At 72.6% G+C, this 54,212-nt stretch carries 52 protein-coding genes and 1 tRNA gene; 25 read left to right on the forward strand and 28 right to left on the reverse strand.

Features of this window, described 5'->3' with window-relative positions; translation table 11 throughout:
* Positions 1 to 123 precede the first annotated feature (123 nt).
* Positions 124 to 960, forward strand: a complete 837-nt coding sequence (gene cobA, locus MOJ79_RS07150) for a uroporphyrinogen-III C-methyltransferase (RefSeq protein WP_241923518.1) — start codon at positions 124 to 126, stop codon at positions 958 to 960.
* An 85-nt stretch (positions 961 to 1,045) separates the two neighbouring features.
* On the opposite strand, the gene MOJ79_RS07155 is transcribed toward cobA, so the two are convergent.
* Positions 1,046 to 2,086, reverse strand: a complete 1,041-nt coding sequence (locus MOJ79_RS07155; protein ID WP_241923519.1) for an MBL fold metallo-hydrolase — start codon at positions 2,084 to 2,086, stop codon at positions 1,046 to 1,048.
* A 216-nt stretch (positions 2,087 to 2,302) separates the two neighbouring features.
* Here MOJ79_RS07155 and uvrA point away from each other — a divergent pair, with 216 nt between their 5' ends.
* The 4 genes from uvrA (at position 2,303) to MOJ79_RS07175 (ending at position 7,476) form a co-directional block, all read left to right on the forward strand.
* Complete coding sequence (gene uvrA, locus MOJ79_RS07160; RefSeq protein ID WP_241923520.1) at positions 2,303 to 5,209, forward strand: excinuclease ABC subunit UvrA; 2,907 nt, start codon at positions 2,303 to 2,305, stop codon at positions 5,207 to 5,209.
* Positions 5,210 to 5,293: 84 nt separating this feature from the next.
* On the forward strand, positions 5,294 to 5,911 hold the full coding sequence (locus MOJ79_RS07165; RefSeq protein ID WP_241923521.1) for a 2-hydroxychromene-2-carboxylate isomerase: 618 nt from the start codon (positions 5,294 to 5,296) through the stop codon (positions 5,909 to 5,911).
* A gap of 19 nt (positions 5,912 to 5,930) precedes the next feature.
* Positions 5,931 to 6,599, forward strand: a complete 669-nt coding sequence (locus tag MOJ79_RS07170; RefSeq protein ID WP_241923522.1) for a dienelactone hydrolase family protein — start codon at positions 5,931 to 5,933, stop codon at positions 6,597 to 6,599.
* A gap of 7 nt (positions 6,600 to 6,606) precedes the next feature.
* Positions 6,607 to 7,476, forward strand: a complete 870-nt coding sequence (locus MOJ79_RS07175) for an amidohydrolase family protein (protein WP_241923523.1) — start codon at positions 6,607 to 6,609, stop codon at positions 7,474 to 7,476.
* A 63-nt stretch (positions 7,477 to 7,539) separates the two neighbouring features.
* Here MOJ79_RS07175 and MOJ79_RS07180 read toward each other — a convergent pair whose 3' ends face one another.
* The gene (locus tag MOJ79_RS07180) at positions 7,540 to 7,956 is read right to left on the reverse strand and encodes an SWIB/MDM2 domain-containing protein (protein WP_241923524.1); all 417 of its coding nucleotides are present in this window, start codon (positions 7,954 to 7,956) and stop codon (positions 7,540 to 7,542) included.
* A gap of 242 nt (positions 7,957 to 8,198) precedes the next feature.
* Between MOJ79_RS07180 and MOJ79_RS07185 the strand changes: the two genes are divergently transcribed.
* Positions 8,199 to 8,555 (forward strand): phage holin family protein, encoded by a 357-nt coding sequence (locus tag MOJ79_RS07185; RefSeq protein ID WP_241923525.1) that lies wholly within the window; start codon positions 8,199 to 8,201, stop codon positions 8,553 to 8,555.
* Between the two features lie 277 nt (positions 8,556 to 8,832).
* On the opposite strand, the gene MOJ79_RS07190 is transcribed toward MOJ79_RS07185, so the two are convergent.
* The gene (locus MOJ79_RS07190) at positions 8,833 to 10,392 is read right to left on the reverse strand and encodes a M48 family metalloprotease (protein WP_241923526.1); all 1,560 of its coding nucleotides are present in this window, start codon (positions 10,390 to 10,392) and stop codon (positions 8,833 to 8,835) included.
* Between the two features lie 104 nt (positions 10,393 to 10,496).
* On the opposite strand from MOJ79_RS07190, the gene moaC reads away from it, so the two are divergent.
* Positions 10,497 to 10,979 (forward strand): cyclic pyranopterin monophosphate synthase MoaC, encoded by a 483-nt coding sequence (moaC, locus tag MOJ79_RS07195; RefSeq protein ID WP_119289883.1) that lies wholly within the window; start codon positions 10,497 to 10,499, stop codon positions 10,977 to 10,979.
* A gap of 11 nt (positions 10,980 to 10,990) precedes the next feature.
* Here the strand turns inward: moaC and MOJ79_RS07200 are convergent, their stop codons facing one another.
* Genes MOJ79_RS07200 through MOJ79_RS07220 form a run of 5 tightly spaced genes read right to left on the reverse strand, consistent with a single transcriptional unit; the run spans position 10,991 to position 17,023 of the window.
* On the reverse strand, positions 10,991 to 12,730 hold the full coding sequence (locus tag MOJ79_RS07200) for a PglL family O-oligosaccharyltransferase (RefSeq protein ID WP_241923527.1): 1,740 nt from the start codon (positions 12,728 to 12,730) through the stop codon (positions 10,991 to 10,993).
* A 55-nt stretch (positions 12,731 to 12,785) separates the two neighbouring features.
* Positions 12,786 to 13,868: an ABC transporter permease gene (locus MOJ79_RS07205; RefSeq protein WP_442863101.1), complete on the reverse strand. Its 1,083-nt coding sequence runs from the start codon at positions 13,866 to 13,868 to the stop codon at positions 12,786 to 12,788.
* Between the two features lie 10 nt (positions 13,869 to 13,878).
* Positions 13,879 to 14,913: a microcin C ABC transporter permease YejB gene (locus MOJ79_RS07210; RefSeq protein WP_241923528.1), complete on the reverse strand. Its 1,035-nt coding sequence runs from the start codon at positions 14,911 to 14,913 to the stop codon at positions 13,879 to 13,881.
* 19 nt (positions 14,914 to 14,932) lie between these two features.
* On the reverse strand, positions 14,933 to 16,825 hold the full coding sequence (locus tag MOJ79_RS07215; RefSeq protein ID WP_241923529.1) for an extracellular solute-binding protein: 1,893 nt from the start codon (positions 16,823 to 16,825) through the stop codon (positions 14,933 to 14,935).
* A 12-nt stretch (positions 16,826 to 16,837) separates the two neighbouring features.
* Entirely contained in the window at positions 16,838 to 17,023 is a 186-nt protein-coding gene (locus MOJ79_RS07220; protein ID WP_241923530.1) for a hypothetical protein, read from the reverse strand.
* Positions 17,024 to 17,146: 123 nt separating this feature from the next.
* Here MOJ79_RS07220 and MOJ79_RS07225 point away from each other — a divergent pair, with 123 nt between their 5' ends.
* Complete coding sequence (locus MOJ79_RS07225; RefSeq protein ID WP_241923531.1) at positions 17,147 to 18,853, forward strand: M14 family metallopeptidase; 1,707 nt, start codon at positions 17,147 to 17,149, stop codon at positions 18,851 to 18,853.
* Between the two features lie 12 nt (positions 18,854 to 18,865).
* On the opposite strand, the gene MOJ79_RS07230 is transcribed toward MOJ79_RS07225, so the two are convergent.
* Entirely contained in the window at positions 18,866 to 20,560 is a 1,695-nt protein-coding gene (locus tag MOJ79_RS07230) for an AMP-binding protein (RefSeq protein ID WP_241923532.1), read from the reverse strand.
* Between the two features lie 214 nt (positions 20,561 to 20,774).
* Between MOJ79_RS07230 and MOJ79_RS07235 the strand changes: the two genes are divergently transcribed.
* Positions 20,775 to 21,257 (forward strand): putative Ig domain-containing protein, encoded by a 483-nt coding sequence (locus tag MOJ79_RS07235; RefSeq protein ID WP_241923533.1) that lies wholly within the window; start codon positions 20,775 to 20,777, stop codon positions 21,255 to 21,257.
* Positions 21,258 to 21,377: 120 nt separating this feature from the next.
* Here the strand turns inward: MOJ79_RS07235 and MOJ79_RS07240 are convergent, their stop codons facing one another.
* Entirely contained in the window at positions 21,378 to 22,196 is an 819-nt protein-coding gene (locus MOJ79_RS07240; protein ID WP_241923534.1) for an HDOD domain-containing protein, read from the reverse strand.
* A 55-nt stretch (positions 22,197 to 22,251) separates the two neighbouring features.
* Positions 22,252 to 23,013, reverse strand: coding sequence for a sulfite exporter TauE/SafE family protein (locus tag MOJ79_RS07245; RefSeq protein ID WP_241923535.1), 762 nt, complete (start codon positions 23,011 to 23,013; stop codon positions 22,252 to 22,254).
* 531 nt (positions 23,014 to 23,544) lie between these two features.
* Between MOJ79_RS07245 and MOJ79_RS07250 the strand changes: the two genes are divergently transcribed.
* Positions 23,545 to 24,003 (forward strand): RNA recognition motif domain-containing protein, encoded by a 459-nt coding sequence (locus MOJ79_RS07250; RefSeq protein ID WP_241923536.1) that lies wholly within the window; start codon positions 23,545 to 23,547, stop codon positions 24,001 to 24,003.
* A 102-nt stretch (positions 24,004 to 24,105) separates the two neighbouring features.
* Here the strand turns inward: MOJ79_RS07250 and MOJ79_RS07255 are convergent, their stop codons facing one another.
* The 7 genes from MOJ79_RS07255 to MOJ79_RS07285 all read right to left on the reverse strand — a co-directional run bounded on the left by MOJ79_RS07255 (position 24,106) and on the right by MOJ79_RS07285 (position 29,643).
* A complete protein-coding gene (locus MOJ79_RS07255) occupies positions 24,106 to 24,417 on the reverse strand; it encodes a P-II family nitrogen regulator (RefSeq protein WP_241923537.1) in 312 nt (103 codons plus the stop codon).
* Positions 24,414 to 25,394: a sodium-dependent bicarbonate transport family permease gene (locus MOJ79_RS07260; protein WP_241923538.1), complete on the reverse strand. Its 981-nt coding sequence runs from the start codon at positions 25,392 to 25,394 to the stop codon at positions 24,414 to 24,416. The genes MOJ79_RS07255 and MOJ79_RS07260 overlap by 4 nt, the downstream gene beginning before the upstream one ends.
* Before the next feature lie 64 nt (positions 25,395 to 25,458).
* On the reverse strand, positions 25,459 to 26,601 hold the full coding sequence (locus MOJ79_RS07265) for a metal-dependent hydrolase (protein ID WP_241923539.1): 1,143 nt from the start codon (positions 26,599 to 26,601) through the stop codon (positions 25,459 to 25,461).
* A gap of 60 nt (positions 26,602 to 26,661) precedes the next feature.
* Positions 26,662 to 27,441 (reverse strand): SDR family oxidoreductase, encoded by a 780-nt coding sequence (locus tag MOJ79_RS07270; RefSeq protein WP_241923540.1) that lies wholly within the window; start codon positions 27,439 to 27,441, stop codon positions 26,662 to 26,664.
* Entirely contained in the window at positions 27,438 to 28,085 is a 648-nt protein-coding gene (gene lptC / locus MOJ79_RS07275; protein ID WP_241923541.1) for an LPS export ABC transporter periplasmic protein LptC, read from the reverse strand. Before lptC ends, MOJ79_RS07270 begins: the two co-directional genes overlap by 4 nt.
* Entirely contained in the window at positions 28,085 to 28,654 is a 570-nt protein-coding gene (locus MOJ79_RS07280) for a KdsC family phosphatase (RefSeq protein ID WP_119292994.1), read from the reverse strand. The genes lptC and MOJ79_RS07280 overlap by 1 nt, the downstream gene beginning before the upstream one ends.
* Positions 28,654 to 29,643: a KpsF/GutQ family sugar-phosphate isomerase gene (locus MOJ79_RS07285; protein WP_241923542.1), complete on the reverse strand. Its 990-nt coding sequence runs from the start codon at positions 29,641 to 29,643 to the stop codon at positions 28,654 to 28,656. The genes MOJ79_RS07280 and MOJ79_RS07285 overlap by 1 nt, the downstream gene beginning before the upstream one ends.
* A gap of 96 nt (positions 29,644 to 29,739) precedes the next feature.
* Here MOJ79_RS07285 and MOJ79_RS07290 point away from each other — a divergent pair, with 96 nt between their 5' ends.
* From MOJ79_RS07290 to MOJ79_RS07300, 3 genes are all read left to right on the forward strand, one after another.
* Positions 29,740 to 31,737 carry a cation:proton antiporter domain-containing protein gene (locus MOJ79_RS07290; protein WP_241923543.1) on the forward strand — a complete coding sequence of 666 codons (1,998 nt, stop codon included), beginning with the start codon at positions 29,740 to 29,742 and terminating at the stop codon, positions 31,735 to 31,737.
* Positions 31,738 to 31,816: 79 nt separating this feature from the next.
* Positions 31,817 to 31,893: transfer RNA gene (locus MOJ79_RS07295), tRNA-Arg, on the forward strand.
* Positions 31,894 to 31,953: 60 nt separating this feature from the next.
* The gene (locus MOJ79_RS07300; RefSeq protein WP_241923544.1) at positions 31,954 to 33,057 is read left to right on the forward strand and encodes a patatin-like phospholipase family protein; all 1,104 of its coding nucleotides are present in this window, start codon (positions 31,954 to 31,956) and stop codon (positions 33,055 to 33,057) included.
* On the opposite strand, the gene MOJ79_RS07305 is transcribed toward MOJ79_RS07300, so the two are convergent.
* Positions 33,041 to 33,799 (reverse strand): SDR family oxidoreductase, encoded by a 759-nt coding sequence (locus MOJ79_RS07305; protein WP_241923545.1) that lies wholly within the window; start codon positions 33,797 to 33,799, stop codon positions 33,041 to 33,043. The two genes, MOJ79_RS07300 and MOJ79_RS07305, sit on opposite strands and share 17 nt — an antisense overlap.
* Before the next feature lie 107 nt (positions 33,800 to 33,906).
* Between MOJ79_RS07305 and MOJ79_RS07310 the strand changes: the two genes are divergently transcribed.
* From MOJ79_RS07310 to MOJ79_RS07325, 4 genes are read left to right on the forward strand one after another with little or no spacing between them, the layout of a single operon-like run.
* A complete protein-coding gene (locus MOJ79_RS07310) occupies positions 33,907 to 34,935 on the forward strand; it encodes an ABC transporter substrate-binding protein (protein WP_241923546.1) in 1,029 nt (342 codons plus the stop codon).
* 35 nt (positions 34,936 to 34,970) lie between these two features.
* Positions 34,971 to 35,882, forward strand: coding sequence for an ABC transporter ATP-binding protein (locus tag MOJ79_RS07315; RefSeq protein ID WP_241923627.1), 912 nt, complete (start codon positions 34,971 to 34,973; stop codon positions 35,880 to 35,882).
* Positions 35,883 to 35,903: 21 nt separating this feature from the next.
* Complete coding sequence (locus tag MOJ79_RS07320; protein WP_241923547.1) at positions 35,904 to 36,731, forward strand: ABC transporter permease; 828 nt, start codon at positions 35,904 to 35,906, stop codon at positions 36,729 to 36,731.
* A 28-nt stretch (positions 36,732 to 36,759) separates the two neighbouring features.
* Positions 36,760 to 37,305, forward strand: coding sequence for a TlpA family protein disulfide reductase (locus MOJ79_RS07325; protein ID WP_241923548.1), 546 nt, complete (start codon positions 36,760 to 36,762; stop codon positions 37,303 to 37,305).
* Positions 37,306 to 37,312: 7 nt separating this feature from the next.
* Here the strand turns inward: MOJ79_RS07325 and MOJ79_RS07330 are convergent, their stop codons facing one another.
* Both MOJ79_RS07330 and MOJ79_RS07335 read right to left on the reverse strand, forming a co-directional pair.
* Positions 37,313 to 37,786, reverse strand: coding sequence for a DUF3237 domain-containing protein (locus tag MOJ79_RS07330; protein WP_235823441.1), 474 nt, complete (start codon positions 37,784 to 37,786; stop codon positions 37,313 to 37,315).
* Complete coding sequence (locus MOJ79_RS07335) at positions 37,783 to 39,303, reverse strand: CoA-acylating methylmalonate-semialdehyde dehydrogenase (RefSeq protein ID WP_241923549.1); 1,521 nt, start codon at positions 39,301 to 39,303, stop codon at positions 37,783 to 37,785. Before MOJ79_RS07335 ends, MOJ79_RS07330 begins: the two co-directional genes overlap by 4 nt.
* Before the next feature lie 309 nt (positions 39,304 to 39,612).
* Between MOJ79_RS07335 and MOJ79_RS07340 the strand changes: the two genes are divergently transcribed.
* A complete protein-coding gene (locus MOJ79_RS07340) occupies positions 39,613 to 40,239 on the forward strand; it encodes a YecA/YgfB family protein (RefSeq protein WP_241923550.1) in 627 nt (208 codons plus the stop codon).
* 6 nt (positions 40,240 to 40,245) lie between these two features.
* On the opposite strand, the gene MOJ79_RS07345 is transcribed toward MOJ79_RS07340, so the two are convergent.
* Positions 40,246 to 41,556: a D-amino acid dehydrogenase gene (locus MOJ79_RS07345; RefSeq protein ID WP_241923551.1), complete on the reverse strand. Its 1,311-nt coding sequence runs from the start codon at positions 41,554 to 41,556 to the stop codon at positions 40,246 to 40,248.
* Positions 41,557 to 41,654: 98 nt separating this feature from the next.
* On the opposite strand from MOJ79_RS07345, the gene MOJ79_RS07350 reads away from it, so the two are divergent.
* Entirely contained in the window at positions 41,655 to 42,596 is a 942-nt protein-coding gene (locus tag MOJ79_RS07350; protein ID WP_241923552.1) for a LysR family transcriptional regulator ArgP, read from the forward strand.
* On the opposite strand, the gene MOJ79_RS07355 is transcribed toward MOJ79_RS07350, so the two are convergent.
* Complete coding sequence (locus MOJ79_RS07355) at positions 42,570 to 42,788, reverse strand: hypothetical protein (protein ID WP_241923553.1); 219 nt, start codon at positions 42,786 to 42,788, stop codon at positions 42,570 to 42,572. The genes MOJ79_RS07350 and MOJ79_RS07355 overlap by 27 nt on opposite strands.
* A gap of 219 nt (positions 42,789 to 43,007) precedes the next feature.
* Here MOJ79_RS07355 and MOJ79_RS07360 point away from each other — a divergent pair, with 219 nt between their 5' ends.
* Together MOJ79_RS07360 and MOJ79_RS07365 are read left to right on the forward strand one after the other, a co-directional pair.
* Positions 43,008 to 43,202, forward strand: coding sequence for a hypothetical protein (locus MOJ79_RS07360; protein WP_241923554.1), 195 nt, complete (start codon positions 43,008 to 43,010; stop codon positions 43,200 to 43,202).
* A gap of 92 nt (positions 43,203 to 43,294) precedes the next feature.
* On the forward strand, positions 43,295 to 43,903 hold the full coding sequence (locus MOJ79_RS07365; RefSeq protein WP_119292966.1) for a TetR/AcrR family transcriptional regulator: 609 nt from the start codon (positions 43,295 to 43,297) through the stop codon (positions 43,901 to 43,903).
* A gap of 36 nt (positions 43,904 to 43,939) precedes the next feature.
* Here the strand turns inward: MOJ79_RS07365 and MOJ79_RS07370 are convergent, their stop codons facing one another.
* The 3 genes from MOJ79_RS07370 to MOJ79_RS07380 all read right to left on the reverse strand — a co-directional run bounded on the left by MOJ79_RS07370 (position 43,940) and on the right by MOJ79_RS07380 (position 47,129).
* A complete protein-coding gene (locus tag MOJ79_RS07370; RefSeq protein WP_241923555.1) occupies positions 43,940 to 44,362 on the reverse strand; it encodes a universal stress protein in 423 nt (140 codons plus the stop codon).
* Positions 44,363 to 44,456: 94 nt separating this feature from the next.
* On the reverse strand, positions 44,457 to 45,233 hold the full coding sequence (locus MOJ79_RS07375; RefSeq protein ID WP_241923556.1) for a metallophosphoesterase: 777 nt from the start codon (positions 45,231 to 45,233) through the stop codon (positions 44,457 to 44,459).
* Between the two features lie 27 nt (positions 45,234 to 45,260).
* Positions 45,261 to 47,129, reverse strand: a complete 1,869-nt coding sequence (locus tag MOJ79_RS07380; protein ID WP_241923557.1) for a phosphoenolpyruvate carboxykinase (GTP) — start codon at positions 47,127 to 47,129, stop codon at positions 45,261 to 45,263.
* A 247-nt stretch (positions 47,130 to 47,376) separates the two neighbouring features.
* Here MOJ79_RS07380 and MOJ79_RS07385 point away from each other — a divergent pair, with 247 nt between their 5' ends.
* Positions 47,377 to 47,973 (forward strand): MOSC domain-containing protein, encoded by a 597-nt coding sequence (locus tag MOJ79_RS07385; RefSeq protein WP_241923558.1) that lies wholly within the window; start codon positions 47,377 to 47,379, stop codon positions 47,971 to 47,973.
* On the opposite strand, the gene MOJ79_RS07390 is transcribed toward MOJ79_RS07385, so the two are convergent.
* Positions 47,967 to 49,022, reverse strand: a complete 1,056-nt coding sequence (locus tag MOJ79_RS07390) for an AbrB family transcriptional regulator (protein ID WP_241923559.1) — start codon at positions 49,020 to 49,022, stop codon at positions 47,967 to 47,969. The two genes, MOJ79_RS07385 and MOJ79_RS07390, sit on opposite strands and share 7 nt — an antisense overlap.
* Entirely contained in the window at positions 49,019 to 50,110 is a 1,092-nt protein-coding gene (locus MOJ79_RS07395; RefSeq protein WP_241923560.1) for an alkene reductase, read from the reverse strand. Before MOJ79_RS07395 ends, MOJ79_RS07390 begins: the two co-directional genes overlap by 4 nt.
* 77 nt (positions 50,111 to 50,187) lie before the next feature.
* On the opposite strand from MOJ79_RS07395, the gene MOJ79_RS07400 reads away from it, so the two are divergent.
* From MOJ79_RS07400 to MOJ79_RS07410, 3 genes are read left to right on the forward strand one after another with little or no spacing between them, the layout of a single operon-like run.
* Positions 50,188 to 51,039, forward strand: coding sequence for a 23S rRNA (adenine(2030)-N(6))-methyltransferase RlmJ (locus MOJ79_RS07400; protein ID WP_241923561.1), 852 nt, complete (start codon positions 50,188 to 50,190; stop codon positions 51,037 to 51,039).
* Positions 51,040 to 51,070: 31 nt separating this feature from the next.
* Entirely contained in the window at positions 51,071 to 52,267 is a 1,197-nt protein-coding gene (locus MOJ79_RS07405) for a CaiB/BaiF CoA transferase family protein (protein ID WP_241923562.1), read from the forward strand.
* 5 nt (positions 52,268 to 52,272) lie between these two features.
* A complete protein-coding gene (locus MOJ79_RS07410) occupies positions 52,273 to 54,189 on the forward strand; it encodes a PhoX family protein (protein ID WP_241923563.1) in 1,917 nt (638 codons plus the stop codon).
* Positions 54,190 to 54,212 lie beyond the last annotated feature (23 nt).

Raw genomic sequence — 54,212 nt, forward strand, 5'->3', positions numbered from 1 at the left:
CGCGCAGCAGCGCCGCGTGACGTTCGTTCCTCTGGCTTTGAGGCCAACTCGACGGGCGTCTGCGGCGATCAATTGCCTCTCAGCCTCTGAGGCCGCGCGACGGTACCCACGGAGACGACAGCGATGAACACGATGGTCGACCTGCCCGACTGGATCCGCCGCCCGGCGCGCACGCCGTCGCCGGCGCGCGGGCGCGTCGCGCTCGTCGGCGCCGGCCCCGGCGACCCCGAGCTGCTGACGCTGCGCGCGGTGCGGCTGCTGCGCGACGCCGACGCCGTCGTCTACGACGCGCTCGTCGCGCCCGAGGTGCTCGACTTCGTCGCGCCGCACGCCGAGCGCCTGTACGCCGGCAAGCGCAGCAGCCAGCACAGCATGCCGCAGCGCGACATCAATGCGCTGCTCGTGCGGCTGGCGCGCGAGGGCAAGCGCGTCGTGCGGCTCAAGGGCGGCGACCCGTTCATCTTCGGCCGCGGCGGCGAGGAGATCGAGACGCTGGCTGCCGAGGGCATCGAGTTCGAGGTCGTGCCCGGCGTCACCGCGGCGTGCGGCGTGTCGAGCTATGCCGGCATCCCGCTGACGCACCGCGACCACGCGCAGTCGTGCCTGTTCGTCACCGGCCACCTGAAGGAAGGCAGCGCCGACCTCGACTGGCCGGCGCTGGTGCGCGAGCGCCAGACGGTCGTGATCTACATGGGCCTGTCGGCGCTGCCGTCGATCTGCGCGCAGCTCGTCGGCCACGGCCAGCGCGCCGACATGCCCGCGGCCGTCGTGCAGCAAGGCACGCTGCCCGAGCAGCGCGTCGTCACCGGGACGCTGGCCGACCTGCCGCGCAAGGTCGCCGCCGCTGGGCTGCGCTCGCCGTGCCTGACGATCGTCGGCGAGGTCGTGCGCCTGCACGGGCGGCTGGCGTGGTTCGACCCGGTCGGCGCGACCCTGCCGGCCGCGGCGTTCGGCGCGTAGCGGCCGACCCGGCCGGCACTGGCGGTGCGGCCGGCGCGCGGGGTGTGCAAGGCGGCGCTCAGCCGGGGCCGCAGCGCCGGGGTCGCTAGAAGGCCTCCTTCTCGGCCTCGAGGTAGGCGAGGCTGGTGTACTTGCCGATGTTCGACTCGAAGCCCTGCGTGACCGCGGCGTACTTCTTGACCCGCGGGTCGGCGAGCACGAGTGCCTTGGCCTGCTCGAGCGCGACGCCGTCCTTGACCGCCTGCTCGCAGGGCCGGTAGATGCCTTCGAACAGCTCGCGGTTCTCGCGCAGCAGGTTCGGCCCGGCGTCGCCGTGGCCGGGCACCCAGACCTGGCTCTTCGTGTTCTTCTCGAGCGCGTCGAAGTACCGGAACGTGCCGAGGTAGCTGCCGTCGTCCATGTTCGCGATGCGGCGGTGCATCGCGACGTCGCCGACATAGGTCACGCCATCCTCGACGACTTCGACCGACAGGTCGCACGGCGTGTGCGCGACGCCGTAGTGGTGCAGCCGCAGCGTCGTGTCGCCGAAGCGCAGCTCCTGCCCGTGCGCCACCGGGCGGTTCGGCACGACGACCTGCGTGCCCAGCGTCGCGCCGTGGGTCCAGCGCTCGAGCAGCGAGCGCCACAGGTTGCCCTGCACGCCGGCGATCTCGTCGATGCACGCCGGCAGCGCGTAGATCGGCAGCGACTCGCCGAACGCGTCGCGGAACGCGTGGTTGCCGAGCCAGTGGTCGCCGTGGTAGTGCGAGTTGACGACCGCGATCACCGGCTTGTCGGTCACCGTCTTGATGCGCCGGATCGCCATCTGGCCGATCTGCAGCGAGCTGCCGCTGTCGAGCACGACGACGCCGTCGCGCGTGACGACGAACACGACGTTGGACATCATTCCCTGGTTCTCGGGCGTCGGGAAGCCGTCGGGCGTCCACACCATCCACACGCGCTCGCTGATGCGGCGCAGCGGGTAGTCCTTGACCGGCGAGCCTTCGAAGAAGTCCTTGAAGCCGTCGGCCGCGCGCGCGAGCGTGGCCAGCGGCGCACCGGGCAGCCACTCGGCGGCCGCAGTGGCGCCGACGGCCGCGGCGCCGAGCAGCCAGCGGCGGCGCGACAGGGGGGTGAACGGGCTCATGCCGGGCTCCTCGCGCAATGCTGCATGCGCATGCAGCCATATTGTCGGCGCTTGGCTTGCGCCCCGTTGCTGGCCGCTGCGCGCCCGGCGTGGCGGCGATCGGCCTGCCGTCGTCGCTGATGTCGCGGCCCGGCGCGCGGCCTGCGGTGCGAAGACGGGCGGGCCCGTCCTCGCGCGGGGCGCTCGCTATCATGGCCGGTTCGCTGTCTCGCGCGCATGGCCACCTCCGCCCTCCCGCCGCCGTCGTCGCTGATCCGCGTGCGCGGCGCGCGCACGCACAACCTGAAGAACGTCGACCTCGACATCCCGAAGCACGCGCTCGTCGTGATCACCGGGCTGTCGGGCTCGGGCAAGTCCAGCCTCGCGTTCGACACGCTGTACGCCGAGGGGCAGCGGCGCTACGTCGAGAGCCTGAGCGCCTACGCGCGGCAGTTCCTGCAGCTGATGGACAAGCCCGACGTCGACGTCATCGAGGGACTGGCGCCGGCGATCGCGATCGAGCAGAAGGCCACCAGCCACAACCCGCGCTCGACGGTGGGCACCGTCACCGAGATCCACGACTACCTGCGCCTGCTGTACGCGCGCGCCGGCACGCCGTACTGCCCCGACCACGACCTGCCGCTCGCCGCGCAAAGCGTCGCGCAGATGGTCGATGCGGTGCTCGCGCTGCCCGAGGGCACGCGGCTCGTGGTGCTCGCGCCCGTCGTGCGCGAGCGCAAGGGCGAGTTCGCCGAGCTGTTCGCCGACTGGCAGTCGCGCGGCTACGTGCGCTTTCGCGTCGACGGCAGCGTCGTCGAGGCCGACGCGCTGCCGGCGCTGAAGAAGGGCGAGAAGCACGACATCGACGTCGTCGTCGACCGCGTGCGCACGCGCGCCGGCGACGCCGCGCTGCGCCAGCGGCTGGCCGAGAGCTTCGAGGCCGCGCTGGCGCTGGCCGACGGGCGCGCGCTCGCGCTCGACCTCGACCGCGGCGACGAACACGTGTTCAGCCGACGCTTCGGCTGCCCGCGGTGCAGCTACGCGCTGCCCGAGCTCGAGCCGCGGCTGTTCAGCTTCAACTCGCCGGTGGGCGCGTGCCCGCAGTGCGACGGGCTGGGCAGCGTCACCGTGTTCGACCCCGAGCGCGTCGTCGCCTTCCCCAGCCTGTCGCTGGCCAGCGGCGCCGTCAAGGGCTGGGACCGGCGCAACGCCTACACGCACGCGCTGCTCGAGAGCGTCGCGAAGCACTACGGCTTCGACATCGAGACGCCGTTCGAGCAGCTCGCGCCCGCACACCGCCAGGTGGTGCTCTACGGCTCGGGCGACACCGACATCGAGTTCACCTACCGCGCCGAGGGGGCGGGCGGGCGCGTGCGCACCGTCAAGCGCCGCCATCCGTTCGAAGGGATCATCCCGAACTTCGAGCGGCGCTTTCGCGAGACCGATTCGCCCACCGTGCGCGAGGATCTCGCGCGCTACCAGGCCGCCCGGCCGTGCCCGGCGTGTGCCGGCACGCGGCTGCGGCGCGAGGCGCGTCACGTGTTCCTGCGCGGTGCCGACGGCGAGCGCAAGCCGATCTACGAGGTCGAGCGCGCGACGCTCGCCGACGCGCTCGCGTACTTCGACGCGCTGCGGCTGCACGGCGCGCAGGCCGGCATCGCGGCGCCGGTGCTGCGCGAGATCCGCGCGCGGCTGAAGTTCCTCGTCGACGTCGGGCTCGATTACCTCCACCTCGAGCGCAGCGCCGACACGCTGTCGGGCGGCGAGGCGCAGCGCATCCGGCTCGCGAGCCAGATCGGCTCGGGGCTGACGGGCGTGATGTACGTGCTCGACGAACCGAGCATCGGGCTGCACCAGCGCGACAATGAGCGCCTGATCGCGACGCTGCGCCACCTGCGCGACCTCGGCAACTCGGTGCTCGTCGTCGAGCACGACGAGGACATGATCCGCGCCGCCGACCACGTGATCGACATGGGCCCGGGTGCCGGCGTGCACGGCGGGCGTGTCGTCGCGCAGGGCACGCCGGCCGAGGTGGCGGCGAACCCCGACTCGCTGACCGGGCGCTACCTCGCGCACACCGCGCACATCGCGGTGCCGCGGCGGCGCGCGACGCTCGCGGCGCAGACCGACCCGCGCGTGCTGCGCATCGTCGGCGCGCGCGGCCACAACCTGAAGGGCGTCACCGTCGAGATCCCGGTCGGGCTGTTCACCTGCGTGACCGGCGTGTCGGGCTCGGGCAAGTCGACGCTGGTCAACGACACGCTGTACGCCGCGGTGGCGAGGAAGCTCTACCAGAGCCACCTCGAGCCGGCGCCGCACGACGAGATCGAGGGCCTCGACGCGTTCGACAAGGTCATCGACGTCGACCAGAGCCCGATCGGGCGCACGCCGCGCAGCAACCCGGCCACCTACACGGGCGTGTTCACGCCGATCCGCGAGCTGTTCGCCGAGGTGCCCACCGCGCGCGAGCGCGGCTACGGACCCGGGCGCTTCAGCTTCAACGTCCCGGCGTCGGCCGGCGGCGGCCGCTGCGAGGCCTGCCAGGGTGACGGCGTGACCAAGGTCGAGATGCACTTCCTGCCCGACGTCTACGTGCCGTGCGACACCTGCGGCGGCGCGCGCTACAACCGCGAGACGCTCGAGATCGTCTACAAGGGGCGCAACATCCGCGACGTGCTCGCGATGACGGTCGAGGAGGCGCACGACTTCTTCGCCGCGGTGCCGGCGATCGAGCGCAAGCTGCGCACGCTGCTCGACGTGGGCCTGGGCTACGTGCAGCTCGGGCAGAGCGCGACGACGCTGTCGGGCGGCGAGGCGCAGCGCGTCAAGCTCGCGCTCGAGCTGTCGAAGCGCGACACCGGCCGCACGCTGTACATCCTCGACGAGCCGACGACGGGGTTGCACTTCGCCGACATCGAGCTGCTGCTGAAGGTGCTGCACCAGCTGCGCGATGCCGGCAACACGATCGTCGTCATCGAGCACAACCTCGACGTCATCAAGACCGCCGACTGGATCGTCGACATGGGCCCCGAGGGCGGTGCCGGCGGCGGGCGGGTGGTGGCGGTCGGCACGCCGGAGGACGTGGCCGCCTGCGCGGCGAGCCACACCGGGCGCTTCCTCGCCGCGAAGCTGGCGGCCGCGTAGCCGCCCCCGCCGCGCACGCGGCCGCGCCACATCGGGTAAGGTGCGGCGCCTCGCCCACCGCGGCGACGGCCGGAGGGACCGCGCATGCCACTCGTCGTCGACTACTACCTCGCCCCGAACTCGCCGTGGTGCTACCTCGGCCACCAGCGCTTCTGGGACCTCGCGCGCGCCGCCGGCGCGGCCGTCCGCGTGATGCCGGTGGACCTGGGCGGGCGCGTGTTCCCGTCCAGTGGCGGGCTGCCGCTGGCCAAGCGCGCGCCGCAGCGCCAGGCGTACCGCCTGCTCGAGCTGAAGCGCTTCAGCCGCTGGCTGAACCTGCCGCTGGTGCCCGAGCCGCGCTACTTCCCGGTCTCGGGCGACGACGCGGCGCGGCTGATCATCGCCGTCGACCTGAAGGACGGCACCGACGCCGCGATGCGTTTCACCGGTGCCGTGCTGCGCGCCGTGTGGGCCGAGGAGCGCCACATCGCCGACGAGGCCGTGCTCGGCGAACTGCTGCGCGAGCAGGGGCTGAGCCTCGCGCGGCTCGACGACGCGCACACGCAGCGCGTGCACCAGCAGTACGACGCCTACACGCAGCGCGCGATCGACGCCGGCGTGTTCGGTGCGCCGAGCTACGTCGTCGACGGCGAGATCTTCTGGGGCCAGGACCGGCTCGACTTCGTCGAGCGCCGCTTGCGTGGCGACGCACGCCCTGATTGATCCATTCCCGGAGCCCGCGATGCCCGAATCGATCACGCTGCAGGCCGCCGACGGCCACCGCTTCGCTGCCTGGGTCGCCGCGCCTGACGGCGCGCCGCGCGGCGGGCTGGTCGTCGTGCAGGAGATCTTCGGCCTGAACGGCCACATCCGCCGCGTCGCCGAGGGCTACGCGGCCGACGGCTATCTCGCCGTGGCGCCGGCGCTGTTCGACCGCGTCGAGCGCGGCGTCGAGCTCGTCTACGACGACGCCGCCATCCAGCGCGGGCGCGCGCTGAAGGAGGCCTGCGGCAACGAGCGGCCGCTGCTCGACCTCGCCGCCGCAGTCGCGCACGCCGCGCGCGCCGGCCGCGTCGGCATGGTCGGCTACTGCTGGGGCGGGCTGCTGACCTGGCTTGCCGCGGCCCGGCTCGACGGCCTCGCCGCCGCGGTGCCGTACTACGGCGGCGGCATCCCCGAGCACGCTGCGCTCGCACCGCGCTGCCCGGTGCTCGCGCACTTCGGCGCGCGCGACACGCACATTCCGCTGTCCGGCGTCGAGGCGTTGCGCCGGCAGCGGCCCGAGGTCGAGGTGCACGTCTACGACGCGCTGCACGGCTTCAACTGCGACGAGCGTGCAAGCTTCGACGCCGAGGCGGCGCGGCTCGCGCGCGAGCGCACGCTCGCGTTCCTGCGCCGCCACATTGGCTGAGGCAGCGATGCACGCCCGACGTGGCAGCCGCGTCGTCGCCGCGCTCGCGCTCGCCGCGGCGGCCGCAGCCAGCCTCGCCGCGCCGTACGACGGTCCGCTGTTCGACGCGCACCTTCACTACAACGACGACGCGCGCGAGCCGCATCCGCTGCCCGACGTGCTCGGCCGCATGCAGCGCAGCGGCGTGCGCGCCGTCGTCGCCAACAGCCGGCCCAACGACGGCACGAAGTCGCTCGCCGCGGCCACCGACGCGACGCGCGCGGCCAGCGTCACCGTCGTGCCGTTCGTGCGCCTGTACCGCGACCGTACCGACTACGCGTCGTGGTTCCGCGACCCGGCGATCGCGCGCATGGTCGACGCCGAGCTCGCCACCGGCACCGCCGCCGGCCCGTACCGCGGCCTCGGCGAGTTCCACCTCTACGACAGCGCCAACGCCGACGGCCCGGTCGCGCGCGAACTGATGCAGCTCGCGCAGGCGCGCGGCCTCGTCGTGCTCGCGCACTGCGACGACGTCGCCGTCGAGAAGCTGTTCGCGCATGCGCCGAACGCGCGGCTGATCTGGGCCCACACCGGGATCGGCGGCGTGCCCGTCGAGCGCGTGCGCGAGCTGCTGCAACGCCACCCGACGCTGATGGGCGAGCTGTCGTACCGCCCGGGGCTCGTCGTCGACGGGCGCCTCGCGCCCGCGTGGCGCGCGCTGATGCTCGAGTTCCCCGAGCGCTTCCTCGTCGGCTCCGACACCTGGGTCAACGCGCGCTGGCAGTACTACGAGGCGCTGATGGGCGAGGCGCGCCGCTGGCTCGGCGAGCTGCCACCGGAGGTCGCGCGACGCATCGGCTGGGGCAACGGCGCGCGGCTGTTCGGCCTGCCGGAATGAAAAAAGCCGGTGCGGGGCACCGGCTTCGTCGCTCGCGGCCGCCGCGGCGGCCACGGCCCACCGTCACTTCAGGTGGGCGTTGATCATCTTCGTCATCTCGAACATCGACGCCTGCGCCTTCTTGAAGATCTCCTTGAGCTTCTCGTCGGCGTTGATCATGCGCTTGTTGACCGCGTCCTGCAGCTTGTTCTTCTTGATGTAGTCCCACACGCGCTTGGTCACCTCGGTGCGCGGGTACGGGCCCTTGCCGATGATCGCGGCCAGTGCGTCGCTCGGCGTCATCGCCTTCATGAACGCGGCATTCGGCGTGCGCTTCTTGGCCGGGGCCTTCTTCGCGGCCGCCTTCTTGGCTGGGGCCTTCTTCGCGGCGACCTTCTTGGCCGGGGCCTTCTTCGCAGCCGCCTTCTTCGCCGGCGCCTTCTTGGCGGCCGCCTTCTTGGCCGGCGCTTTCTTCGCCGGGGCTTTCTTCGCAGTTGCCATTTGGATCTTCTCCATCATGTGGTTGCTGATGTGCCGGGAGTGGGCGAGGACCGCATGAGCCCTCGTTTCTCGCATCTGCCCTGCGGCGCGAATGGTAATGCTGCCGTCATGTGTTGAGAAGGCGTTTTCCCTCTGAAAACACACGTTCTGCCGCTGGGCCACGCCGTCTGTCGCGGCGAGGCGTCACTCGGCCGCGGCGCACGCTGCGGCGGTGCGCGCCGGGCGACTGCTATGCTGGGTCCATGCTGCTGCTGCTTCGATGGTTCCTGCTCGCGTGCGCGCTGCTGCTCGTCGCGTCGCTGTACCCCGGTGTGCAGGTCACGGGCTACGCGTCGGCGCTGTGGGCCGCCCTCGTGCTCGGCCTGCTGAACACGCTGGTGCGTCCGGTGCTGGTGCTGCTGACGCTGCCGATCACGCTCGTCACGCTCGGGCTGTTCCTGTTCGTCGTCAACGCACTGATGTTCTGGGCCGCCGCGGCGCTGCTCGACAACTTCAACGTCGCCGGGTTCGGCGCGGCGCTGATTGGCTCGGTGATCTACAGCCTGTGCGCGCTCGTCATCGACGCCGCGCTCGAGCAGCTGTTCGGTCGCCGGCGCTGATCGGCCGGCTCGACCGCTTCCGTGGAGCGGGCCGGGGCTTGGAGCCGCGGCGCTCGTCCTGGGCCTCGCAGAGCTCGGCCCCTTCGCGCCGTCCAAGCCCGCGCAGGCCGAGCCCGGCGGCTCCACGCCCGCCTGCGCGGGCGTGGACCGGGCGAGGGCCCGCTGCGTCCCTGCAGCGGGCCGGGGCTTGGAGCCGCGGCGCTTGCCCCTGGGCCTCGCAGAGCTCGGCCCCTTCGCGCCGTCCAAGCCCGCGCAGGCGGGCTTGGAGCCGCGGCGCTCAGCCCCCTCGCTGCTGCTCGGCTTGGCGGGTGCGCAGCTCGGCCTGCAGTTCGCGCAGCCGTGCGTCGATCACCGACAGCTCGATGAAGTCGGCGGTGCCGCCTTCGCGCGCGAGCCGCTGGCCGGCGCGCAGGCGGTCGATCGCGCCGGGCAGATCGCCGAGCGCGGCCTGCACCTCGGCCTCGGCGCGCACCGCGCGCAGCGGCTGGCCGAGCAGTGCCGCGCCCTGCGCCAGGAGCGACCACGCGGCGGCGTCGTCGCGCCGCTCGGCGACCCAGGTCTGCAGTGCCTCGACGCTCGCGCGCAGCGTGGCCGGCGGCGCGCCGGCGCGATGCGCAGCCAGTGCCGCGTGCGCGCGCTGCAGCAGCACCGGCCGCGACGGTGCGCCGTCGCGGTCGAGCAGCGCGACGGCGCCGGCGGCATCGCCGCGGGCGACGCGCACCTCGGCGTCGAGCAGGTCGAGCGCGCGCGCCGCGCGCACGTCGTGCGCGTCGAGCCGAGGGCTCGCGCGCAGCAGCGCACGCGCGTCGGCGAGCGCGCGCTCGGCGGCGGCCGGCTCGTTCAGGCGCAGCGACGCGAGCGCCTGCCCGTAGTGCACCGCGAGCCGCTCGGGCACGCCGGCGTCGGCGGGCGCCACCTGCGCCTGCACTCGGCGCAGCGCCTGCACGCCGGTGTCCATCAGCACGCGCGCGCGCGCCTGCATCAGCGGGTGCTCGAACACGTTCGGTGGCGGCGCGCGCCGTGCGGCAGCGGCCTCGAGCCGCGAGCGCGCCTCGCCGATGCGCTCGACCGTCAGCGGGTGCGTGCGCAGGTACGGGAAGCTGTTGTCGTCGACGAGGCGCGACGCCTGCGCGAGGCGCTCGAACATGAAGGCCATGCCCTGCGGCTCGTAGCCGGCGTCGATGAAAACGCCCCAGCCGATGCGGTCGGCCTCGCGCTCCATGTCGCGCGAGTAGTTCAGCTGCTGCTGCACCATCGCCGCCTGCCCGCCGACGACGGCCGCCTGCGCCGCGTCGGCGCTGCCGGCGCGGCTGGCGGCGATCAGCCCGAGCAGGATCGCCGTCATGCCGACGACGCTCATGCGCTGCGAGCTCGCGATGCGCCGCGCGATGTGGCGCTGCGTCACGTGCGCGAGCTCGTGCGCGAGCACCGACGCCAGTTCGTCGCGCTGCGCCGTCATCGCGATCAGCCCGAGGTGCACGCCGACGTGGCCGCCGGGCAGCGCGAACGCGTTGACGGCGCGGTCGCTGACGAGGAAGACCTGCCACGCAAACGCGGCGTCGATGTCGGCGCCGATGTCGCCGCGCGTGCGCGCCGCGGCCACCAGCGGCGCCCACAGCGACTGCAGGTAGTCGAGCAGCAGCGGGTCGTCGAGGTACGCCGCGTCGCGCCGCACCTCGCGCATGATCTGTTCGCCCAGCCGGCGCTCGGTGCTGACGGGAAAGTCGTCGGCGACGGCGTCGCCGAGCGCGGGCAGCCGCACCTGCGCCGGCGCGGCCGCAGGCCAGCCGGACGCGACGAGCGCGGCAGCGACGAGGTGGACGAGGGACTTTTTCAACGGTGGACGGCGAGGTGGCGCATGCGCTTGGAGCGCGCGCCGCGGTGCCGATTCAGTGCGCAGGGCCGACAATCATCGCACCGCCACGTTGCCCGCAAGTTTCCATGACTTCACCGCTGACGCACTTCGACGCCCACGGCCAGGCGCACATGGTCGACGTCGCCGCGAAGGACGCGACGCACCGCGTCGCGCGCGCGACCGGCACGATCCGCATGCAGCCGGCGACCTTCGAGCTCGTGAAGAGCGGCAGCGCGAAGAAGGGCGACGTGATCGGCGTCGCGCGCATCGCGGCGATCCAGGGCGCCAAGCGCACCGCCGACCTGATCCCGCTGTGCCACCCGCTGGCGCTGACCAAGGTCGCCGTCGAGTTCGAGCTCGACGAGGCGCAGCACGCGGTGCACTGCACCGCGCAGGTCGAGACGCTCGGGCGCACCGGCGTCGAGATGGAGGCGCTCACGGCGGTGCAGGTCGGCCTGCTGACCGTCTACGACATGTGCAAGGCCGTCGATCGCGGCATGGTCATCGACGGCGTGCGCCTGCTCGAGAAGCGCGGCGGCAAGTCGGGGCACTGGGTCGCGGCCGGCTGAGCCGCGGCGCTTCAGCGCTCGAAGTCGCGCCACGTCAGCGGCCGCGTCGGTGCCGCGCACGGGAACGGCGGCACCGGCGTTCCCGCCGGCACCGTGTCGCAGTCCTTGAAGAAGGCCTGTGCGTCGGGGCGGCGGAACTCGCGCAGACGCGCGGCGACGTAGCGCGCGCGCTCGCTGTCGCCGGCCTCGTCGAGCGCGCGCGCCCACGCGCCGAGCAGCCGTGCGTCGAGCAGGTGGTACGCGGCGCGCCCGAACGCCGGCAGCGCCTGCGACGGCCGCTGTGCCGTCGTCGCCGCGGCGTAGTCGGCGTGGTGACCGAACAGCGGGCTGGCCTGGCCGCTGGCGATGCGCTGCGCGAGCGGTGCCGCGCCGGCCGACACCGTGAAGATGCGCGCCACGCGCAGGTAGTCGGCGGTGGCCGCCAGCGCCGCGAGCGCCATCGCGAGCCCGGCGACGACGAGGCCCAGGCGCCGTGGCGCTGCGCCGTCGGACCCGCCCGGCGCCGGTGCGAGGCAGGCCCCCCACGCCCACGCCGCCGGCAGCAGGAAGTGGGCGTACCACAGCGGATACTCGAGCAGGCTGTGCGTGCCGACGAGCACGATCAGCGCGACGAAGGCGCGCCGCCAGACGCCGTCGCGCCCGGTGCGCGCGGCGCGCCACGCGCGCGCGAGCGCAATCGCGAGCAGCGCCGTCAGCGCGACGGTGGCCGGCACACCGAACTCGACGGCGAACTGCAGCGGCAGGTTGTGCGTGTGGTCGAAGTAGGCGACCGGCCGCTGCGGGAACGGCGTCAGCGTCCACGCGAAGTTGAAGCGCTCGAAGCCGACCCCGGTCCACGGCTGCGCGGCGATCAGCGCCAGCGTGTCCGACCAGATCGCGAAGCGCGAGCTCGACGGGTCGGCCTGCGCGGCGCGCGTCGCGGTGCCGAACGTGCCCCAGCCCTGCTGCGCGGCGAGCGCCGCCGCGGCCCACGCCAGCGCGTACAGCAGCGGCGCCGTCCACAGCAGTGCACGTGCACGCCGGCCCAGCCGCCGGTCGACGAGACCCCACAGCGCGAGCAGCCCGACGCCGAGCAGCCCGGTGCGCGAGCCGGTGAGCTGCGTCGCGACGACGAGCACCGCCCACACCAGCGCGGCCAGCGCGACGGTGCGCGCGTCGCGCGCGCGGTCGACGAAGGGCACCAGCGCGATCGCGGCCCACAGCAGCAGCGTCGCGAGGTGGTTCGGCTGGCGCAGGTTGCCGACCGCGCGGCCGGGCAGCGTCGAACGCGCGATCCAGTCGCCGTCGGCCCAGCCCGGCGCGAACACCTGCACCAGCGCGACGAGCGCGTTCAGCGCGCCGGCGACGACGAGGCCGAGCGCGAACGCGCGCGCCGCCGGCACCCGCGCCGCGCCGCCCGCCGCGGCGACGAGCACCACCGTCGCCGCGGCGAGCACGCCCAGCGGCGCGAGCACGAGGCTGGCCGCCAGCGGGCCCGCGAGCCAGCCGGCGAGCGCGAAAGCGCCGACCGCGGCGAGCACCGCCCACAGCGGCCACGTCGCGCGCAGTGCCGCGGCGACGTCGGTGCGCACGCGCCACGCCGCCGCGGCGACGAACAGCCCCCACAGGCCGAACGCCGTGGCCTGGTTGAAGAAGGTCGACGACGGCGGCAGGTTGAACGCGATCAGCACCGGCACCGCGACGGCGGCGACGCCGGTCACCGCGAGCAGGCGCTCGGCGCGGGCGGTGGCCGCCGGCGGTGCGGGCGTCATGCGAGCGTCATGCGGGCGGGCGCGACGCGCGCGCCGCCGGTGGGGCCGGTGCGCGTCACGACTTGCGCGTGTCGAATGCGTCGCGCAGCGCGTCGCCGATGAAGGTCAGCAGCAGCATCGTCAGCACGAGCAGCACGAAGGTCGGCACGATGATCCACCACGCGTCGAGGTTGGCCTTGCCCTGGCGCAGCAGGTCGCCGAGCGACGGCACCGACGGCGGCACGCCCAGGCCGAGGAAGTCGAGCGAGGTCAGCGCGACGATCGCGCCGCTCATGCGGAACGGCAGGAACGTGATGACCGGCGTCAGCGAGTTCGGCAGCACGTGGCGCCAGATGATCTGGCCGTCGGTCAGGCCGAGCGCGCGCGCGGCCTTGACGAACTCGAGCGCGCGGTTGCGCAGGAATTCGGCGCGCACGTAGTCCGACAGCCCCATCCAGCCCCACAGGCTCAGCAGCACGAGCAGCAGCAGCAGCGACGGCTCGAAGATGCTGGCGAAGATGATCAGCAGGTACAGCTCGGGCACCGCGGCCCAGATCTCGATCAGCCGCTGCAGCGTCAGGTCGATGCGCCCGCCGAAGTAGCCCATCAGTGCGCCGGCGGCGATGCCCAGCAGCGTGCCGGTGACGGTCAGCGCGATCGCGAACCAGATGCTGACGCGGAAGCCGTACAGCAGCCGCGCGACCATGTCGCGGCCGTTGCTGTCGGTGCCGAGCCAGTTGTCGGCCGACGGCGGCGCGGGGTCGATCTTCTTGGTGAAGTAGTTGCTGCTGTCGGCGCCGTGACGGTTGAGCGTGAAGACGGCCCAGTGGCCGGGCTTCGCGAACTGCTCGGCGATGAACGGGTCGGTCCAGTCGGTAGGGGTGCCGAAGTCGCCGCCGAACGTCGTCTCGGGGTGGTTCTTGAGCAGCGGGAAATACGTCGTGCCCTCGTAGCGCGCGACGAGCGGGCGGTCGTTGCTGATCAGCTCGGCGAAGGTCGCGACGACGAGCATCGCGACGAACACCCACAGCGAGACGACGCCGAGGCGGTTGCGCTTGAAGCGCGCCCACGCGCGCTGGTTCGGCGACATCGGCTGGAGCGCCGGCCGCGGCGGGGCGCCGGGCTCGGGTGTCGCGACGGGGGGCAGCACGGCGCTCATCGGGGGCTGCTCAGCGGCCGACCGAGCCGAACTGCACGCGCGGGTCGATGACGACGTACAGCACGTCCGACACCAGCTTGACGACCAGCGCGATCAGCGTGAACAGGTACAGCGAGCCGAGCACGACGGGGTAGTCGCGCCGCGTCACCGACTCGAAGCCGAGCAGCCCCAGCCCGTCGAGCGAGAACAGCGTCTCGATCAGCACCGAACCGGCGAAGAACGCGCCGACGAACGCGGCCGGAAAGCCGGTGACGAGCGGGATCAGCGCGTTGCGGAACACGTGCTTCCACAGCACGCGCTTCTCCGAGAGCCCCTTCGCGCGCGCGACCAGCACGTACTGCTTGCGCATCTCCTCGACGAAGGTGTTCTTCGTCAGCAGCGTCGTCACCGCGAAGCTGCCGATCACGAAGCAGGTCAGCGGCAGCGCGAGGTGCCACAGGTAGTCGACGATGCGCATCGGCCAGCTCAGCTCGTGCCAGTCGTCGGAGGTCAGCCCGCGCAGCGGGAACCACTCGAGGTAGGTGCCGCCGGCGAACAGCACGATCAGCAGCACGCCGAGCACGAAGCCGGGAATCGCGAAGCCCACCAGCACGACGAGCGAGGTCAGCGCGTCGAAGCGCGTGCCCTCGCGCACCGCCTTCGCGATGCCCAGCGGCAGCGAGATCAGGTACGAGATCACGAAGGTCCACAGCCCGAGGCTGATCGACACCGGCAGCTTCTCCTTGATCAGGTCCCACACCGGCTTGTTGTGCAGGAAGCTGGTGCCGAGGTCGAAGCGCAGGAACGCGCCGAGCATCTCGACGTAGCGCACGTGCGCCGGCTTGTCGAAGCCGTACAGCTTCTTCAGCTCCTCGATCTGCTTCGCGTCGCTGTCGCGCCCGGCGCGGTACACGCCACCCTCGCCGCCGCCGGCGGTGCGCGCCTCGGCCAGGATCTGCTCGATCGGCCCGCCGGGCACGAACTGGATCACGACGAACGTGATCGTCAGCGCGCCGAGCAGCGTCGGCACCATCAGCAGGATGCGCTTGACGATGTAGCCGAGCATCGGGTCCTTTCGCGGCCGCCTACTTGCGCCGGCTGCCGGGCAGCGAGTCGTCGGCCCACCACGTCGTGACGGCCCACGCCGGGTTGTCCGACAGCGCGCTCTCGATGGTGAAGTACTTCGGCCGCACGCGGGGCTTGCCGAAGCGGTTCCAGTAGCTCGCCTTCTCGTCGGCGGCGTACAGGTCGGGCACCTGCCACGCGCTCCACATCACGATGCGGTCGAACGCGCGCGCGGCGGTGCGCAGCTCGTCGAGCGTCGTGGCGCGGGCCATCGCCTGCAGCACGGCGTCGGCGGCGCGGCTCTTGACGCCGCGGAAGTTGCTGCTGCCCGGCTCGTCGGCAGCCTTGCTGCCGTAGCTGTTGACGAGGTCCGACGCGTTGGGCAGCTGGAAGTCGGACTCGACGATCGTAATCATGTCGAAGTCGAAGGTCTCGAGCCGGCGGCGGTACAGCGCGAAGTCGACGCTGCGCACCTTCAGCTCGATGCCGAGCTTGCTCAGGTTCAGCTCCCAGTCGGGCATGCGCGCGCCCTCGCTGGGCGACAGGTATTCGATCACGAAGGCCTCGCCGGCGGCGTTGCGCAGCTTGCCGTCGGGCGCGAGCGTCCAGCCGGCCTCCTGCAGCAGCGCGCGCGCGCGCAGCAGGTTCGCGCGCAGCCGCGCCGGCTCGCCGCCGGTCGTGGGTGCGCGGTACGCCGGCCCGAACACCTCGGGCGGCAGCTCGGCGCGAAACGGCTCGAGAAGCGCGAGCTCGGCCGCGCTCGGCTCGCCCTGCGCGGCGAAGTCGGAGTTGCTGAACACGCTCTCGACGCGCTTGAACGCCTTCAGCCGGTTGAGCGTGTCGAAATCGTAGGTCAGGTCGAGCGCGCGGCGCACGCGCAGGTCCTGGAACTTGGGGCGGCGCAGGTTCAGCTGGTACGACTGCATCCCCTGGCCGACCTGCGTCTCGAACGGGTCCTTGACGATGCGCCCGTCGTCCCACTTCGGCCCGACGTGCTGGCGCACCCACGCGCGCGACGAGTACTCGCGCAGGATGTCGAACTCGCCGGCCTTGAACGCCTCGCGTGCGATCGCCGCGTCGCGGTAGTACCGGTAGACGACGCGGTCGAAGTTGAAGAAGCCGCGGCGCACCGGCAGGTCGCGCGCCCAGTAGTTCGGGTCGCGCACGAACTCGATGCGCCGCCCGCCGTCGGCGCGCGCGATCGTGTACGGGCCGCTGGTGATCGGGTGCTCGCTGACGATCTCGTCGAAGCGGCGTAGCGTGCCATCCGGCTGCGCGCCCCACTTGCGCGAGAACACGCGCAGCGTGCCGACGGTGAACACGGCGTCGGCGGTGCGCTCCTTCAGGTCGAAGCGGATCGTGCGCTCGTCGAGCACCGTCGCGCGCTCGACAACGGCGAGCACCGCGCGCAGCCCCGGCGCCGCATGAGGCCCCGACTGCATCGCGAAGCTGTGCTGCACGTCGGCAGCCGTCACCGGGTCGCCGTTCGTGAAGCGTGCCTGCGGGTGCAGGCGGAACGTGACCGACGAGCGGTCGGGCGCGACGCGCATCGACTGCGCGAGCAGCCCGTACATCGTCTGCGGCTCGTCGCCCGACATCACCGCCAGCGGCTCGAACATGAAGATCGACAGACCCGCCGGCGCGTTGCCGCGCGTCGTGAACGGGTTGAACTTGTCGAAGCTGGTGCGCCGGTCGGGGTTGCGCAGGTACAGCGTGCCGCCCTTCGGTGCGTTCGGCTCGACGTACTCGAAGTGCGTGAAGCCGGGCGGGTACTTCGGCGCGCCGAACGCGGCGTAGCCGTGCGTCCAGCCTTCGCCGTCGTCGGCGCGTGCGGGTGACACGGCCAGTGCCGCGACCAGCACGGCGACCAGCGTGCCGAGCCAGGCGGCGATCGAAACGGCTGTGCGTCGCATCGCCCGCGCGCGTCAGCCGCCGGCCGTGGTCTGTGCGCCGGTACCGGGCTGCAGCGCACGCCAAAGCGCCGGCACGCGCCCGGCGGCGGCGTCAGCAGGCGCGCGCCCGGTGGCGGCGTCACGGCCCGGCGCGACGACGTTGGTGCGCAGCCTCCGCGTCGACGCGGGCAGCCGACCCGCGGCAGCGGTGTGGTGCATGGCGCAATGCAGCGGCATCGATGCGAATCCTCGGCAACGCCTCGATTCTGCGTCGTCGCGGCCGGGCGTGCCGCCACCGCCGCTGGCCGAGAATCGCGCCGACCGCCGTCTTGCCCGCCGCCCATGCCGCTGCCGACCCCCGATTTCTCCCGCTTCCCGCGCCACGACGAGCTGACCCGCCTGCTGCACGGCTACGCCGCCGCGCGGCCCGACCTCGTCGCGGTGCGCTCGATCGGCAGGAGCTGGGAAGGACGCGAGATCTGGCTCGTCACCGTCACGAACACCGCCACCGGCGCCGACACCGACAAGCCCGCGTTCTGGGTCGACGGCAACATCCACGCCGCCGAGCTGACGGCGTGCACCGCGTGCCTGTACTGGCTGCACCAGCTCGTCACGCGCTACGGCAGCGATGCGCAGGTCACGCAGCTGCTCGACACGCGCGCGGTCTATCTGTGCCCGCGGCTGAACCCCGACGGCGCCGAGCTCGCGCTCGCCGAGCGCCCGCGCCACATCCGCAGCTCGACGCGGCCGTACCCGTACGACGAGGCGCCGGTCGACGGGCTGACGATCGAAGACGTCGACGGCGACGGGCGCATCCTCAGCATGCGCATCCGCGACCCGCACGGGCCCTACAAGTGCCACCCCGACGAGCCGCGGCTGATGGTGCCGCGCGAGCCCGGCGAGTTCGGCGGCACGTACTACCGCGTCATTCCCGAGGGCACGCTGAAGAACTTCGACGGCCTGACGATCACCGCGAACAAGGACAGGGAGGGCCTGGACCTCAACCGCAACTTCCCCGCGTACTGGCGGCAGGAGTTCGAGCAGCCGGGCGCCGGGCCGTACCCGGTGAGCGAGCCCGAGGTGCGCGCGATGGTCGACTTCTTCGTCGCGCACCCGAACATCGGCGCCGCGGTGAGCTTTCACACGCACAGCGGCGTCATCCTGCGGCCGATGGGCACGCAGTCCGACGACGACATGACGCCCGAGGACCTGTGGATGTACAAGCGCCTGTCGGACATCGGCGCGAAGCTCACCGGCTACCCGGCGATCAGCATCTTCCACGAGTTCAAGTACCACCCGAAGGAGATCATCACCGGCACGCAGGACTGGGTCTACGAGCACCTCGGCGCGCTGTTCTGGACGGTCGAGATCTGGGCGCCGAACAAGGAAGCCGGCATCACCGACTATCAATGGATCGAGTGGTACCGCGACCACCCGGTGGCCGACGACCTCAAGCTGCTGAAGTGGAGCGACGAGCACTGCGGCGGCCAGGCCTACGTCGACTGGACGCCGTTCCAGCACCCGCAGCTCGGCGAGGTCGAGATCGGCGGCTGGGACAAGATGAACTTCTGGCGCAACCCGCCGCCGGCGTTGCGTGAGCGGGAGGCGGCGCGCTTCCCGGCGTGGCTGACGCAGCTCGCGCTCAGCCTGCCGAAGCTCGAGCTGCTGCGCACCGAGGTGCAGCGCCTCGGCGACGACACGTGGCGCGTGCGCTTCGCGGTGGCCAACGCGGGCTACCTGCCGAGCCACGTCACGCAGCGCGCGCTCGACCGCAGGACAGTGCGCGGCGTCGTGTTCGAGATCCACCTGCCCGACGCGGGCCGCGCGCCGGCGGTGTCGCTCGTGGCCGGCAAGCCGCGTGTCGAGGGGCCGCACCTGGCCGGCCACGCGCCGAAGAACTCGCTGCTCGCGTTTCTGCCGAACCGTGAGCTGACCGCCGACCGCGCGGTGGCCGAGTGGATCGTGCGCGCGCCGGCCGGCACGCGGCTGCCGCTGACGGCGCGCTGCGACCGCGCCGGTGCGGTGCGCACCGAGGTCGTGCTCGACTGACCGGCGCGCGCGTCAGCGCGTGTGCCACACCACCGGTTTGCCGGCGCTCTCCCAGCGCGCGTACTGGGCCGCGAACGCGTCCTCGATCTTGTTGCGCTTGACCTTGAAGGTCGGCGTGATGAGGTCGTTGTCGACGGTCCACGCCTCGGTCATCACGACGAGGCAGTCCATCTGCTCGTGCGGGTCGAGCGTCGCGTTGACGGCCTTCAGGTGCTCGGCCAGCGATGCCTCGAGTTCGGCCTTGCCGGCCGGCGTGGCTGCCTGCTGCGCCGCCTCGGCGCTGAGCATCACGAGCCCCAGCGGCTGGCCGAGGTTGGCACCGGTCACGCAGCAGGCCTCGATCGCGGCGTGCATCACGAGCTTGTCCTCGATCGGTGCCGGCGCGACGTACTTGCCTTTGCTCGTCTTGAACAGGTCCTTCACGCGGCCGGTGATGCGCAGGCGGTTCCTGGCGTCGATCGCGCCCTTGTCGCCGGTCTTGAGCCAGCCGTCGGGGGTGATCGTCTCGGCGGTCAGTTCGGGCTGCTTGTAATAGCCCGTCATCGTCCACGGGCAGCGCACCTGGATCTCGCCGGTGTCGGGCGCGATGCGGCACTCGACGTCGCGGTACGGCGTGCCCACCGTGCCGAAGTCGGCTGGGTCGCCGAGCGTGATGTGGCTGGCGCCGATGTTCTCGGTCATGCCGTAGCCCTCGGCGATGTTCAGACCGATGCGCGAGTACCACTGCAGCAGCTCGACCGGCATCGGCGCGGCGCCGGCGGCGGCGAACTGGCACTGGTCCAGCCCGAGCGCCGTGAGGATCTTCTTGCGCACGATGCCGCTGAGGATCGGGATCTTCAGGAACAGCTCGAGCTTCTTCTCGGGCATCTTGTGCAGCACGCCGCGCTGGAACTTGACCCACAGCCGCGGGACGCTGAAGAACACGGTGGGCCGCGCGCGCTGCAGGTCCTGCGTGAACGTGTCCAGGCTCTCGGCGAAGTAGACGTGCATGCCGGTGGCGAGCTGGCCGTGCTCGACGAGCGCCCGCTCGACGACGTGCGACAGCGGCAGGTAGCTCAGCATGCGCGAGCGTTCGTTCAGCGGGATGCGTTCGAGCCCGCGGTAGACGGCGCGCGCGAAGTTGCCGAAAGTGTGCATCACGCCCTTGGGCGTGCCGGTGGTGCCCGACGTGTACATGATCGTCGACAGGTCGTCCGCGCCGCGCACCGGATGGCCCTGCAGCGGCGCGGCCCGGGCGACGATCGCGTCCCACTGCGGGTAGCTCTTCTTCGCGTCGTCGGGCGACAGCGGGTGGCTGATGCACGGCAGGCCGGCCGGCACGCCGGGCTTCATGTGCTCCCAGCCGTCGAGTTTGCCGACGAACAGCACCTTCGAGCCCGAGTGCTCGAGGATCTGCGCGATCGTCGTCGGCGCCAGCGTCGGGTACAGCGGCACCGACACCGCGCCCGCGAGCCAGATCGCGAAGTCGCTCATCATCCAGTGCGCGGTGTTCTTCGAGATGATCGCGACGCGGTCGCCCGGCTGCACGCCCAGGCCCTGCAGGTGCGTGGCCATGCGGCGGGCCTGGTCGCAGACCTCGCGCCACGTGTAGTCGCGCACGACGCCGCCGCCCATCGGCTGCGTGAAGGCCACCTTGTCGGGCGCGTTCGCTTCCCAGTGGTACAGGCGCTGCAGGGCCAGCGCGTCGTCGGTGATCGGGGTCGTCATGGTGGTGGAGCGCCCGCATCGGCGCGGGCGGGGGTCGGTACGAAGGGTCCCGAAGGTTAGCCCACCGTGACGCCGGCGTGACAAAGGGCTTTTCCGCCTGCGGCGTAGGGTGCAGCCTCTAGGGTAGGTGTTGGCGCGTGCACGTGGGTGTGGCGTCGAGAACGGGTTTCGCGGTGCGATCGGCACGCAATGTGTCCGTTAGCATTCGCGTCCCATGAAACACAACCTCTGCCCTTCTTCGCTTCCTTCGTCCTCTCACTATCCGTTGCAGCGCATGCCGCGACGCGGCTGGCGCTCCGCCGCAACGGCGCTTCTTGTTCCCGCGCTAGTCGCCTGCGGTGGAGGCGGCGGTGATGAAGCCTGTTCATCGCAAGCCAGCCTGGCCCTTTCAACCACTTGGGCAGTCAGCGGCGGGACGATGACCGCCGCGTCGACGCTGCGCGGTCAGGTCGGTGTGACATTGCAGGCCACTCCCACGGTGAGCGGGGTGCCAGCCTCGTGCCTGCAGGACATGCGCTTTTCGGTGGTGCCGGGCATCAGCCTGCCCGCCGGGCTCGCGCTCGATGCACGCACCGGCGTCATTGCGGGCACGCCCAGCGAGGCGCGCAGCGCGAGCAGCGCCGCAGGCGTCGTGCGGCTCGAACTGCCGGGCTACCGGCCGACGGCCGTGCTCGACATCATCAACATCCTGCCCTGACGGCTGCGGCCGGCTGGCCCGTCGACACCGACGGCAAGGTCGGCCCGCCGTGCGGCATGGCGGCGAGCTGCGAATGCCGACATGCTGCGCCCGCTCCAGGTGCTCGCGTGATGACGGGCGTCAACGCCCGTGCGCGCGCGCGTCGTCGAGCTGCGACTGCACCTTGCGTGCGGCGCGCAGCACGAGCGTCTCGTCGAGAGGTACCTGCGGCATCACGCGCTGCACGGTCGCTTCGAGCTGACCGGGGTCGTTCATCAGCGCGGCGGCGACGGCCGACAGCGCCAGCAGCGCCGAGCGCTGGACCTGTGGCGGGATGTCGCCGCCGGCCTGCACCTCGACGTGGTGGCGCACGCTGGCCACCGCCGGCGCCGCGAGTCCCCAGCTCTCGCACAGCGCGGCGCCGAGCGCCTCGTGGCTGACGCCGAAGCCGGCGCGCTCGAGGCTGACGAGCTCGACGTCGGTCTTCGCGGCGCGCAGCATCGAGCGGTAGTGCTCGGGGGCGTGGCGGAACAGCACCGCCTTGCCGCATTCCTCGAACAGCCCGGCCGAGTGTGCGGCCCAGCCATCGACGCCGAGCTGCTGGCCCATGCGGCCCATGAGCATGCCGCGCAGTGACGCGCGCTGCCAGATCGGCTCGAGCTCGGGCGCGGGCGGGAACGCGGCGCGCAGCCCCATTTCGAACGTGATCGCCGACACCTCGCGCAGGCCGAGGTAGGTGATGGCCTGCTGCACCGTCTGCACCCGCCCCTTGAGCCCGTACAGCGACGAGTTGACCGCCTTCAGGACGGCGGCGGCCAGCGCCATGTCCGATTCGATCAGCGCCGACGCTGCCTGCAGATTGACGTCCTCCTCGGCCAGCAGCAGCGACAGCTTGACCAGCGCATCGGGCTGGGCGGGAATGTCGATGTCGAGGCTGCGCAGTTCGCGGGCGACGGGCACGGCACGCACCAGAGGATGGGATGGCGCCGATCGTAGGCGCGGCATCGCGTCGCGGTCAGCGGAAAAAGGCGTCGTATCCGGTCTTCACGATCAGTGCGCCGACGACGACGATGAACACGCCGCGCACGAAGCCGGCGCCATGGCGCAGCGCCAGCCGCGCGCCCAGCGTGCTGCCGGCGACGTTGGCCAGCGCCGCCACCAGCGCGACGTGCCACCATACGTGCCCCTGGGCGGCGAACAGCGCCAGCGCCGACGCGTTGGTCGCCGTGTTCAGCAGCTTCGCGCTCGCCGACGCGTGCAGGAAGTCGTAGCCGAGGACGCGCACGAACAAGAACACGAAGAAGCTGCCGGTGCCGGGGCCGAAGAAGCCGTCGTAGAAGCCGACGAGCGCACCGATCGTCACGGCCGCCGCGGTTTCGGCGCGCGCGGCCAGTCGCGGCGCGTGCACGCGACCGAGGTCCTTGCGCTGCAGCGTGTACGCGAACACGGCGGCGAGCACGAACGGCAGTGCGCGCTTCAGGCCCTCGGCGTCGACCTGCGTGACGCTCCACGCCCCGGCGAGGCTGCCCGCCAGCGCGGCGGCCACCGCGGGGGCCAGCGCTCGCCAGTTCAGCGTCACGCGCCGCGCGTACTGCACCGTGGCCCACGCCGTGCCCCACACCGAGCCGCCCTTGTTCGTGCCCAGCAGCGTTGCCGGCGCCGCACCGGGGTACAGCGCGAACAGCGCCGGCACCAGGATCAGCCCGCCGCCGCCGACGATGGCATCGACGAAACCGGCGAACGCGGCCGCGCCGGCGACGAGGGCCAGGTCGATCATGCGAACGGGACAGCGGGCGACGCGGACAGGGCAACAAAAAGGCGCCGACCGGTGCGGCGCCCATCCAACGACACGACTCGCGCGCAGTATCGCGCGACCGTGGCGAACCGAAACGGTGAAGGATTCGGTGTTGTGCTGTCTCCTCAGGCCTCCGTCCAGGCACCGCCTGCCCTCGTGGCGGCGGCGCTGCGAGTGGCAGGAGTCTAGGCAGACGCGCGATGGCGGTCATCGGGGCTAACCCCGGTCGTGGCCGATACCGCCGCCACGCACCATGATCCCGCCTTCGAGAGTACGTGCTCACATCCGATCACGGAATCGCGGCGCCCAACCCCTCGCTGCCCGTGCCAGGGACGTGGACCGAGGGGAAACCCGCAGGACGACAAAACAACACAAATCCCCCACCGACGATTGCAGCGCCGCGGCCAGAACCCATAATCAGCGGGCCTGTGTCTGGATGCGGCACCTTCGCTTGAATCGTTCACGATGGGTTGAAGCTCCACCTGGTTTTTCTGAGATCGAAAGGGCTTCCCCATGGGAAATAAGCTGTACGTAGGCAACCTCGCCTACAGCGTGCGCGACGAATCGCTCAATCAAGCGTTCTCGCAGTTCGGCACCGTCACGTCGGCCAAGGTCATGATGGACCGCGAGACGGGGCGCTCGAAGGGATTCGGCTTCGTCGAAATGAGCAACGATGCCGAGGCGCAGGCCGCGATCAACGGCATGAACGGCCAGCCCCTCGAGGGGCGCGCCGTCGTCGTCAACGAGGCGCGCCCGCGCGAGGAGCGCCCGGGCGGGTACGGCGGCGGTGGCCGTGGCGGCTACGGCGGCGGTGGGGGTGGCGGCTACGGTGGCGGTGGCGGCTATGGGGGTGGCGGCGGCGGTCGCAGCCCCTACGGTCGTGGCGGCGGCGGGGGTGGTGGCTACGGCGGCGGTGGTGGCCGCGGGGGTTACGGCGGCGGTGGCCGCGGGGGCGACCGCGGCGGCTACTGAGCCGAGCGCGCCGCCCGATGACGAAGGCACCGCCGAGCGCGGTGCCTTTTTCATTGCCCGCGCGCCGCGCCGCCGTCGAACCGGCGCGCACCGCGCCCGCGGTCAATACCGCTGCGGTCTGAGCACGCGCACGTCGCTGAGGTACATCGCCACCGCGTAGTGCGGCGCGTAGGTCGCAAGCACGTGGTCGGCGATCGCGTCGGCCACCGCGGATTCGCAGATCAGCTTCAGCTCGATCGTGCGGTCGGCCTCCCACGCGCCCTCGCGCACGCCCTCGGCGCCGGCGCCGCGCACCTCGCCGACGGTCCACCCCTGCGCCCCGAGGCGCTGTGCGTCGCGCACGAGGGCCTTCTCGATCGCCGCCTCGGCGACGATCACGAGCAGTGTCTTCGGGTGGCGGGCGGTGGGGGTCATGTCCAGGCCTGGGCGAGTCGGATGTACAGCGGGATGCCGATCACGACGTTGAACGGGAACGTGATGCCGAGCGCCGCGGTGATCGACAGCGCCGCGTTGGCCTGCGGCACCGCGACGCGCATCGCGGTCGGCGCGGCGATGTAGCTCGCGCTGGCCGCCAGCGTCGCGACGATCGCAACGCCGCCGGTCGACAGGCCGAGCGCGACGCCGACGGCGGCGCCGAGCAGCGCGAGCAACGGCGGTGCGCCGAGCCCGACGGCCAGCACCGCGAGCCCGAAGCGCCTGACCTCGGCCAGCCGCGCGCCGGCCACCAGCCCGAGCTCGAGCAGGAACAGCGCGAGCACGCCCTTGAACGGCGTCACGAACACGGCCGCGATCGGTGTGACGCCGGCGTCGCCGGCCACGGCGCCGATCGCGAGCCCGCCGGCCAGCAGCAGCACGCTCTTGCCGAACAGCACGTCGTGCGCGAGCGCGCCCCAGCCACCGCCGCTTACCACGGCGGCCGTGGGGGCGGGCGGGGGGGCGGTCGCGGCCGTCGAGCGCCGCTGCGCCCAGCGCGCGAGCAGGATGCCGGCGACGATGCCCGGCGCCTCCATCACCGCCACCCACAGCGCCGCGTGGCTCTCGGCCTCCAGCCCGGCGCGCGCCAGTGCGGCGCTGGCCACCGCGAACGTGACGACGCTGACCGAGCCGTAGTGCGCACCCACTGCCGCGGCGTCGACAGCCGGCAGCCGCAGCGCACGCAGCGCCGGGAACAGCAGGAACGGGATCGCGAAGCCCAGCGCCATGCACGCCGCGACCTGCGGCAGCAGATCGCCCAGCGGCTGGCGGCTGAGTTCGAGCCCGCCCTTGAGCCCGATGGCCAGCAGCAGGTAGATCGACAGCGTCTCGTACAGCGCTTCGGGCAGCCGCAGGTCGCTGCCGACCAGGCGCGCGAACACGCCGAGCAAGAAGAACAGGACGACGACGTCGATCACGCGCGCCCCCTGTGTGCGCCGCGCAGGTCGGCCGGCGCGTGCGCGCTGGCGGTCGCAACGGCCGTCACACCGGCAGCAACTGGCCCAGCGCCAGCTTGACCAGCGTCGCCGCGCGATCGCCGTTCAGGCACACGCCGTAGCGAAACGGCGCCTCGTCGCGCCCAGGAAAGCCGAAGCGCAGGTCGCCGAACACGGCGCAGCGCTCGACCCCGCCGTCGCCACCCTTGCGCTCGAGCGTCTTGACGAGCACCGGCGCGGCGGCGAACCAGCGGTAGGTGGCCAGCGCCTCGTGCTGCCAGGCCTCGCGCACCCAATCGGCGTCGCTGCCTTGACCGAAGCGCGGCAGCACCTGCCAATGCGCCAGCGCCACCGGCTGGTACGGCGCCGAGAAGCGGCGGATGAAATGGTCGTCGGCGCTGGCCACCAGCGGCTCGGTGCGCCGCGTGTTCAGGTGCGCGACGTGGTAGCGCTCGCCGTCGAACACCGCGACCGTCCAGTTGAACGGCGACGCCGGCCGCGGCATCGCCTCGACCTCGACGGCCGTGATGCCGGCGCGCTGGGCGTGGCGGTGGCCCTCGGCGATCGCGTCGCCGCGCGCGTCCCACGCCAGCGCGACCCAGCCGCACGCCAGCGCGAGCCCCGCCACGGCCGGCCAGCGCCGGCGCGGGAACACGGCGGCCGCCAGCAGCGCGGCGATCAGCACGCCGCTGAACACCAGGTCGATGATGAACATCGCCCCGAGCCCGAAGCGCGCGTCCGACAGCGGCGCGAGCAGCATCGTGCCGAACTGCGTGATCCAGTCGCCGGCGATGTGGATCGCGATCGACGCGAGCGCGATCACGTACAGGCTCTTCCAGCCGCCAGGCTGCGCGCGCGTCAGCGCGAACCAGCGGCTCATCAGCCACGCCAGCAGCGCCGCCCACAGCGGCGCGAGCAGCAGCGAGTGCGTGATGCCGCGGTGGTGGCGCAGGTAGGCCATCTCGCCGGCCCAGCCGACGACGAAGTCGATGTCCGGGAACGCCGCGGCCACGGTGCCCACGACGACCGCCTGCCACGGCGCGAGTGCACCGGCGCGCCCGTCCCACGGCGCGCTGAAGCGCCCCACCGCCGGTGCCGTCAGCGGCGCGACGGGCGCCAGTACCGGCGTGCGCACGCAAATCGCACGCGCGAGCAGCGCGCCCGACAGCGCGTGGGTCAGCGTATCCATGGGGCGCGAGCATGCCGCTTCGCGCGCCGGCGTGCCGGTGGCGGGGCATTCGCGGGCTCGTCATTCGTGGCGCCGGCGCTTGCGTGCACGACCGCGCATCAGGCGGTCGAACCACGCGTTGGGCAGCGCGCGCAGCAGCTTGGCGACGATCGCCATCTGCCACGGGATCACGCGGTACGACTCGCCCGCGCCGATCGCGCGGTACGCGCGCTCGGCGAACTGCGCCGCGCTCAGCAGGAACGGCATCGCGTAGCGGTTGCGCGCCGTCAGCGGTGTCGCGACGAAGCCCGGCAGCAGCGTGACGACGCGCACGCCGTACGGCCGGCACTCGACGCGCAGGCTCTCGCAATACGCGACGACGCCGGCCTTGCTCGCGCAGTACGCGCCGTGACCGGGCAGCCCGCGGATCGCGGCGACGCTGGCGATGCCCACCAGCGTGCCCGCGCGGCGTTCGCGCATCGGCGCGAGGAACGGCTGGAACGTCGCCGCGACGCCGAGCAGGTTGACCTCGAGCGTGTCGCGCATCACGTCGAGGTCTTCGCGCTCGGCGGTGTCCATGCCGACGCTGATGCCGGCGTTGGCGATCACGACGTCGGGCAGCCCCTGGCGTGCGATGCACTCGCGCGCGGCGCGCCCGATCGCGTCGAGCTGCTGCACGTCGGCGGCATAGACGGCGCAGCGCGCGGCGTCCAGACCCTGCTCGCGCGCCCACGCCTCGAGCTGTGCACCGCGGCGCGCGACCAGCGCCAGGCGCCAGCCGGCTTGCGCATAGCGCAGCGCCAGCGCCTGGCCGATGCCGCTCGACGCGCCGGTGATGAAGACCAGCGGCGCGGTCTTCATCGCGCCAGCCGCTGCGGCTCGAGCGTCGCGCGCAGCGGGCCCGTCAGGCGCACCGTCTGCGCGCGCTGGTCGACCTCGAGGCCGGCGGCGTCGATGCGGTTGCGTCCCTGCGTCAGCGTCACCGGCCGGTCCGAGCGCAGCTGCTGGGCCTCGACGAAGGCGTGCAGGAACTCGCCGTGGAACTCGACCGGCGCGCTGCCGTCGGTCGGCGTGTAGGTCACGTGCGCGCCGCCGCGCAGCTGCACCTCGCGGCCCCTGCCGTCGGTGAGCGCCTGCCTGGCGCTGGCCAGCGTCAGGCTGCCGTCGTCGGCCAGCGCGCGCACGCGCACGTCGTCGATCTCGATCGTGTCGCCGGGGACGAAGTGGCGCAGCCTCTGGCCCTCGATGCGCACGCGCAGCCGGCCGTCGGCGTCGAAGCGCTGCAGCAGGAAGCGCTCCATCGTGTAGTCGGGCTCGCCCGACGGCGGCGCCAACTCGCGCGGCGGCTCGGGCACCGGCGTGCTGCGCACCAGCCACCAGGTGCCCAGCGCGAGTACGGCCATCAGCAGCAGCGGCAGGTACGCGCCCACCCACTCGCGCAGCCGCCAGTGCCAGGGCTGCCTCGGCAGCGCGGCGGCGGTGCGGGGCTGCGGGGACGGCAGCATCAGCGCGCGTCGAGCGTCGTCAGGTGCCCGTGCAGCAGCCGCGCGTAGTGGCCGCCGGCCATCAGCAGCAGGTCGCAGAACTCGCGCGCCGCACCGTGCCCACCGGCGGCGGCCGTCACGTGGTGCACCACGGCGCGCACCTCGGCGTGCGCGTTCGGCGGCGCGCACGAGAAGCCGGCACGCGCGAGCAGCGGCAGGTCGGGCCAGTCGTCGCCGATCGCGGCGACCTCGCTCCAGTCGAGCGCGAGGCGCACGCGCACCTCGTCGGCGGCGGCGAGCTTGTCGGCAGCGCCGAAGACGGCGTGCTGCAGGCCGAGGTCGGCGACGCGCCGGCGCACCGCGGGCGAGTCGCGCCCGGTGACGACGACGGGCTCGATGCCGGCGCGCGCGAGCAGCTTGAGCCCGTGGCCGTCGAGCACGTGGAAGGCCTTCAGCGTCTCGCCGGCCTCGCCCACGTAGAGCGTGCCGTCGGTGAGCACGCCGTCGACGTCGAAGATCGCGGCCTTCATGCCCAGCCCGGGCCCCTGCGCCTTCAGCAGCAGCTCGGGCGCGAACCGCAGCGCCGTCATCAGATCACCTTCGCGCGCATCAGGTCGTTGGTGTTGAGCGCGCCGACCAGCCGCCCGTCGCCGTCGACGACCAGCACGCTGGTGATGCGGTGCTGCTCCATCAGCGCCGCCGCGTCGACGGCCAGCGCGTCGGCGGCGACGGTGCGCGGACGCACGTGCATCACCTCGCCGGCCAGCAGCCCGCGCAGGTCGCCGCCCTTCTCGATGAGCCGGCGCAGGTCGCCGTCGGTGAAGATGCCCTGCACGCGGTCGTCGTCGTCGACGACGGCGGCAAAGCCCAGCCCCTTGCGCGACATCTCGTGCAGCAGGTCGGTGAACGGGGTGTCGGGGCGCACGCGCGGCAGCGCGTCGCCGGTGCGCATCAGGTCGCCGACGTGCACGAGCAGCCGCCGGCCGAGCGCGCCGCCGGGGTGCGAGCGCGCGAAGTCGTCCTCCTTGAAACCGCGCGCGTCGAGCAGCGCCACCGCCAGCGCGTCGCCGAGCGCGATCTGCGCCGTCGTGCTCGCGGTGGGCGCCAGGTTCAGCGGACAGGCCTCCTGCTCGACCGCGCTCGACAGCACGATGCTCGCGTGGCGCGCCAGCGTCGAGTCGGCGCGGCCCGTCATCGCGATCAGCGTCACGCCCTGGCGGTGCAGCAGCGGCACGATGACGTTGAGCTCGTCACTCTCGCCCGAGTTGGAGATCGCCAGCACGACGTCGTGCGGCGTGACCATGCCGAGGTCGCCGTGGCTGGCTTCGGCCGGGTGGACGAACATCGCCGGCGTGCCGGTGGAGGCCAGCGTCGCGGCGATCTTGCGCCCGACGTGGCCGCTCTTGCCCATGCCCATCACGACGACGCGCCCGCGGCAGGCCAGCATCGCCTGCACCGCCTGCACGAACGGCGGCCCCAGCCGCGCCTTGACGCCGGCCAGTGCGGCGGCCTCGATGTCGAGCGTGCGCGCGGCCAGCTGCAGCACGCGGGTGGCGTCGACGGTGGGGGCGGTGGGCATGGTGCGGGGGCGGCCGGCCGCAAGGCGACGCGGCGCTCACTTACGATCGCGGCATTCTAGGTGTCGCCCCATGCCGGCGGCACCGACGCGCATCGCATGGCCACCACGCTCGACCTCGTGTTGCTGTACCTCGTCGCCGCCGTGGCCGGGGTCGTCGTCTGCCGCTCGCTGAAGCTGCCGCCGATGCTCGGCTACCTGGTGGTCGGCGTCGTCATCGGCCCCAACGCGCTGGCGCTGGCCAAGGACTCGGCCGGCGTGCGCTACTTGGCCGAGTTCGGCGTCGTGTTCCTGATGTTCGTCATCGGGCTCGAGTTCAACCTGCCCAAGCTGCGCAGCATGCGCACGCTGGTGTTCGGGCTGGGCATGAGCCAGGTCGTGCTGACGATACTGGGCACGCTCGCCGGCCACGTGCTGCTGTGGTGGATCTACTCGTTCACCACCACCCCGTGGCAGCTCGGCTGGCAGGGCGCCGTCGTGCTCGGCGGCGCGATGGCGATGTCGAGCACCGCGATCGTCGCCAAGCTGCTCGCCGAGCGGCTCGAGCTCGAGAGCGAACACGGCCGCCGCGTGATGGGCGTGCTGCTGTTCCAGGACCTCGCCGTCGTGCCGCTGCTCGTGCTGATCCCGGCGCTCAACGCCGAGCCCGAGCGGCTGGTGATGGCGATCGGCCTGGCGGTGGTCAAGGCCGGCGCGCTGCTCGCGCTGCTGCTGACCGGCGGGCAGAAAGTCATGCGCTGGTGGCTCACGCTGGTGGCGCGGCGCAAGAGCGAGGAGCTGTTCATCCTCAACCTGCTGCTAATCACGCTGGGCCTGGCGTGGCTGACCGAGCACGCCGGGCTGAGCCTGGCGCTGGGCGCGTTCGTCGCCGGCATGCTGGTGGCCGAGACCGAATACAAGCACCAGGTCGAGACCGACATCCGCCCGTTCCACGACGTGCTGCTCGGGCTGTTCTTCATCACGATCGGCATGAAGCTCGACTGGCGTCCGGTGCTCGACCAGTGGGGCCTCGTGCTGCTGCTGACGACGCTGCCGGTGCTGGCCAAGGCGGCGCTGGTGGCCGCGCTGGCGTGGCTGTTCCGCGCGCCGCCGGGTGTGGCGCTGCGCACCGGGCTGTACCTGGCGCAGGCCGGCGAGTTCGGCTTCGTGCTGCTGACGCTCGGCGCCGGCCAGCGGCTGATCGACCCGCAGTGGGTCAGCCCGGTGCTGGCGAGCATGGTGCTGTCGATGCTGGCCACGCCGTTCATCGTGATGTGGGCCGACCGCATCGTGATGCGGCTCGTCGGCTCCGACTGGCTGATGCAGTCGGTGCAGCTGACCAGCATCGCGAAGAAGGCGATCCAGACCGAGGCGCACGTGATCATCTGCGGCTACGGGCGCAGCGGGCAGAACCTGGCGCGGCTGCTCGACAAGGAGGGCATCCCCTACATGGCGCTCGACCTCGACCCCGACCGCGTGCGCCAGGCCGCCGCCGCCGGCCACAGCGTCGTGTTCGGCGACGCGGCCAAGCTGCGCAGCCTGATGGCCGCGGGCCTCGCGCGCGCGAGCGCGGTGGTGGTGAGCTACCACGACACGCCGTCGGCGCTGCGCATCCTCGCGCTGGTGCGCGAGCATGCGCCGCACGTGCCGGTGCTGGTGCGCACGATCGACGACAGCGACCTCGAGACGCTGCGCGCCGCCGGCGCCACCGAGGTGGTGCCCGAAGCGATCGAGGGCTCGCTGATGCTGGCCAGCCACACGCTGGCGCTGGTGGGCGTGCCGATGCGCCGCGTGATCCGCCTCGCGCGCGACGCGCGCGACGCGCGCTACAGCCTGTTGCGCGGCTACTTCCACGGCGCCGACGACGACACCGTCGACGAGCTGCAGCAGCCGCGCCTGCACACGCTGAACCTGCCCGCCGCCGCGGCGAGCCTCGGGCGCCGCATCGGCGAACTCGCGCTCGAGGCGATCGGCGTGCAGGTGGTGTCGGTGCGCCTGGCGTCGGGCCAGGTCGTCGCCGCCGACGACGGTCACGTGCTCGGCGCCGGCGACACGCTGGTGCTCGCCGGCCGCCCCGAGACGCTGGCGCTGGCCGAGCAGAAGCTGCTGCGCGGCTGAGGACGCGCAGCCGCCGGGGGGCGCAGCGACGACCACGCAGGGCGAGAAACGGGGCCCGCCGGTACAATCAAGTGCTCACGCGCCCGTAGCTCAGCTGGATAGAGTACTGCCCTCCGAAGGCAGGGGTCGGACGTTCGAACCGTCTCGGGCGCGCCAAGCCCATCTCGCCGCACGTCGTGCGGCGCCTGGCGCCGCGTCGCCGGCGCGTCAGTCGCCATGACCACCCGATCCCTCGACCTCGCGCTGCAAGGCGGCGGCTCGCACGGCGCGTTTACGTGGGGCGTGCTCGACCGGCTGCTCGATGACGAGCGCATCCGCATCGCCGCCGTCAGCGGCACCAGCGCCGGCGCGATGAACGCAGTGGCGCTGGCCGCGGGCTGGGTGGCCGACGGGCGGCGTGGCGCGCGCGAGTCGCTGCGCCGCTTCTGGGCGCGCGTGGCCGACGGCATGCACCTCGCGCGTTGGGCCGAGGGCTGGATGGGCGCCAACCCGGCGGCGATGCTCACCGCGCCACCGCCGCTGCACGCGGCGTGGCAGATGGCCAGCCGCTGGTTCGCGCCGGCGGCCGCGGCCGACGACGGCAACCCGCTGCGCGCCGTGCTGGCCGACACGGTGGACTTCGACGCGGTGCGCCGCTGCCGCGACATCCAGCTCTTCGTCGGCGCGACGCACGTGCAGACCGGGCGGCTGCGCGTCTTCCGCGGGCCGGAGCTCACCGCCGACGCGGTGCTCGCGTCGGCGTGCCTGCCGATGCTGTTCCCCGCCGTCGTCATCGACGGCGAGGCGTACTGGGACGGCGGCTACATGGGCAACCCGCCGCTGCTGCCGCTGCTGGCCGAGTCGCCGACGCTGGACCTGATGCTGGTGCAGGTGCACCCCGAGCGGCGCAAGGCGCTGCCCGAGGGGCCGGCCGCGATCCTCGACCGCGTCAACGAGATCACGTTCCACGGCAGCCTCGTCAAGGAGCTGCGCTCGCTGGCGATCCTGCGCCGGCTGATGCACGACGAGGGCGTGGCCGGCGCGCAGTGCCGCTCGCCGCTGTTTCGCAAGGCCGACGCGCTGCGGCTGCACCGCATCGAAGGCGGCGAGCGGCTCGACGGGCTCGACGCGCCGCAGCCCTTCGAGTCGCCGTGGCAGCACCTGCTGGCGCTGCACCGCCAGGGCCATGCCGCGGCCGACGAGTGGCTGCGCGAGCGCTTCACGCACCTGGGCCGGCACGCGACGGTGGACCTGCTCGCCGAGTACCTGCACCCCGACGAGCTCGGCACCGACGGCGGCGCCGGCGCGGGCGGCAACGGCGACGTCAGCGCCCGCCGCTGACGTCGACGACGGCGCCGGTCACGTAGGCGGCGTCGTCGCCGAGCAGCCAGACGACGGCGGCGGCCACCTCGTCGGCGCTGCCGGCGCGCTGCATCGGCACGCTGGGCGCGAGCTCGCGCGCACGGTCGGGCTGGCCGCCGCTGGCGTGGATCCCGGTGTCGATGATGCCGGGGCGCACCGCGTTGACGCGGATGCCCTCGGTGGCCACCTCGAGCGCGAGGCCCTTCGTGAAGGTGTCGATCGCGGCCTTGCTCGCCGCATAGTCGACGTACTGGTTCGGCGAGCCCAGCCGCGCCGCCGCGCTGCCGACGTTGACGATCGCGCCGCCCGCGCCGCCGTGGCGCGTGCTCATGCGCCGCACGGCCTCGCGCGCGCACAGGAACGGGCCGACGACGTTGGTCGTGAACATGCGCTGCAGGCGTGCTTCGCTCATCTGCTCGACGCGCTGCGCGACGTCGACGACGCCGGCGTTGTTGACCAGCCCGTGCAGCGCACCGAAGGCGCGGTCGGTGGCGGCGAACAGCGCCAAGGCGCCGGCCTCGGTGGCCACGTCGGCGATCACGACGAGCGCGCGGCGGCCGGCGGCGCGCACGTCGGCAGCGACGGCTTCGGCCGCGGCGGCGTCGCGCCGCGCGTTGACGACGACGTCCCAGCCGGCACGCGCGGCACGGCGCGCGGTGGCCGCGCCGATGCCGCGGCCGGCACCGGTGACGATCAGGACTCGGGGGGCCAGGGCGTTCATCGCGCGAGCATAGCCCCGGGGCGGCCCCGAGGCTCGCGCATGCGGGCCTTCGGTACAGTCACGGGCTCGCGCCGCACCCGCAACCCGACACCCGCAAGGAGACCCGCATGCTGCATCGTCGTCACGTCCTCATTGCCGGTGCCGCGACGCTGGCCGCGCCGGCCGTGCTGCGCGCGCAGGCACTCGAGAAGCCCAAGGCGACGATCGCGGTCGGCGGCAAGAACCTGCTCTATTACCTGCCGCTGACGGTGGCCGAGCAGCTCGGCTACTTCAAGGCCGAGGGGCTGGACGTCAACATCGTCGACTTCGCCGGCGGCGCGCGCGCGCTGCAGGCGGTCGTCGGCGGCAGCGCCGACGTCGTCTCGGGCGCGTTCGAGCACACCGTCAACATGCAGTCCAAGGGCCAGTTCATGCGCGCCTTCGTGCTGCAGGGGCTGGCGCCGCAAATCGTGCTCGGCGTCAACCCGAAGACGATGCCCGACTTCAAGACGATCGCCGACCTCAAGGGCAAGAAGATCGGCGTCACCGCGCCGGGCAGCTCGACCAACGTGATGGTCAACTTCCTGCTCGCGAAGGCGGGGCTCAAGCCCAGCGACGTGGCCATCATCGGCGTCGGCGCGAGCCAGGGCGCGGTCGCGGCGATGACCAGCGGCCAGATCGACGCCATCAGCAACCTCGATCCGGTGATCACGCTGCTGCAGCGCGGCGGCAACCTGAGGATCGTCTCCGACACGCGCGACCCGAAGGAGGCCGAGCGCGTCTTCGGCGGCCCGATGCCCGCCGGCTGCCTGTACGCGCCGCAGGCCTTCCTCGACAAGAACCCGAACACGGCGCAGGCGATGGCCAACGCGATCGTGCGCGCCAACAAGTGGATCCAGCAGGCCGGCCCCGGCGACATCATCAAGGTGGTGCCCGAGAGCTACCTGCTCGGCGACCGCGCGGTCTACATCGACGCCTTCCTCGCCGCGAAGAAGGCGCTGTCGCCCGACGGCACGATCCCCGACAAGGGCCCCGAGACCGCGCTGCGCGCGCTGGCCAGCGTCGACCCGAAGATCGGCGAGGCCAAGCTCGACCTGAAGGCCGTCTACACGAACGACTTCGTCAGGAAGGCCAACGCGAAGTACCCGAAGGGCTGAATCGGCCGCGGGCGGGAGCCGACGTGAGCGTGCTGATCTCGCCGCCGGCGCTCGAGCTCGCCGGCGTGTCGTGCACCTTCATCAGCAAGGACGACCCCGGCCAGCGCTACACCGCGGTCGCCGACGTCGACCTGACGGTGGGCGCGGGCGAGTTCGTCAGCGTCGTCGGCCCCACCGGTTGCGGCAAGAGCACGCTGCTCAACGTCGCCGCCGGGCTGCTCGCGCCGAGCACGGGCACCGTCAAGGTGTTCGGCCAGCGGCTCGATGACCGCGTGGCGTTTCCCGACGGCATCAACACGCGCGCCGGCTACATGTTCCAGGCCGACAGCCTGATGCCGTGGCGCACCGCGCTGGGCAACGTGATGGCCGGGCTCGAGTTCCGCGGCGTCGCCGACGCCAGGGCCACCGCCGAGGAGTGGCTGCGCCGCGTGGGCCTCGGCGGCTTCGGCGACCGCTACCCGCACCAGCTCTCGGGTGGCATGCGCAAGCGCACGAGTCTGGCGCAGACGCTGGCGCTCGACCCCGACATCATCCTGATGGACGAGCCGTTCTCGGCCCTCGACATCCAGACGCGCCAGCTGATGGAAAACGAGGTGCTCGCGCTGTGGGCCGGCGACGGCGGCGAGCGCCGGGCCGCCCCAAGCGCGCCGCCGGCCCCTGCGGGGGGCGGCCGCGTAGCGGCCGGGAGCTCACGCGCTCGGAAGGCCGTCTTGTTCATCACGCACGACCTCGACGAAGCCATCGCGATGAGCGACCGCGTCGTCGTGATGTCGGCCGGGCCGGCGTCGCGGCCGATCGGCGAGTTCGCGATCGACATCCCGCGCCCGCGCGACGTCGCCGAGGTCAAGGTCACGCCGCGCTTCCTCGAACTGCACGCCGCGATCTGGGCCGTGCTGCGCGAGGAGGTGCTCAAGGGTTACGAGCAGCAGCTGAAGAAGGCGGCCTGAGCCGTTCGCGACCGCCCCGCCATGTGGAAGCACCTCCAGCCGACCCCGAAGACGCTGCGCCTGTGGCAGGTGGGCCTGCTCGCGGCGGTGTTCGTGTTCTGGCACCTGATGACGACGCCGGGGCTGGTGCCGCCGTTCATGTTCGACAACGAACGCCAGGCGGCGTTCTTCTTCGGCGAGCCGCTGAAGATCTTCGCGCGCATCTGGGCCTGGTTCGTCACCGACGCCGACATCTACCGCCACCTGTGGGTCACGCTGGTCGAGACGCTGCTGGCGTTCGGCATCGGCGCCGTCACCGGGCTGCTCGCGGGGCTGTGGCTGGCGCTGAGCCCGATGGCCAGCGCGATCCTCGAGCCCTACATCAAGGCCGCCAACTCGATGCCGCGCATCATCCTGGCGCCGATCTTCGCCGTGTGGTTCGGGCTGGGCATCGCGAGCAAGGTCGCGCTGGGCGTCACGCTGGTGTTCTTCATCGTGTTTTTCAACGTCTACCAGGGCGTCAAGGAAGTGAGCCCGGTGGTGCTGGCCAACGCGCGCATGCTGGGCGCGACGCGCAAGCAGCTGCTGCGCCACGTCTACCTGCCGAGCGCGACGAGCTGGGTGTTCAGCTCGCTGCACACGTCGGTCGGCCTGGCCTTCGTCGGCGCGGTGGTCGGCGAGTACCTCGGCAGCTCGCAGGGCGTGGGCTACCTGATCCTGCAGGCCGAGGGCACGTTCGACATCAACACCGTGATGGCCGGCATCCTCGTGCTCACTGCGTTCGCGCTCGTGCTCGACGCGCTGGTCGGGCGCATCGAGCGGCGGCTGATGAAGTGGCAGCCGAAGACGGGCGAGACCGAGAAGCTGTAGTCTGCGCTGCGCGCCTGAAGGTGCCACCATGCCCATCGCCCGCCGAACCCTGCTCGCCGCCGCCGGTGCGGCCGCGGTGCCTTTGCGGCTGAGCGCGCAGGCTGCGCCACCGTCGGCCGCCGAGGTCGCCGCGCGCGAAAAGGCCGCGCCGCCGCTGCCCGCCATCGGCACCGCGCTCGCGGTGCCGGCGGCCGACTTGCTCGACGGCACGCGCTTCGAGCCCGAGCAGGTGCGCGGCCGCGTGCTGGTGCTGTACTGGTGGGCCAGCTGGTGCCCGTTTTGCGCGCTCGTGACGCCGCACGTCGCCAAGCTGTGGCACGCGCAGCGCTCGCGGGGTCTCGCGATGCTGACGCTGTCGATCGACCGCAAGGCCGACGACGCGCGCGCGTACCTGCGCAAGCACGGCTACGACTTCCCGACGGCGCTCGTGACGCCCGAGTTCCACAAGGCGCTGCCCAAGCCGAAGGGCTTGCCGGTCACGATCGTGCTCGGCCGCGACGGCAAGGTCGTGCAGGCCGAAGCGGGGCAGCTGTTCCCCGAGGACGTCGAGGCGCTGGCGCGGCACCTCGGCTGACGCCGCGTCAGGTCAGCCGGTACACGTCGAGGATCACGCGCCGCGCCTCGCGCTGGCCGACGGCGATCGCGATCGTCTTGTTCAGGTGCAGCCACGCCGGATGACCGGTGGTGAAGCGCATCACGGTGCGGAACACGTACTCGTCGGGCCGCACCGCCTCACCGGCGGCCAAGCGTGCCATGACCTCGGGCGGGCCGTGGCGCAGGCCGGTGCTCTGCACCTCGACCAGTGCGCCGTCGGCGAGCCGCAGCACGTAGTGCGCGGCGATGTCGAGCGCACCGTCGGCGCGCGCGACCTGCCAGTCGGCGCCGCCTTCGACGATCGTGCCGTTGAGCTCCGGACCCTCGACGGTGCCGCCGCCCAGCGGCACGACGCGCCGCTCGCCGTAGGGGCCGGCACCGAGGCTGACGAGCGCGTCGACGTCGCAGGTGATGCGCGCCATCGGCACGAGCGACGGCGGCGGGGGCAGCGTGGCGCTCACTTCGCGGTCGGCATCGTGAACTCGGCGCCTTTGCCGATCGACGCCGCCCAGCGCTGCATCACGCTCTTTTGCCTGGTGTAGAAGCGCACGCCTTCCTCGCCGTAGGCGTGCATGTCGCCGAACAGGCTCTTCTTCCAGCCGCCGAAGCCGTGCCAGGCCATCGGCACCGGGATCGGCACGTTGACGCCGACCATGCCCGCCTGCACGCGGCGCGCGAACTCGCGCGCGACGTTGCCGTCGCTCGTGAACACCGCGACACCGTTGCCGTACTCGTGGTCGTTGACGAGCTGCAGCGCCTCGGCGAAGTCCTTCGCGCGCACGCACGACAGCACCGGGCCGAAGATCTCTTCCTTGTAGATGCGCATCGCCGGCGTCACGTGGTCGAACAGCGTGCCGCCGGTGAAGAAGCCGCCCTCGTGCCCCGGCACCTTCAACCCGCGGCCGTCGACGACGAGCGTCGCGCCCTCCTTCACGCCGAGCTCGATGTAGCCCTCGATGCGCTCGAGCGCCTGGCGCGTCACGATGGGCCCCATCTCGGCGTCGAGCTCCATGCCGTTCTTGACCTTCAGCGCCTTCGCGCGCTCGGCGAGCTTCGGCATGATGCGCTCGCCCACGTCGCCGACCAGCACCGCGACGCTGATCGCCATGCAGCGCTCGCCGGCCGAGCCGTAGGCGCTGCCCACCAGCGCATCGACGGCCTGGTCGAGATCGGCGTCGGGCATCACGACCATGTGGTTCTTCGCGCCGCCGAGCGCCTGCACGCGCTTGCCGTGGCGTGCGCCGGTCTCGTAGATGTATTGCGCGATCGGCGTCGAGCCGACGAACGACACCGCCTTCACGTCGGGGTGCTCGAGCAGCGCATCGACGACGACCTTGTCGCCCTGCACGACGTTGAACACGCCGTCGGGCAGCCCGGCCTGCTGGAGCAGCTCGGCCATGAACAGGCTCGGGCTCGGGTCGCGCTCGCTGGGCTTCAGGATGAACGCGTTGCCGCACGCCAGCGCGAGCGGGAACATCCACATCGGCACCATGCACGGGAAGTTGAACGGCGTGATGCCGGCCACCACGCCCAGCGGCTGGCGCAGCGTCCAGTTGTCGATGCCCGTCGAGACCTGTTCGGTGTAGTCGCCCTTGAGCAGCTGCGGCGCGCCGCAGGCGAACTCGACGATCTCGATGCCGCGCGTGACCTCGCCCTGCGCGTCGGTGAACACCTTGCCGTGCTCGGCGGTGATCATCGCCGCGAGCGTGTCGCGGTGCTGGTTCAGCAGCGCGAGGAAGGCGTTGAGCACGCGCGCACGCCGGATCGGCGGCGTGTCGGCCCAGGCCGGGAACGCGGCCTGCGCGGCGGCGACGGCGGCGCGCACGTCGTCGGCGTCGCCGAGCAGCACCTGGCGCGCGACGCGGCCGGTGGCGGGGTTGAACACATCCTGGCGGCGCGCGGCGCGGCCGGGCACGGTGCGGCCACCGATCCAGTGACCGACGTCGGAGGTGGCGGTGAAGGCTTCGGGGGCACCCATGGCGGCTGGCTCTCGCTGACGCGTTCGATACGGGGGTTGGCAGTCTAGACCGAAGGCGGGCCGGGCACCCGGCGCGGCCCATCGCCGCCGCGGGTCCGGCAAAAAAAGAGCCCGCCGGGAGGGCGGGCTGTCAAGTCCTCGGGTGAGGACGTCGTTGGGACCGGAGCTCGGCCGCCGCGCGTGCGGCGGCACACGAAACGTGACGCAATGTAAGGGCCAGCGAGCCGCGCCAGCCACCCCGCGAGCACGGGTCGCCGCCGAACGGCAGCTGTCGCCCGCCGGGCGGCACGCTGCGCCGACAATGTGGCAATGGATGCCCCGCCGTTGTCCGACGCCGAGATCGACGAGCTGCAACGCCGGCTCGACGCGCTGCCGCCGCCGCTCGAGCCGCTCGACGTGACGATGCTCGACGGCTACCTCGTCGGCGTGCTGCTGCAGCCGCGGCCGGTGCCCGCCGCGCAGTGGCTGCGCTTCGTGCACGACAGCGAGGGGTGCGAGCCGCCGCAAGGCCTGTCGCTTGAGCGAGTGCACACTCTGGTGCGGCGCCGACACGCCGAACTCGACCGCGCGATCGCGCGGCGCGACTGGTTCGACCCGTGGGTCTACGAGCTCGACGACGACGCGACGCCATCGCAGACGGTGCTGCCGTGGGTTGCCGGTTTCGCGTTGGCGATGGCTCACTTCCCGGCGTTGATGGCGCTCGACGGCGCGGCGCTGACCGAGCCGCTGGCCGTGCTGTACCAGCACCTCGACCCCGACGACCTCGAGGACGCCGACGAGCTGCTCGCCGAGATCGAGACGCTCGAGCCGCCGCGCGACCTCGCCGAGGCGGTCGAGGGGCTGGTCAACAGCACGCTGCGGCTGGCCGACGTGTCACGCCCGCGCTCCGAGCCGCGCCGGCCCCGGCCTGCTGCGAAGCGCACCCGCCGGCGCTGAGTACCGTCAGGCGGCCACCGGCACCGCCCGGCGCGCACGCGCCGGCACGTCGCCGCAGAAGCCGAACGCGACGTCGGGGCGCTTGCCGCTCATCAGCAGCGCCAGCGCCCGGCCCGAGCCGGCGCCGTGCGTCCAGCCGAGCGTGCCGTGCCCGGTGTTGAGCCACAGGTTGGCGATGCGGCTGCGGCCGATGTAGGGGATGTTGGTCGGCGTGCTCGGCCGCAGGCCCGCCCAGAAGCGCGGCGCGCTCGTGTCGGCGACGCCGGGGAACAGCTCTTCGTAGCGCTTGACGAGCGCCTGGCAGCGCACGCGCGCGGTCGGGCTGTCGAGCGAGGTGTCGTAGCCGGCCATTTCGGCGGTGCCGGCGATGCGCACCTCGTCGCCCAGGCGCGAGATCGCGACTTTGCGCGAGTCGTCGAGCAGGCTCACGGTGCTCGCGCGCTCGGGGTGCTTCAGGCGCAGCGTCGCCGAGTAGCCCTTGGCAGGGTAGACGTTCAGGCACACGCCGAGCGGGCGCAGCAGCGGCGCAGTGAACGACCCCATCGCGGCAACGTAGTGGTCGGCGGTGAGCGTGCGCACACGTCGCGTGGCGCGGTCGCGCACGCGCACGCCGACGACGCGGTCGCCGGACGGCTCGAAGCCGAGCACGTCGTGGCCGTACAGGAAGGTCGCGCCACGCTGCGCGCACAGCCGCGCGAGCTGCTGCGTGAACACACGCGCGTCGCCGCTCTCGTCGCTGGGCGTGTAGGTGCCGCCGGCGATGCGCGCGCCGAAGGCGGCCAGCGCCGGCTCGACCTTCAGCACCTCGTCGCGCGTGAGCACGCGACGGTCGACGCCGTGGCGGCGCATCAGCTCGGCGGCGGCGGCACCGGCGTCGAAGTCGGCTTGGGTCGAGAAAAAGTGCAGGATGCCACGCTCGAGGCGGTGGTACTCGATGCCGGTGCGCGCGACGAGCGCCTTCAGTGCCTCGTGGCTGTAGCGGCCGAGCGCGACGAGCTGCGCGACGTTGCGCTCGAACGCGGCGTCGGTGCACTGCGCGAGGAAGCTCAGCCCCCAGCGCCACTGGTGCGGGTCGAGCCGCGGGCGGAACAGCAGCGGCGAGTCGTCGCGCAGCAGCCACTTCGCGACTTTCAGCGGCGCCTCGGCGTTCGCCCACGGTTCGCAAAAGCTCACCGAGATCTGCGCGCCGTTGGCGAAGCTCGTCTCGAGCGCGGCGTCGTCCTGGCGGTCGACGACGGTCACTTCGTGCCCTTCGTCGAGCAGGTGCCAGGCGGTGCTGACGCCGATGATGCCGGCGCCGAGGACGATCACTTTCATCGCGGGCTCCACAAGTCGCGTGGGCACCGATTCTGCGGGTGGGCCAGCGAAACATGATCATGCATTCATGAAAATCACTAGACATTAGAATTTCTAATATGCGCGGCATCGACCCGGCCAGCCTGGACTGCCTCGCGGCGCTGGCCGACGAGGGCAGCTTCGACAAGGCGGCGGCGCGGCTGGCGATCACGCAGTCGGCGGTGTCGCAGCGGCTGCGCGCGCTCGAGGCGCAGGTCGGGCAACCGCTGGTCGTGCGCTCGCGCCCGCTGGCGCTGACGGCGGCCGGCAAGGTGCTGCTGCGCTTCGCGCGGCAGTGGCACGCGCTGCGCGCCGACATGGCGCGTGAACTGGGTGCCGCCGCGGCCGGTGCGCGGCTGCCGATCGCCGTCAACGCCGACAGCCTCGCGACCTGGGTGCTGCCGGCGCTCGACGACGTCGTGCAGGCCGGACTGCGCGAGGGGTACGGCCTCGAACTCGTCGTCGACGACCAGGACTTCACGCACGAGTGGCTGCGCCAGGGTGCGGTGCTCGGCTGCGTGACGACGGTCAGCGAGGCGCTGCGCGGTTGCGCGCTGCGGCCGCTGGGCGTGATGCACTACACCGCGGTCGCGAGCCCCGCGTTCGTGCGCGCGCACCTGCCGCGCGGCCTCGCGCGCGACAACTTCGCGCGCGTGCCGTTCCTCGTCTTCAACCGCAAGGACGACATGCAGGCGCAGTGGGTGTCGCGCGCGTTCGGCGTCGCGGCGCCGCGGCTGCAGGAGCGCTACGTGCCGTCGAGCGAGGCCTACGTGCGCGCTGCTGCGATGGGCTGGGGTGTGGGCGTCGCGCCGTGGATCCAGGTGCGCGACGCCGTCGCGCGCGGCACGCTGGTGGCACTCGCGCCGGCCGTCACGGTGCCGGTGGCGCTTTACTGGCACCAGTGGCAGTTCGGCGCGGCCGAGGCTCCGAGCCTGCTCGATCGCATCGGCACGGCGCTCGAGCGCGGCGCGCTGGCGGCGCTCGGTGCGCCTGGGTCAGTCCCCGTGGCCGACACTGCCTGAACCGCGCGGTGCCACCGGCACCGCAGGCGCGGCGGGTGCGCCGACGGGCGCCGGCGGCACCGGGCGGCCGAGCACCAGCGGCACCAGACCGTCGCGCGTCGCAGCCGCACCGCCGAGCGCGAGCCACAGCGCGCTCGCCACCGCCGCGGCGACGGTCAACCAGGTCAGCGTGGTGAGCGCGCGGCGGCCCATCGGTTGTGCAGCAGGGTGAAGGCGAGGGGGGCGATGCACGGTGCGTGCCGGCTGCGCACGCGCGGGCGGCTTGTGCGATCGGCACGACATCGCGCGACCCGCGGCACTGCGTCGCGTGAACTGTGGCGCACCCGGCGTCCTGATCCGGCCGCCGACACGCCACGTTACGCCTGACACTTCACAGCAAGGATCCACCCGTTTCCGCGCAAGGAGGCCCCGATGCCGCAGCCGACCCCGAGCACCGCCTGGTGGCAAAGGCTGCGCGCACGGCGCGCGACGCCCAGCGTTCCCGATGCCGCCGAGATGGGGACGGCCTTCGGGCTCGAGATGACCCTGCCGCCACTGGCGACGGAACCGGTGCGCCCGGCCCCCCCGCCGCGGCGCGCGTGGTGGGCGCGCGCCCGCCGGCGCTGACTGGCCGAAGACGCGGCAGTCACTGCACAGACTCCGCGTCTGGATCGGCGCGCGCGAGGTCGCATTTTGACCTCGCGGGTTACAATCGCGCGATGGCTCGGGTGTCATTCCGGCAGCAGATGCTGCAAGCGCGCGAAGACGCGATCGTCGCGGCCGTCAATCGGCTGCTGGCCGAGAAAGGTTTCGAGGCGATGACGGTCGACGAGGTCGCGGCCGAAGTCGGCATCGCCAAGGCCAGCCTGTACAAGCACTTCCCGTCGAAGGAGGAGCTCGCCGCAGCGGCGATGGTGCGCGTGCTGCACCGCGCGCGGGCGTTCCTCGACAGCGACGCGGTGCGTGCGTTGCCGAAGGCGGCCGACCGCCTGCGCGCGATCACGCGCTGGGCGATGCAGTTGCAGCTGGCTGGCGAGATGCCGTCGCTGCCGGCACAGAACTCGACGCTGCGCACCGCGCTGCTGCAGCACCGCGAGTACCTCGACAGCCTGAGCGACGTCAGCGAGCGCATCGGCGAGACGATCGTGCAGGCCCAGCGCGACGGCGACATCGACCCGAGGCTGCCGCCCGAGGTCGTGCTCTACACGCTGTACGCGCGCGCGTGCGATCCGGTCGTCTCGCTGCTCAAGAGCACCGGCCAGTACGACGACGAGCGCATCGTCGAGCTCGTCCTGAGCACCTGCTTCGACGGCTTGAACGCGCGCTGAGTGCGCCGGCGCGCACGCCGGCGCACGTGCACGCCATCAGCGCACCAGCAGCACCGGCGTCTTGCAGTGGGCCAGGACCTTGGTCGCGACCGAACCCATCACCAGATTCGCGATCGTGCCGTGGCCGTGCGAACCCATCATCAGCAGGTCGAAGCGGCCCTTCTCGGCCATCGCGGCAATCGTGTCCGCCGCGTGGCCGACCTTGTAGACGAACGTCGCTTCGATGCCCTGCTTCTTGAAGAAGGCGCGGATCGGCCGGAACACCTTCTCGGCTTCTTCTTCGTAGTACGACTTCAGCACGTCGCGGTCGAGGACGGCCGCCGCACGCGGCGGCACCGCGGGCACGGTGTGGATCAGCGTGTACTGCTGCGTCGGTCCGAGCCATTCGTCGTGCGCGGCCAGGTAGGCGAGCATGCGCTTCGTGTACGGGCTGCCGTCGACGGCGACCAGGATCTTCATGGCGTGGGCTCCTCGCTGAGTGGTTCGGGGGGACTTCTGCGGCGGCCCGCAGTGTGACACGGCGCCGCACCGGTGGGGCGCTGCCGCGCGCCGGTCACGCGAGGTCGATCAGCCGCTGCCCGTCGAAGCCCTCGCACTCGCCCTTGACGCCGATGCCGCGGGCATTCGACACGACGCGCGTCGGCGCCGCGTCGGCGTGCGTGACGAGGTAGTCGAAACGCCGGTGCACGTGCCCGTGGATCCACAGGTCGACGCCGGGCATCAGGGCGTCGTCGGCGTTGCAGAAGCTCGCCGTCGACGGCTGCATGCCGTAGCGCGGGTCGAGGCTGCGCAGGCTCGGCGCGAAGTGCGTGACGACGACGGTGCGCTCGCCCGGCTGCGGCGGCTCGACCAGTGCGTGCGCGAGCCAGCGCCGGCACGCGAGCGCCTCACGGCGCACGGCCGGCGCGTCGAACAGCGCGCCGTGCCGGCGCGCACGCATCACGTTGGCGAAGTAGGTCGCGGCGCGCACGCAGCGCTCGCGCTCCTTCGGGCCGAAGACGTCGAAATCGCTCCAGCGCACCGTGGCGAGCAGGCGCAGCCGCGTGCCGTCGGGCGCGGTCCAGCGCCAGGTCTCGCGCTCGACCAGCGTCAGGCCGAAGGCGGCGCAGCGCTCGCGCAGCGCCGGCCACGCCGTCTCGAGGTCGCGGCCGTCGAACTCGTGGTTGCCGGCGACGACGACGACCGGCACCGGCCAGCCGGCGAAGCGCTCGTAGCCCAGCCAGGTGCTGTCGATGTCGCCGGCCAGCACGAGCAGGTCGGCGCCCGGCGCCGGCTGCGGGTCGAAGGCTTCGCTCTCGAGGTGCAGGTCCGACAGCAGCTGGATGCGCATCGCGCGCAGCCGGACGCGCGCCCGGCCTCAGGCGGCCAGGCGCTCTTCGAGGCGCTGCTTCGTCGCCGTGAGCTCGGCCGGCACGCGGCTGCCGAGCTGCTCGAACAGCGCGTCGTGCAGCTTCATCTCCTGCGCCCAAGCGGCATGGTCGATGCCGATCACCGCCTCGAAGCGCTCGCGCGGGAACGCGAGGCCGGTCCAGTTGAGGTCCTCGTAGCGCGGGCTGATGCCGAACAGGTGCTCGGCGCCGCCGCCCTCGCCGCGCACGCGCTGCACGATCCACTGCAGCACGCGCATGTTCTCGCCGTAGCCGGGCCAGACGAACTTGCCGTCGGGGCCCTTGCGGAACCAGTTGACGCAGAAGATCTTCGGCAGCGTGTGGCCGCTCTCCTCGAGCCGGTGCTCCATCTCGAGCCAGTGCCGGAAGTAGTCGCCCATGTGGTAGCCGCAGAACGGCAGCATCGCGAACGGGTCGCGGCGCACGACGCCGGTGGCGCCGGCTTGCGCGGCGGTCGTCTCGCTACCCATCGTCGCGGCCATGTAGACGCCTTCCATCCACGTGCGCGCCTCGGTGACGAGCGGCACCGTCGTCGAGCGGCGGCCGCCGAAGACGAAGGCGTCGATCGGCACGCCCTCGGTGCTGTCCCAGTCGGGGTCGAGCGCGGGGTTGTTGGTGGCGGCCACCGTGAAGCGCGCATTCGGGTGCGCCGCGGGGCGCGGCTTGCCGTCGGGGCCGGGGTTGGCGCGGGCGATCTCGGGCGTCCAGTCGCGGGCCTGCCAGTCGATCAGGTGCGCCGGCGGCTCGTCGGTCATGCCTTCCCACCAGACGTCGCCGTCGTCGGTCAGCGCGACGTTGGTGAAGATCACGTCGTGCGTCAGCGACGCCATGCAGTTCGGGTTGGTGTGGACGTTGGTGCCCGGCGCGACGCCGAAGTAGCCCGCCTCGGGATTGATCGCGTACATCTTGCCGTCGGCGTGCGGCTTGATCCACGCGATGTCGTCGCCGATCGTCGTCACCTTCCAGCCCTCGAAGCCGGCCGGCGGCACCAGCATCGAGAAGTTGGTCTTGCCGCAGGCGCTGGGGAACGCGGCGGCGATGTGGTACTTGCGCCCCTGCGGGTCGGTCACGCCGAGGATCAGCATGTGCTCGGCGAGCCAGCCCTGGTCGCGGCCCATCACCGAGGCGATGCGCAGCGCGAAGCACTTCTTGCCCAGCAGCGCGTTGCCGCCGTAGCCCGAGCCGTAGCTCCAGATCTCGTGCGTCTCGGGGTAGTGGACGATGTACTTGGTCTTGTTGCACGGCCACGGCACGTCCTTCTGGCCGGGCTCGAGCGGCGCACCCACCGTGTGCACGCACGGCACGAAGTGGCCGTCGGTGCCGAGCTGGTCGAGCACCCGGCGGCCCATGCGCGTCATCACGCGCATGCTGACCGCGACGTACGCGCTGTCGGTCAGCTCGACGCCGATGTGCGAGATGTGCGAGCCCACCGGCCCCATCGAGAACGGCACGACGTACATCGTGCGCCCGCGCATCGCGCCCCGGAACAGCGCGTTCGGGCCGGTCTGCAGCGTCGCACGCATCTCGGCCGGCGCAACCCAGTTGTTCGTCGGGCCGGCATCCTCCTGGCGCTCGCTGCAGATGAAGGTGCGGTCCTCGACGCGCGCGACGTCGCTCGGGTCGCTGCGCGCGAGGAAGCTGCCCGGGCGCAGCGTCGGGTTCAGGCGCTGCATCGTGCCGGCGGCGACGAGCTGGTCGCACAGGCGGTCGTACTCTTGCTTCGAGCCGTCGCACCAGACGATGTCCTTCGGCTGCGTCAGCGCGGCGATCTCGCTGACCCACGCGATCAGCTTCGCGTGCTTGACGTGGTCGGGTGCGTTGACGGCGGCGTGGCTCATGGTGTCTCCGGAAGTCGGGGTAAGCGAAATGGGGTCAATGCCGCGGCACACGCCCCGACGCTGACCCCATGCCGCTCGGCCCGGGGCCGACGGTTACAGTGAGGTACGCCCCGACCCGCGAGGGTGTCGGGGCGTCGATTGTCGGCGCAGTGTAATGGCGCCGTAACCACCTTGACCCGGGGTCGGGCACGACCCGAACGGGCACATTTGGCAAAGCAGTCGTGCGTTTTTCGCGTTCAATCCCGCCATGAGTCACGGCACGCACCGGTATGTGGTCAGCATCAACGTCGCCGCCGCCCGCGTGATCGAGGTCAGCGGGCGGCGCGTCGCCAGCGCGATCGGCAAGCGCCCGGTCGGCGCGCCGGTGGCCGTGCACGCGCTCGGGCTGGACGGCGACGAGCAGGCCGACTTGACGGTGCACGGCGGGCTGGCCAAGGCGGTCTACGTGTACCCGGTCGAGCACTACCCGGTGTGGCGCACGCTGCGCGCGCAGGCGCGCGTCGCGCTGTGGGACGAGCCGCTGCCGCCCGGCGCGTTCGGCGAGAACCTGACGCTGGCCGGCCTGCTCGAAGCCGACGCGTTCGTCGGCGACCGGCTGTGCTTCGAAGGCGGCGTCGAACTCGCCGTCAGCGAGCCGCGCCATCCCTGCGCCAAGTTCGACGCCGCGATGGGCTTCCGGTACGCGTCGAAGATGATGGCGCAGTCGGGGCAGTGCGGCTTCTACCTGCAGGTCGTCGTGCCGGGCACGCTCGAGGCGGGCGAGCGCTTCGTCGTGCGGCCGGGCGAGCGCGCGGTCAGCATCGCCGAGCTGTTCCGCGCCCGCGTGCGCCCCGGCCGCTACTGAAGGCGCGGCGCGCGGCGCGCGATCCAGCGGTACAGCAGCGGTGCCGTCAGCAGCACCGCGACGTAGCGCACGACCTGGAACGTCGTGACCACCGGCACGCCGAGCTGCAGCACCTTGGCGGTGATCGACATCTCGGCGATGCCGCCCGGCGACGTGCCGAGCATCACGGTGGCCGGGTGCAGCCCCGCCAGTTGCGCCAGCACCCACGCGAACAGCCCCGACGCGGCGATCATCGCCAGCGTGCCGCCGGCCACCGCGCCGAGCCAGCGCGGCGACTCGCGCGCGAAGCCGCCCGAGAAGCGCGTCCCCAGCGCGACGCCGATGAACAGCTGGCCGGCTTCCGAGACGCCGCGCGGCAGCGCCGAGCCGCCCGCGCCGCTGGCCGTCAGCGCGACCGTGCCGGCCAGCGCGCCGAGCACCCACACGTTGGGCACGCGCAGCGCGCGCAGCGCGGCCACGCCGGCCAGCGACGCGGCGGCCAGCAGTGCCAGGCCGCCGGCGTCGACCTGCGCGACGGCCGGCAGCGCCACGTCGGCGCCGCGCAGCCCGGCGAACTGGAACCCGAACGGGATCACCGAGACGACGAGCAGGATGCGCAGCGAGTGCGCCGCCGCGACGTGGTCGACGCGCGCGCCGTGGCGCTCGCCGAGCACCGCCATCTCGGAGGCGCCGCCGATCGTCGCGGCGAAGAACGCCGTCGCGCGCGCGCCCGGTTCGCCGCCGAGGGTGGCCCACAGCAGGCGGTAGAACGCCCAGCCGATGAACAGCGCCCACGCGACGCCGGCGGCCAGCGCCGGCGCGAGCGCCGCGACGGCGCGCATCACGTCGGGCGTGAAGTACAGCCCGAGCGCGACGCCGATGACCCACTGGCCGACGTGGCGCAGCGGCGCAGCCGCCGCCACCGGCACGCCGGCCATCGCCAGCGCCGCCGTCGTGAACAGCGGCCCGAGCATCCACGGCAGCGGCAGGTGCAGCCGCTGCGCGAGCCAGCCGGCGGCTGCGGCCACGGCGAGCGTGGCCGCGACGCGCCACGGGCGGCTCACGTTCACGCGCGGTCCAGCGTCGGGTAGTCGGTGTAGCCGGCCGCGCCGCCGCCGTACAGCGTCGCCTTGTCGAGCGCGTTGAGCGGGGCGTCGAGCTTCAGGCGCAGCCCGAGGTCGGGGTTGGCGATGAAGGCCCGGCCGAACGCGACGAGGTCGGCCGCGCCCGACGCCACCGCGTCGAGCGCTATCTGGCGCGTGTAGCCGTTGTTGACCATCCACGCGCCGGCAAAGCGCCGGCGCAGCGCGGCGTAATCGAACGGCGCGACGTCGCGCGCGCCGCCGGTCTGGCCCTCGACCACGTGCAGGTACGCGAGCTCGAGCGGCGCGAGCGCGTCGACGGCGGCTTCGAACAGCGACTGCGGGTCGCTGTCGAGCCCGGCGTCGTTCGACGGCGTCACGGGGCTCAGGCGCAGCCCGGTGCGCCCGCCGCCGATCTCGTCGGTGACCGCGGTCATCACCTCGACGAGCAGCCGGATGCGGTTCGCGATCGGGCCGCCGTAGGCGTCGCTGCGGTCGTTGATGCTGTCGCGCAGGAACTGGTCGATCAGATACCCGTTGGCGCCGTGCACCTCGACACCGTCGAAGCCCGCGTCCATCGCCAGCCGTGCCGCGCGCCGGTACGCGGCGACGACGCCGGGGATCTCGTCGCTGGCCAGCGCGCGCGGCGGCGAGCACGGCACGAAGCCGCCGTGCAGGTAGGTCTTCGCGTTCGCCACGCGCGCCGTCGACGACACCGGCGGCGCGCCGCCCGGCTGCAGCGACACGTGCGACACGCGCCCGACGTGCCACAGCTGCACGACGATCTTCGCGCCGCGCGCGTGCACGGCGTCGGTGACCTGCCGCCACGCGGCGGCCTGCTCGGCGCTGTGCAGCCCCGGCGTGTCGACGTAGCCGTGGCCCTCGGGGCACACCGGCGTCGCCTCGGTGACGATCAGCGCGGCACCGGTCGCGGGGTCGGCGCGCTGCGCGTAGTACTGCGCCATCAGCGCGTTGGGCATCTGGCCCGGCGCGCGGTTGCGCGTCAGCGGGGCCATCACGATGCGGGTGGCGAGCTCGAGCTCGCCGACGCGGATCGGGTCGAACAGCGTGGGCATGGGGTCGGGTCGGGCTGGCAAAGCCCGCGAGCGTACCCGCAACCCGCGTGCCGCGCGCGGGCGGGCTACAGTGCGCCATGCTCGCGTACCGCCACGCCTTCCACGCCGGCAACCACGCCGACGTGCTCAAGCACGTCACGCTGGTGCACGTGCTGCGCCACATGGCGCTGAAGGACAAGCCGTTCACACTCGTCGACACGCACGCCGGTGCCGGCGGCTACTCGCTCGAGAGCGACTACGCGCGCAAGAAGGGCGAGTACGAAACCGGCATCGCGCGGCTGTGGGGCGCCGCCGACCTGCCGCCGCCGCTGGCCGACTATGTCGACCTCGTGCGCGCGTTCAACGGCGGCGGTGCGCTCACGCAGTACCCGGGTTCGCCGGCGCTCGCGCAGATGCTGCTGCGCCCGGCCGACCCCCTGCACCTGTACGAGCGCCACCCGACCGACCACCGCATCCTCGCCGCGTTCCTCGCCGAGCGGCCGCACACCGAGGTCCGGCTCGCCGACGGCTTCGCCGCGCTGGCCCGGGAGCTGCCGCCGCCGTCGCGGCGCGGCGTCGTGCTGATCGACCCGAGCTACGAACTGAAGACCGACTACGCGGCGACGCTGGCCGCGCTGCGCGAGGCGCTGCAGCGCTTCGCGACCGGCACCGTGATCGTCTGGCACCCGCAGCTGCAGCTCGTCGAGGCGGCGCAGCTGCCGCGGCGGCTGAAGGCGGCGGCCAAGGACGCGCCGAAGGGCTGGCTGCACGCGACGCTGCACGTGTGCCCGCCGCTCGAAGGCGGCTTCGGGCTCACCGGCAGCGGCGTGTTCGTCGTCAACCCGCCGCACACGCTGCACGCGGCGCTCGCGCAGGCGCTGCCGGTGCTCGTGCAGCGGCTGGGCCAGTACCCCGGCGCGCGCTTCACGCTCGACCACGCCGGCGGCTGAGGCCGGGCTGGCGCCGGCCTACCATCGGCGCATGGACACCGCCTCGACGACTGCGACGACCGCCCCGCCGCTGGCGGGCCTGAAGGTGCTCGAACTCGGCCAGCTGATCGCCGGCCCCTTCGTCGGCAAGACGCTCGCCGACTTCGGCGCCGACGTGATCAAGGTCGAGCCGCCCGACGGCGACCCGCTGCGCCTGTGGCGCATGCTGCACGACGGCACCAGCGTGTGGTGGCAGGTGCAAAGCCGCGGCAAGAAGAGCGTCGTGCTCGACTTGCGCACCGCCGAAGGACGCGACGCGGTGCGCGCGCTGGCCGCCGAGTGCGACGTGCTGATCGAGAACTTCAAGCCCGGCACGATGGAGAAGTGGGGCCTGGGCTACGAGGCGCTCGCCGCCGCCAACCCGGGGCTGATCATGCTGCGCATCAGCGGCTACGGGCAAAGCGGCCCGTACCGCGACCTGCCCGGCTTCGCCGTCGTCGCCGAGGCGATGGGCGGGCTGCGCCACCTGATGGGCGAGCCGGGACGGCCGCCGGTGCGCGCCGGCGTGAGCCTGGGCGACACGCTCGCGGCGCTGCACGGCGTCATCGGCGTGCTGCTCGCGCTGCAGGCGCGGCAACGCGATGTGTCGCCACACGCGCCCAAAGGGCGGGGCCAGGTCGTCGACGTCGCGCTGTACGAATCGGTGTTCAACTGCATGGAGAGCCTGCTGCCCGAATACAGCGCGTTCGGCGCGGTGCGCCAGCCGGCCGGCTCGGCGCTGCCCGGCATCGCGCCGTCCAACGCGTACCGCTGCGCCGACGGCATGGTCGTGATCGGCGGCAACGGCGACTCGATCTTCAAGCGGCTGATGCGCGCCGTCGACCGCGCAGACCTCGCCGACGATCCGGGCCTGGCGACCAACGCGCTGCGCGTGCCGCGCGTGGCCGAGATCGACGCGGCGATCGAGGCCTGGACCACGCAGCGCCCGGTGGCCGACGTCGTCGCCGCGCTGCAGGCCGCCAGCGTGCCGGTCGGGCGCATCTACACGGTGGCCGACATCGCCGCCGACCCGCACTACCGCGCGCGCGGAATGATCGAGCGCGTCACGCTGCGCGACGGGCTCGCGCTCGAGGTGCCCGGCGTCGTCCCGAAACTGTCACGCACGCCGGGGACGATACCGGGGTTGGCGCCGGCGCTGGGCGAGCACACCGAGGCCGTGCTCGCGGCGCTGCGCCGCCAGTCGGAGTGAGCGCGATGGCCAAGGATTTCGCGGCGATGGAGGACAGCAACCGCTCGTCCAACCCGAGCATCCACGACGTGTCGGACCCGGCGCGGCGCACCGTGCTGCGCGGCGGCCTGGGGCTGGCGGTCACCGGGCTGCTCGCGCCGCTGGCGGGCACGCTGGCCGGCTGCGCGACGGCCGGCGGCGCGGCGCCGCCGCTGCTGGGCTTCAAGAGCGTGCCGGTGTCGACCGCCGACGCCGTCACGGTGCCCGCAGGCTACGTGACGCAGGTCATCGCCGCGTGGGGCGAGCCGGTCGGCGTCGCCGGCGCGATGCCGGCGTTCCGCTTCGACGCCGGCAACACGGCGGCCGAGCAGGCGCTGCAGCTCGGCATGCACCACGACGGCCTCCATTACTACGCGCTCGACGGCAGCCGCCGCGGCCTGCTCGTGATGAACCACGAGTACACCGACGACGGGCTGCTGCACCCCGACGGCATGAAGACCTGGAGCGCCGAGAAGGTGCGCAAGGCGCAGGCCGCGCACGGCGTCTCGGTGATCGAGATCGAGTGGAAGGACGGGCGCTGGCAGCAGGTGCGGCCGTCGCGCCACGCGCGTCGCATCACGGCCTCCACGCCCTGCACGTTCAGCGGGCCGGCGGCCGGCCACGCGCTGCTGCGCACCGCGGCCGACCCGGCGGGCCGCGTCGTGCTCGGCACGCTGAACAACTGCGCGAGCGGCAAGACGCCGTGGGGCACCTACCTGACCTGCGAAGAGAACTTCGTCTTCTACTTCAAGGGCCCCGAGCGGCCCGACGCACACCAGCGCCGGTGGGGCCTGCGCCCCGGAGACCCGGTGGGCTACCGCTGGCACGAGTTCGACGAGCGCTTCGACGCGGCGAAGCACCCGAACGAGCCGAACCGCTTCGGCTGGGTCGTCGAGATCGACCCGATGGACCCGACGATGACGCCCGTCAAGCGCACCGCGCTCGGCCGCGCCGCGCACGAGGGCGCGACGGTCGCGGTGACGAGGGACGGGCGCGCCGTCGTCTACATGGGCGAGGACGCGCGCTTCGAGTACATCTACAAATTCGTCAGCCGCGACCGCATCCGCCCCGGCGGCTTCGCCGCCAACCGCGAGCTGCTCGACCACGGCACGCTGTACGTCGCGCGCTTCGATGCCGACGGCAGCGGGCGCTGGCTGCCGCTGGTGCACGGCCAGGGGCCGCTGACGGCCGCCACCGGCTTCGCCGGCCAGGGCGAGGTGCTCGTCAAGACGCGGCAGGCGAGCGACCTGCTCGGTGCGACGAAGATGGACCGCCCCGAGTGGATCGACGTCGACCGCGACGGCTGGGTCTACTGCACGCTGACCAACAACAGCAGCCGCGGCGGCGCGGGCCAGCCGGCCGTCGACGCCGCGAACCCGCGCGCGAACAACACGATGGGCCACATCATCCGCTGGAAGGAAGACGGCGACTTCGATGGCACGACGTTCCGCTGGAACCACTTCGTGCTCGCCGGCGACCCGGCCAACGAACGTGCCGACGCGAAAGGCAACGTCAACGGCGACGCGTTCGCGTGCCCCGACGGGCTGTGGGTCGACGCGCGCGGCGTGCTGTGGATCCAGACCGACATGAGCACGTCGGCGATGGGCAAGGGCGACCTCGTGCGGCTGGGCAACAACCAGATGCTCGCCGCCGACCCCCAGACCGGCGAGGTGCGGCGCTTCCTCGTCGGCCCGGTCGGCTGCGAGATCACCGGCGCCACCGCGACGCCCGACGGGCGCACGATGTTCATCAACATCCAGCACCCGGGCGAGACCCCGAGCGAGCGCAGCGACCCCGACCAGCCGCGACGCATCAGCAACTGGCCCGACTTCCGCGCCGACGGCCGGCCGCGCAGCGCGACCGTCGTGATCCGCAAGGCCGACGGCGGCGTGATCGGGACCTGAGGCCGGGCGCGAAGACCGGGGGC

The organism is Calidifontimicrobium sp. SYSU G02091 (assembly GCF_022631395.1).
Classification (GTDB): domain Bacteria; phylum Pseudomonadota; class Gammaproteobacteria; order Burkholderiales; family Burkholderiaceae_C; genus Calidifontimicrobium; species Calidifontimicrobium sediminis.

What these genes read in the sequence shown, in the direction of transcription:
- MOJ79_RS07205 (WP_442863101.1), bottom strand. Translation starts at nt 13,868, where the DNA reads ATGAGCGCCGTGCTGCCCCCCGTCGCGACACCCGAGCCCGGCGCCCCG.
- MOJ79_RS07200 (WP_241923527.1), bottom strand. Translation starts at nt 12,730, where the DNA reads ATGACGCCCGCACCGCCGGCGGCCACCGCCCGCGCCGAGCGCCTGCTC.
- MOJ79_RS07285 (WP_241923542.1), bottom strand. Translation starts at nt 29,643, where the DNA reads ATGCCCACCGCCCCCACCGTCGACGCCACCCGCGTGCTGCAGCTGGCC.
- MOJ79_RS07385 (WP_241923558.1), top strand. Translation starts at nt 47,377, where the DNA reads ATGAGTCACGGCACGCACCGGTATGTGGTCAGCATCAACGTCGCCGCC.
- MOJ79_RS07400 (WP_241923561.1), top strand. Translation starts at nt 50,188, where the DNA reads ATGCTCGCGTACCGCCACGCCTTCCACGCCGGCAACCACGCCGACGTG.
- MOJ79_RS07210 (WP_241923528.1), bottom strand. Translation starts at nt 14,913, where the DNA reads ATGCTCGGCTACATCGTCAAGCGCATCCTGCTGATGGTGCCGACGCTG.
- MOJ79_RS07365 (WP_119292966.1), top strand. Translation starts at nt 43,295, where the DNA reads ATGGCTCGGGTGTCATTCCGGCAGCAGATGCTGCAAGCGCGCGAAGAC.
- uvrA (WP_241923520.1), top strand. Translation starts at nt 2,303, where the DNA reads ATGGCCACCTCCGCCCTCCCGCCGCCGTCGTCGCTGATCCGCGTGCGC.
- MOJ79_RS07250 (WP_241923536.1), top strand. Translation starts at nt 23,545, where the DNA reads ATGGGAAATAAGCTGTACGTAGGCAACCTCGCCTACAGCGTGCGCGAC.
- MOJ79_RS07360 (WP_241923554.1), top strand. Translation starts at nt 43,008, where the DNA reads ATGCCGCAGCCGACCCCGAGCACCGCCTGGTGGCAAAGGCTGCGCGCA.
- MOJ79_RS07380 (WP_241923557.1), bottom strand. Translation starts at nt 47,129, where the DNA reads ATGAGCCACGCCGCCGTCAACGCACCCGACCACGTCAAGCACGCGAAG.
- MOJ79_RS07170 (WP_241923522.1), top strand. Translation starts at nt 5,931, where the DNA reads ATGCCCGAATCGATCACGCTGCAGGCCGCCGACGGCCACCGCTTCGCT.
- MOJ79_RS07410 (WP_241923563.1), top strand. Translation starts at nt 52,273, where the DNA reads ATGGCCAAGGATTTCGCGGCGATGGAGGACAGCAACCGCTCGTCCAAC.
- MOJ79_RS07345 (WP_241923551.1), bottom strand. Translation starts at nt 41,556, where the DNA reads ATGAAAGTGATCGTCCTCGGCGCCGGCATCATCGGCGTCAGCACCGCC.
- MOJ79_RS07405 (WP_241923562.1), top strand. Translation starts at nt 51,071, where the DNA reads ATGGACACCGCCTCGACGACTGCGACGACCGCCCCGCCGCTGGCGGGC.
- MOJ79_RS07180 (WP_241923524.1), bottom strand. Translation starts at nt 7,956, where the DNA reads ATGGCAACTGCGAAGAAAGCCCCGGCGAAGAAAGCGCCGGCCAAGAAG.
- MOJ79_RS07165 (WP_241923521.1), top strand. Translation starts at nt 5,294, where the DNA reads ATGCCACTCGTCGTCGACTACTACCTCGCCCCGAACTCGCCGTGGTGC.
- MOJ79_RS07395 (WP_241923560.1), bottom strand. Translation starts at nt 50,110, where the DNA reads ATGCCCACGCTGTTCGACCCGATCCGCGTCGGCGAGCTCGAGCTCGCC.
- cobA (WP_241923518.1), top strand. Translation starts at nt 124, where the DNA reads ATGAACACGATGGTCGACCTGCCCGACTGGATCCGCCGCCCGGCGCGC.
- MOJ79_RS07235 (WP_241923533.1), top strand. Translation starts at nt 20,775, where the DNA reads ATGAAACACAACCTCTGCCCTTCTTCGCTTCCTTCGTCCTCTCACTAT.
- MOJ79_RS07375 (WP_241923556.1), bottom strand. Translation starts at nt 45,233, where the DNA reads ATGCGCATCCAGCTGCTGTCGGACCTGCACCTCGAGAGCGAAGCCTTC.
- MOJ79_RS07355 (WP_241923553.1), bottom strand. Translation starts at nt 42,788, where the DNA reads ATGGGCCGCCGCGCGCTCACCACGCTGACCTGGTTGACCGTCGCCGCG.
- MOJ79_RS07270 (WP_241923540.1), bottom strand. Translation starts at nt 27,441, where the DNA reads ATGAAGACCGCGCCGCTGGTCTTCATCACCGGCGCGTCGAGCGGCATC.
- MOJ79_RS07215 (WP_241923529.1), bottom strand. Translation starts at nt 16,825, where the DNA reads ATGCGACGCACAGCCGTTTCGATCGCCGCCTGGCTCGGCACGCTGGTC.
- moaC (WP_119289883.1), top strand. Translation starts at nt 10,497, where the DNA reads ATGACTTCACCGCTGACGCACTTCGACGCCCACGGCCAGGCGCACATG.
- MOJ79_RS07310 (WP_241923546.1), top strand. Translation starts at nt 33,907, where the DNA reads ATGCTGCATCGTCGTCACGTCCTCATTGCCGGTGCCGCGACGCTGGCC.
- MOJ79_RS07370 (WP_241923555.1), bottom strand. Translation starts at nt 44,362, where the DNA reads ATGAAGATCCTGGTCGCCGTCGACGGCAGCCCGTACACGAAGCGCATG.
- MOJ79_RS07245 (WP_241923535.1), bottom strand. Translation starts at nt 23,013, where the DNA reads ATGATCGACCTGGCCCTCGTCGCCGGCGCGGCCGCGTTCGCCGGTTTC.
- MOJ79_RS07225 (WP_241923531.1), top strand. Translation starts at nt 17,147, where the DNA reads ATGCCGCTGCCGACCCCCGATTTCTCCCGCTTCCCGCGCCACGACGAG.
- MOJ79_RS07280 (WP_119292994.1), bottom strand. Translation starts at nt 28,654, where the DNA reads ATGACGGCGCTGCGGTTCGCGCCCGAGCTGCTGCTGAAGGCGCAGGGG.
- lptC (WP_241923541.1), bottom strand. Translation starts at nt 28,085, where the DNA reads ATGCTGCCGTCCCCGCAGCCCCGCACCGCCGCCGCGCTGCCGAGGCAG.
- MOJ79_RS07340 (WP_241923550.1), top strand. Translation starts at nt 39,613, where the DNA reads ATGGATGCCCCGCCGTTGTCCGACGCCGAGATCGACGAGCTGCAACGC.
- MOJ79_RS07320 (WP_241923547.1), top strand. Translation starts at nt 35,904, where the DNA reads ATGTGGAAGCACCTCCAGCCGACCCCGAAGACGCTGCGCCTGTGGCAG.
- MOJ79_RS07230 (WP_241923532.1), bottom strand. Translation starts at nt 20,560, where the DNA reads ATGACGACCCCGATCACCGACGACGCGCTGGCCCTGCAGCGCCTGTAC.
- MOJ79_RS07335 (WP_241923549.1), bottom strand. Translation starts at nt 39,303, where the DNA reads ATGGGTGCCCCCGAAGCCTTCACCGCCACCTCCGACGTCGGTCACTGG.
- MOJ79_RS07255 (WP_241923537.1), bottom strand. Translation starts at nt 24,417, where the DNA reads ATGACCCCCACCGCCCGCCACCCGAAGACACTGCTCGTGATCGTCGCC.
- MOJ79_RS07350 (WP_241923552.1), top strand. Translation starts at nt 41,655, where the DNA reads ATGCGCGGCATCGACCCGGCCAGCCTGGACTGCCTCGCGGCGCTGGCC.
- MOJ79_RS07220 (WP_241923530.1), bottom strand. Translation starts at nt 17,023, where the DNA reads ATGCACCACACCGCTGCCGCGGGTCGGCTGCCCGCGTCGACGCGGAGG.
- MOJ79_RS07305 (WP_241923545.1), bottom strand. Translation starts at nt 33,799, where the DNA reads ATGAACGCCCTGGCCCCCCGAGTCCTGATCGTCACCGGTGCCGGCCGC.
- MOJ79_RS07175 (WP_241923523.1), top strand. Translation starts at nt 6,607, where the DNA reads ATGCACGCCCGACGTGGCAGCCGCGTCGTCGCCGCGCTCGCGCTCGCC.
- MOJ79_RS07325 (WP_241923548.1), top strand. Translation starts at nt 36,760, where the DNA reads ATGCCCATCGCCCGCCGAACCCTGCTCGCCGCCGCCGGTGCGGCCGCG.
- MOJ79_RS07155 (WP_241923519.1), bottom strand. Translation starts at nt 2,086, where the DNA reads ATGAGCCCGTTCACCCCCCTGTCGCGCCGCCGCTGGCTGCTCGGCGCC.
- MOJ79_RS07290 (WP_241923543.1), top strand. Translation starts at nt 29,740, where the DNA reads ATGGCCACCACGCTCGACCTCGTGTTGCTGTACCTCGTCGCCGCCGTG.
- MOJ79_RS07300 (WP_241923544.1), top strand. Translation starts at nt 31,954, where the DNA reads ATGACCACCCGATCCCTCGACCTCGCGCTGCAAGGCGGCGGCTCGCAC.
- MOJ79_RS07185 (WP_241923525.1), top strand. Translation starts at nt 8,199, where the DNA reads ATGCTGCTGCTGCTTCGATGGTTCCTGCTCGCGTGCGCGCTGCTGCTC.
- MOJ79_RS07265 (WP_241923539.1), bottom strand. Translation starts at nt 26,601, where the DNA reads ATGGATACGCTGACCCACGCGCTGTCGGGCGCGCTGCTCGCGCGTGCG.